This window comes from Sulfitobacter sediminilitoris, from assembly GCF_010667575.1.
Classification (GTDB): domain Bacteria; phylum Pseudomonadota; class Alphaproteobacteria; order Rhodobacterales; family Rhodobacteraceae; genus Sulfitobacter; species Sulfitobacter sediminilitoris.
In genome coordinates, this window is the sequence record NZ_JAABNT010000005.1 from 1 (window position 1) to 54935 (window position 54935).

At 59.3% G+C, this 54935-nt stretch carries 64 protein-coding genes (1 of these 64 running past the window's edge); 26 read left to right on the forward strand and 38 right to left on the reverse strand.

What is annotated here, in order from left to right; all coding sequences use genetic code 11:
- Positions 1-187: 187 nt before the first annotated feature.
- The 3 genes from GV827_RS09415 to GV827_RS09425 all read right to left on the reverse strand — a co-directional run bounded on the left by GV827_RS09415 (position 188) and on the right by GV827_RS09425 (position 1474).
- On the reverse strand, positions 188-490 hold the full coding sequence (locus tag GV827_RS09415) for a hypothetical protein (protein WP_164353559.1): 303 nt from the start codon (positions 488-490) through the stop codon (positions 188-190).
- A 260-nt stretch (positions 491-750) separates the two neighbouring features.
- Positions 751-930 (reverse strand): zinc-finger domain-containing protein, encoded by a 180-nt coding sequence (locus GV827_RS09420; RefSeq protein ID WP_164353560.1) that lies wholly within the window; start codon positions 928-930, stop codon positions 751-753.
- 82 nt (positions 931-1012) lie between these two features.
- Positions 1013-1474 (reverse strand): DUF1203 domain-containing protein, encoded by a 462-nt coding sequence (locus GV827_RS09425; protein WP_164353561.1) that lies wholly within the window; start codon positions 1472-1474, stop codon positions 1013-1015.
- A 154-nt stretch (positions 1475-1628) separates the two neighbouring features.
- Between GV827_RS09425 and gpmI the strand changes: the two genes are divergently transcribed.
- The 3 genes from gpmI to GV827_RS09440 are packed head-to-tail and all read left to right on the forward strand — an operon-like array spanning position 1629 to position 5609.
- A complete protein-coding gene (gene gpmI / locus GV827_RS09430) occupies positions 1629-3146 on the forward strand; it encodes a 2,3-bisphosphoglycerate-independent phosphoglycerate mutase (protein WP_164353562.1) in 1518 nt (505 codons plus the stop codon).
- Positions 3143-4270: a murein hydrolase activator EnvC family protein gene (locus GV827_RS09435; protein WP_164353563.1), complete on the forward strand. Its 1128-nt coding sequence runs from the start codon at positions 3143-3145 to the stop codon at positions 4268-4270. Before gpmI ends, GV827_RS09435 begins: the two co-directional genes overlap by 4 nt.
- 4 nt (positions 4271-4274) lie before the next feature.
- Positions 4275-5609: a S41 family peptidase gene (locus tag GV827_RS09440; protein ID WP_164353564.1), complete on the forward strand. Its 1335-nt coding sequence runs from the start codon at positions 4275-4277 to the stop codon at positions 5607-5609.
- Positions 5610-5695: 86 nt separating this feature from the next.
- Here the strand turns inward: GV827_RS09440 and GV827_RS09445 are convergent, their stop codons facing one another.
- Positions 5696-6109: a hypothetical protein gene (locus GV827_RS09445; protein ID WP_164353565.1), complete on the reverse strand. Its 414-nt coding sequence runs from the start codon at positions 6107-6109 to the stop codon at positions 5696-5698.
- Positions 6106-6573, reverse strand: a complete 468-nt coding sequence (locus GV827_RS09450; protein ID WP_164353566.1) for a cupin domain-containing protein — start codon at positions 6571-6573, stop codon at positions 6106-6108. Before GV827_RS09450 ends, GV827_RS09445 begins: the two co-directional genes overlap by 4 nt.
- Positions 6574-6677: 104 nt before the next feature.
- Here GV827_RS09450 and GV827_RS09455 point away from each other — a divergent pair, with 104 nt between their 5' ends.
- On the forward strand, positions 6678-7619 hold the full coding sequence (locus GV827_RS09455) for a LysR family transcriptional regulator (RefSeq protein ID WP_164353567.1): 942 nt from the start codon (positions 6678-6680) through the stop codon (positions 7617-7619).
- A 45-nt stretch (positions 7620-7664) separates the two neighbouring features.
- Here GV827_RS09455 and GV827_RS09460 read toward each other — a convergent pair whose 3' ends face one another.
- The 4 genes from GV827_RS09460 to ilvD all read right to left on the reverse strand — a co-directional run bounded on the left by GV827_RS09460 (position 7665) and on the right by ilvD (position 11282).
- Positions 7665-8036 (reverse strand): hypothetical protein, encoded by a 372-nt coding sequence (locus tag GV827_RS09460; protein ID WP_164353568.1) that lies wholly within the window; start codon positions 8034-8036, stop codon positions 7665-7667.
- A gap of 13 nt (positions 8037-8049) precedes the next feature.
- Entirely contained in the window at positions 8050-8823 is a 774-nt protein-coding gene (locus GV827_RS09465; protein ID WP_164353569.1) for a DUF6478 family protein, read from the reverse strand.
- Between the two features lie 133 nt (positions 8824-8956).
- Positions 8957-9535: a hypothetical protein gene (locus tag GV827_RS09470; RefSeq protein WP_164353570.1), complete on the reverse strand. Its 579-nt coding sequence runs from the start codon at positions 9533-9535 to the stop codon at positions 8957-8959.
- The gene (gene ilvD / locus GV827_RS09475; protein WP_164353571.1) at positions 9516-11282 is read right to left on the reverse strand and encodes a dihydroxy-acid dehydratase; all 1767 of its coding nucleotides are present in this window, start codon (positions 11280-11282) and stop codon (positions 9516-9518) included. Before ilvD ends, GV827_RS09470 begins: the two co-directional genes overlap by 20 nt.
- A 160-nt stretch (positions 11283-11442) precedes the next feature.
- Between ilvD and GV827_RS09480 the strand changes: the two genes are divergently transcribed.
- The 5 genes from GV827_RS09480 (at position 11443) to GV827_RS09500 (ending at position 17977) form a co-directional block, all read left to right on the forward strand.
- Entirely contained in the window at positions 11443-14550 is a 3108-nt protein-coding gene (locus GV827_RS09480) for an ABC transporter transmembrane domain-containing protein (RefSeq protein WP_164353572.1), read from the forward strand.
- Positions 14547-15446, forward strand: a complete 900-nt coding sequence (locus GV827_RS09485) for a CPBP family intramembrane glutamic endopeptidase (RefSeq protein ID WP_328823137.1) — start codon at positions 14547-14549, stop codon at positions 15444-15446. Before GV827_RS09480 ends, GV827_RS09485 begins: the two co-directional genes overlap by 4 nt.
- Positions 15447-15503: 57 nt before the next feature.
- Entirely contained in the window at positions 15504-16454 is a 951-nt protein-coding gene (gene accD / locus GV827_RS09490; protein WP_164353573.1) for an acetyl-CoA carboxylase, carboxyltransferase subunit beta, read from the forward strand.
- A complete protein-coding gene (locus GV827_RS09495; protein ID WP_164353574.1) occupies positions 16451-17725 on the forward strand; it encodes a bifunctional folylpolyglutamate synthase/dihydrofolate synthase in 1275 nt (424 codons plus the stop codon). Before accD ends, GV827_RS09495 begins: the two co-directional genes overlap by 4 nt.
- Before the next feature lie 99 nt (positions 17726-17824).
- Positions 17825-17977: a hypothetical protein gene (locus GV827_RS09500; protein ID WP_164353575.1), complete on the forward strand. Its 153-nt coding sequence runs from the start codon at positions 17825-17827 to the stop codon at positions 17975-17977.
- On the opposite strand, the gene zapE is transcribed toward GV827_RS09500, so the two are convergent.
- Positions 17974-19029: a cell division protein ZapE gene (gene zapE / locus GV827_RS09505; RefSeq protein ID WP_164353576.1), complete on the reverse strand. Its 1056-nt coding sequence runs from the start codon at positions 19027-19029 to the stop codon at positions 17974-17976. The two genes, GV827_RS09500 and zapE, sit on opposite strands and share 4 nt — an antisense overlap.
- 154 nt (positions 19030-19183) lie before the next feature.
- Between zapE and GV827_RS09510 the strand changes: the two genes are divergently transcribed.
- Positions 19184-20422: an MFS transporter gene (locus tag GV827_RS09510; protein ID WP_204325822.1), complete on the forward strand. Its 1239-nt coding sequence runs from the start codon at positions 19184-19186 to the stop codon at positions 20420-20422.
- Here the strand turns inward: GV827_RS09510 and GV827_RS09515 are convergent.
- The 7 genes from GV827_RS09515 to mbfA all read right to left on the reverse strand — a co-directional run bounded on the left by GV827_RS09515 (position 20419) and on the right by mbfA (position 26216).
- Positions 20419-21369, reverse strand: coding sequence for an alpha/beta fold hydrolase (locus GV827_RS09515; RefSeq protein WP_235930309.1), 951 nt, complete (start codon positions 21367-21369; stop codon positions 20419-20421). The two genes, GV827_RS09510 and GV827_RS09515, sit on opposite strands and share 4 nt — an antisense overlap.
- Positions 21351-22271, reverse strand: coding sequence for an ornithine cyclodeaminase family protein (locus tag GV827_RS09520; RefSeq protein ID WP_164353578.1), 921 nt, complete (start codon positions 22269-22271; stop codon positions 21351-21353). The genes GV827_RS09515 and GV827_RS09520 overlap by 19 nt, the downstream gene beginning before the upstream one ends.
- Positions 22268-22888 carry an HAD family hydrolase gene (locus GV827_RS09525; protein ID WP_164353579.1) on the reverse strand — a complete coding sequence of 207 codons (621 nt, stop codon included), beginning with the start codon at positions 22886-22888 and terminating at the stop codon, positions 22268-22270. The genes GV827_RS09520 and GV827_RS09525 overlap by 4 nt, the downstream gene beginning before the upstream one ends.
- Before the next feature lie 66 nt (positions 22889-22954).
- Positions 22955-23407, reverse strand: a complete 453-nt coding sequence (locus GV827_RS09530) for a YaiI/YqxD family protein (RefSeq protein WP_164353580.1) — start codon at positions 23405-23407, stop codon at positions 22955-22957.
- 3 nt (positions 23408-23410) lie between these two features.
- Entirely contained in the window at positions 23411-24244 is an 834-nt protein-coding gene (gene fghA, locus GV827_RS09535) for an S-formylglutathione hydrolase (RefSeq protein WP_164353581.1), read from the reverse strand.
- Positions 24245-24266: 22 nt separating this feature from the next.
- Complete coding sequence (locus GV827_RS09540) at positions 24267-25202, reverse strand: AEC family transporter (RefSeq protein ID WP_164353582.1); 936 nt, start codon at positions 25200-25202, stop codon at positions 24267-24269.
- Positions 25203-25241: 39 nt separating this feature from the next.
- Complete coding sequence (gene mbfA, locus GV827_RS09545; protein WP_164353583.1) at positions 25242-26216, reverse strand: iron exporter MbfA; 975 nt, start codon at positions 26214-26216, stop codon at positions 25242-25244.
- A gap of 137 nt (positions 26217-26353) precedes the next feature.
- Here mbfA and GV827_RS09550 point away from each other — a divergent pair, with 137 nt between their 5' ends.
- Positions 26354-26974, forward strand: coding sequence for a TetR/AcrR family transcriptional regulator (locus tag GV827_RS09550; RefSeq protein WP_164353584.1), 621 nt, complete (start codon positions 26354-26356; stop codon positions 26972-26974).
- 9 nt (positions 26975-26983) lie between these two features.
- Positions 26984-27253: an I78 family peptidase inhibitor gene (locus tag GV827_RS09555; RefSeq protein WP_235930319.1), complete on the forward strand. Its 270-nt coding sequence runs from the start codon at positions 26984-26986 to the stop codon at positions 27251-27253.
- Between the two features lie 26 nt (positions 27254-27279).
- On the opposite strand, the gene paaK is transcribed toward GV827_RS09555, so the two are convergent.
- Positions 27280-28590: a phenylacetate--CoA ligase PaaK gene (gene paaK, locus GV827_RS09560; protein WP_164353586.1), complete on the reverse strand. Its 1311-nt coding sequence runs from the start codon at positions 28588-28590 to the stop codon at positions 27280-27282.
- The gene (paaI, locus tag GV827_RS09565; protein ID WP_164353587.1) at positions 28587-29027 is read right to left on the reverse strand and encodes a hydroxyphenylacetyl-CoA thioesterase PaaI; all 441 of its coding nucleotides are present in this window, start codon (positions 29025-29027) and stop codon (positions 28587-28589) included. The genes paaK and paaI overlap by 4 nt, the downstream gene beginning before the upstream one ends.
- Before the next feature lie 117 nt (positions 29028-29144).
- Here paaI and GV827_RS09570 point away from each other — a divergent pair, with 117 nt between their 5' ends.
- Complete coding sequence (locus GV827_RS09570; protein WP_164353588.1) at positions 29145-29492, forward strand: DUF2794 domain-containing protein; 348 nt, start codon at positions 29145-29147, stop codon at positions 29490-29492.
- Positions 29493-29540: 48 nt separating this feature from the next.
- Here the strand turns inward: GV827_RS09570 and GV827_RS09575 are convergent, their stop codons facing one another.
- The 3 genes from GV827_RS09575 to GV827_RS09585 all read right to left on the reverse strand — a co-directional run bounded on the left by GV827_RS09575 (position 29541) and on the right by GV827_RS09585 (position 32137).
- The gene (locus GV827_RS09575) at positions 29541-30314 is read right to left on the reverse strand and encodes a C40 family peptidase (protein ID WP_164353589.1); all 774 of its coding nucleotides are present in this window, start codon (positions 30312-30314) and stop codon (positions 29541-29543) included.
- Positions 30311-31693 carry a leucyl aminopeptidase family protein gene (locus GV827_RS09580; protein WP_164353590.1) on the reverse strand — a complete coding sequence of 461 codons (1383 nt, stop codon included), beginning with the start codon at positions 31691-31693 and terminating at the stop codon, positions 30311-30313. Before GV827_RS09580 ends, GV827_RS09575 begins: the two co-directional genes overlap by 4 nt.
- A gap of 66 nt (positions 31694-31759) precedes the next feature.
- Positions 31760-32137, reverse strand: a complete 378-nt coding sequence (locus GV827_RS09585) for a hypothetical protein (RefSeq protein WP_164353591.1) — start codon at positions 32135-32137, stop codon at positions 31760-31762.
- A 152-nt stretch (positions 32138-32289) separates the two neighbouring features.
- On the opposite strand from GV827_RS09585, the gene GV827_RS09590 reads away from it, so the two are divergent.
- The 5 genes from GV827_RS09590 (at position 32290) to GV827_RS09610 (ending at position 35036) form a co-directional block, all read left to right on the forward strand.
- Positions 32290-32940 carry a carbonic anhydrase gene (locus GV827_RS09590; RefSeq protein ID WP_164353592.1) on the forward strand — a complete coding sequence of 217 codons (651 nt, stop codon included), beginning with the start codon at positions 32290-32292 and terminating at the stop codon, positions 32938-32940.
- Between the two features lie 11 nt (positions 32941-32951).
- Positions 32952-33935: a sodium-dependent bicarbonate transport family permease gene (locus GV827_RS09595; RefSeq protein WP_164353593.1), complete on the forward strand. Its 984-nt coding sequence runs from the start codon at positions 32952-32954 to the stop codon at positions 33933-33935.
- Positions 33936-33939: 4 nt separating this feature from the next.
- Positions 33940-34251 (forward strand): P-II family nitrogen regulator, encoded by a 312-nt coding sequence (locus tag GV827_RS09600; protein ID WP_164353594.1) that lies wholly within the window; start codon positions 33940-33942, stop codon positions 34249-34251.
- Positions 34252-34286: 35 nt separating this feature from the next.
- Entirely contained in the window at positions 34287-34529 is a 243-nt protein-coding gene (locus GV827_RS09605; protein ID WP_164353595.1) for a hypothetical protein, read from the forward strand.
- 111 nt (positions 34530-34640) lie between these two features.
- Complete coding sequence (locus tag GV827_RS09610) at positions 34641-35036, forward strand: hypothetical protein (RefSeq protein ID WP_164353596.1); 396 nt, start codon at positions 34641-34643, stop codon at positions 35034-35036.
- A 59-nt stretch (positions 35037-35095) separates the two neighbouring features.
- Here GV827_RS09610 and GV827_RS09615 read toward each other — a convergent pair whose 3' ends face one another.
- Entirely contained in the window at positions 35096-36118 is a 1023-nt protein-coding gene (locus tag GV827_RS09615; RefSeq protein WP_164353597.1) for an aspartate-semialdehyde dehydrogenase, read from the reverse strand.
- A gap of 135 nt (positions 36119-36253) precedes the next feature.
- On the opposite strand from GV827_RS09615, the gene GV827_RS09620 reads away from it, so the two are divergent.
- A complete protein-coding gene (locus GV827_RS09620; RefSeq protein WP_328823138.1) occupies positions 36254-37414 on the forward strand; it encodes a DUF3095 domain-containing protein in 1161 nt (386 codons plus the stop codon).
- On the opposite strand, the gene GV827_RS09625 is transcribed toward GV827_RS09620, so the two are convergent.
- The 5 genes from GV827_RS09625 to GV827_RS09645 all read right to left on the reverse strand — a co-directional run bounded on the left by GV827_RS09625 (position 37392) and on the right by GV827_RS09645 (position 40808).
- Positions 37392-38567, reverse strand: coding sequence for an MFS transporter (locus GV827_RS09625; RefSeq protein WP_164353840.1), 1176 nt, complete (start codon positions 38565-38567; stop codon positions 37392-37394). The two genes, GV827_RS09620 and GV827_RS09625, sit on opposite strands and share 23 nt — an antisense overlap.
- 6 nt (positions 38568-38573) lie before the next feature.
- A complete protein-coding gene (locus tag GV827_RS09630; protein ID WP_164353599.1) occupies positions 38574-39341 on the reverse strand; it encodes an HpcH/HpaI aldolase family protein in 768 nt (255 codons plus the stop codon).
- Entirely contained in the window at positions 39295-39786 is a 492-nt protein-coding gene (locus GV827_RS09635) for a hypothetical protein (RefSeq protein WP_164353600.1), read from the reverse strand. The genes GV827_RS09630 and GV827_RS09635 overlap by 47 nt, the downstream gene beginning before the upstream one ends.
- A gap of 67 nt (positions 39787-39853) precedes the next feature.
- Positions 39854-40546 carry a winged helix-turn-helix domain-containing protein gene (locus tag GV827_RS09640; RefSeq protein WP_328823139.1) on the reverse strand — a complete coding sequence of 231 codons (693 nt, stop codon included), beginning with the start codon at positions 40544-40546 and terminating at the stop codon, positions 39854-39856.
- Positions 40518-40808, reverse strand: coding sequence for a hypothetical protein (locus GV827_RS09645; RefSeq protein WP_164353601.1), 291 nt, complete (start codon positions 40806-40808; stop codon positions 40518-40520). The genes GV827_RS09640 and GV827_RS09645 overlap by 29 nt, the downstream gene beginning before the upstream one ends.
- Before the next feature lie 150 nt (positions 40809-40958).
- On the opposite strand from GV827_RS09645, the gene GV827_RS09650 reads away from it, so the two are divergent.
- The 3 genes from GV827_RS09650 (at position 40959) to GV827_RS09660 (ending at position 43416) form a co-directional block, all read left to right on the forward strand.
- Entirely contained in the window at positions 40959-41468 is a 510-nt protein-coding gene (locus GV827_RS09650; protein WP_164353602.1) for a hypothetical protein, read from the forward strand.
- A gap of 125 nt (positions 41469-41593) precedes the next feature.
- Positions 41594-42199, forward strand: a complete 606-nt coding sequence (locus tag GV827_RS09655; protein ID WP_164353603.1) for a ribonuclease HII — start codon at positions 41594-41596, stop codon at positions 42197-42199.
- A gap of 116 nt (positions 42200-42315) precedes the next feature.
- A complete protein-coding gene (locus GV827_RS09660; RefSeq protein WP_164353604.1) occupies positions 42316-43416 on the forward strand; it encodes a site-specific DNA-methyltransferase in 1101 nt (366 codons plus the stop codon).
- A 194-nt stretch (positions 43417-43610) separates the two neighbouring features.
- On the opposite strand, the gene GV827_RS09665 is transcribed toward GV827_RS09660, so the two are convergent.
- Positions 43611-44165: a Crp/Fnr family transcriptional regulator gene (locus tag GV827_RS09665; RefSeq protein ID WP_164353605.1), complete on the reverse strand. Its 555-nt coding sequence runs from the start codon at positions 44163-44165 to the stop codon at positions 43611-43613.
- An 85-nt stretch (positions 44166-44250) separates the two neighbouring features.
- Here GV827_RS09665 and GV827_RS09670 point away from each other — a divergent pair, with 85 nt between their 5' ends.
- Complete coding sequence (locus GV827_RS09670; protein ID WP_164353606.1) at positions 44251-44778, forward strand: hypothetical protein; 528 nt, start codon at positions 44251-44253, stop codon at positions 44776-44778.
- Positions 44779-44818: 40 nt separating this feature from the next.
- Here GV827_RS09670 and GV827_RS09675 read toward each other — a convergent pair whose 3' ends face one another.
- The 4 genes from GV827_RS09675 to mutY all read right to left on the reverse strand — a co-directional run bounded on the left by GV827_RS09675 (position 44819) and on the right by mutY (position 48500).
- Complete coding sequence (locus GV827_RS09675) at positions 44819-45556, reverse strand: DUF1194 domain-containing protein (RefSeq protein WP_235930310.1); 738 nt, start codon at positions 45554-45556, stop codon at positions 44819-44821.
- 172 nt (positions 45557-45728) lie between these two features.
- Positions 45729-46142 (reverse strand): response regulator, encoded by a 414-nt coding sequence (locus tag GV827_RS09680; protein WP_235930311.1) that lies wholly within the window; start codon positions 46140-46142, stop codon positions 45729-45731.
- Between the two features lie 63 nt (positions 46143-46205).
- Positions 46206-47357: an alkane 1-monooxygenase gene (locus GV827_RS09685; protein ID WP_164353608.1), complete on the reverse strand. Its 1152-nt coding sequence runs from the start codon at positions 47355-47357 to the stop codon at positions 46206-46208.
- Positions 47358-47432: 75 nt separating this feature from the next.
- Positions 47433-48500: an A/G-specific adenine glycosylase gene (gene mutY / locus GV827_RS09690; RefSeq protein ID WP_164353609.1), complete on the reverse strand. Its 1068-nt coding sequence runs from the start codon at positions 48498-48500 to the stop codon at positions 47433-47435.
- A gap of 85 nt (positions 48501-48585) precedes the next feature.
- Here mutY and GV827_RS09695 point away from each other — a divergent pair, with 85 nt between their 5' ends.
- From GV827_RS09695 to GV827_RS09705, 3 genes are read left to right on the forward strand one after another with little or no spacing between them, the layout of a single operon-like run.
- The gene (locus GV827_RS09695; protein WP_164353610.1) at positions 48586-49095 is read left to right on the forward strand and encodes a DUF721 domain-containing protein; all 510 of its coding nucleotides are present in this window, start codon (positions 48586-48588) and stop codon (positions 49093-49095) included.
- A gap of 22 nt (positions 49096-49117) precedes the next feature.
- Entirely contained in the window at positions 49118-49795 is a 678-nt protein-coding gene (locus GV827_RS09700; RefSeq protein ID WP_164353611.1) for a DsbA family protein, read from the forward strand.
- Positions 49795-50907, forward strand: coding sequence for a CaiB/BaiF CoA transferase family protein (locus GV827_RS09705; protein ID WP_164353612.1), 1113 nt, complete (start codon positions 49795-49797; stop codon positions 50905-50907). The genes GV827_RS09700 and GV827_RS09705 overlap by 1 nt, the downstream gene beginning before the upstream one ends.
- A 24-nt stretch (positions 50908-50931) precedes the next feature.
- Here the strand turns inward: GV827_RS09705 and lpxK are convergent, their stop codons facing one another.
- The 5 genes in view from lpxK to GV827_RS09730 are tightly spaced (at most 57 nt apart) and all read right to left on the reverse strand, a layout consistent with a single transcriptional unit that may run on beyond the window.
- A complete protein-coding gene (gene lpxK / locus GV827_RS09710) occupies positions 50932-51924 on the reverse strand; it encodes a tetraacyldisaccharide 4'-kinase (RefSeq protein ID WP_164353613.1) in 993 nt (330 codons plus the stop codon).
- Complete coding sequence (locus GV827_RS09715; protein WP_164353614.1) at positions 51921-53156, reverse strand: 3-deoxy-D-manno-octulosonic acid transferase; 1236 nt, start codon at positions 53154-53156, stop codon at positions 51921-51923. Before GV827_RS09715 ends, lpxK begins: the two co-directional genes overlap by 4 nt.
- A 7-nt stretch (positions 53157-53163) precedes the next feature.
- Positions 53164-53406, reverse strand: coding sequence for a DUF4170 domain-containing protein (locus GV827_RS09720; protein WP_164353615.1), 243 nt, complete (start codon positions 53404-53406; stop codon positions 53164-53166).
- 57 nt (positions 53407-53463) lie between these two features.
- Positions 53464-54240, reverse strand: a complete 777-nt coding sequence (locus GV827_RS09725; protein ID WP_164353616.1) for a 3'(2'),5'-bisphosphate nucleotidase CysQ — start codon at positions 54238-54240, stop codon at positions 53464-53466.
- Positions 54227-54935, reverse strand: partial view of a TldD/PmbA family protein gene (locus tag GV827_RS09730; RefSeq protein WP_164353617.1) — the 3' portion only. It continues 638 nt past the right edge of the window; only the last 709 of its 1347 coding nucleotides appear in the window; its start codon lies beyond the right edge, outside the window; its stop codon occupies positions 54227-54229. The genes GV827_RS09725 and GV827_RS09730 overlap by 14 nt, the downstream gene beginning before the upstream one ends.

The window sequence follows — 54935 nt, forward strand, 5'->3', positions numbered from 1 at the left end:
CCAGTTTTGGGCTCCGAGCCTCAAGCTCGTCTGAGAGATTTGGACCCAATCCGCTGATCACCATACCGGCCCGCGGCTTCTGAAAATGCCGCACAATGAGGCCTGACAGAAGACCGCACTCGATCACTCCACCAATCAGTCAAAAAACTTCTTGCTTCCAGGGCGGCAACCACAGAAGCCCAAAGAGTCAGACAATACACAACGTCACGAAGATCACGATTGGCAAGAGCCCGACCATCAGGAACTTGTGCTCTTGAAAGCTTTCCTTGTCGAAACATGTGCGCGTGAATGTCGATATCACATGGTGATATCCCAGAAACCACAGATCAATCACGAGGATGGGATAGAAAAGACTAGGCTCCCAAAGGATCACGAGGCCCGTAATGACCGACAAAGCCAAGAGCCCCACAATGAACATCATATCGAATTGTGCGTTTCTGATCCAAGGCAAACTACTGCTCATTTGCCCCGCTTGAGCGGTATCCGTCATACTTTTGCGTCCTCTGTCACGATTTCTTGTCGTGACGAGGTTGGCGGAGAAAGATGGCCGAATTTTGACAATGCTAAGGTGTTGAGTGCCATTGTTGCTCTTTTGACAACAATGAAGCCCTACTGTCAGCGCCTTTTGAATAACAGCAGCCAGCGGGCACATATCCGCACAGTCTGCAGAGCGGCCATTGGACAGTTACACCCAACGATGCGGTCGCCACGGCACTCTAATCGTCTCTGCTCCCATCCGGGAGGACCCGCTCAGACCTTGCCTTCAAAATCGCTGTGGATGAACTTACAGTCGCAATAGCCGCATTCGACCCAGCCGGTATCGCGCGGGATTTGCAGCCAGACGCGGGGATGTCCCAGCGCCCCTTCGCCGCCGTCGCAGGCAACGCGGTAGGTGTTCACGATCCGGGTTTCAGGCGCGTCTTGGCTCATGGGGTGGTCCTTGGCTGAGGCTCTTTCTGCGGATGTTATGCGGCAAGAGCGGCAGCGGGACAAGGCCTGCTTGGGAACCAACCTACTCTTGATCGATCCGCAACAAATAGCAGTTGTTGCTTGCAGAACGCACATGCAGATAGGCGGCGTCGTGCTCTTTGAAGAGGTCCTTTGCGTAGGGCTCAATCTGATCTTGGGGCACAACGGCACCGGACCCATAGATAATCCGTTCGTCCTTATTGTACCCTTTGATCAGATAACCCGGCGATGTGGTCATGATCTCGGGAATGTCTGCACCGCCGCCCTGCTCACAAGGCTCCGCACAAAGAAAGATCGGTCCCGATTCTGCGTAGGGGTGCAATGTCTCAAACGGACGGTGTGCAAGTATCAACATCTCGGCCCCTTCCGGGACGGTGCGCAAACAGTGGCGGCAGGGTTTTCCCGCGCCGTCAGAGGTGGCGCGTTCCGGGGTCATGCCATTGGCATCAGGGGCACCCGATTGAAGGGCGCGAACAAGGTCGGTAGGCAGGGGGATGTAATTCATGAGGTCTTCTCCTGTTTCTGTAATCTGTGTCAGCCGTTGCACCCGATAAACCAACCCGGATCCTGCGCATCCGGGAGCAACCTGAGGAAAGAGGTTCACGCGGGCCAAGAGGCAGGGTAAAAGCCCCCAAAACATGAGGCGGAGCAAGGCAAAGATGACAACTCTGAAACCGGTTGTTCTGTGCATTCTGGACGGATGGGGCATCAGCGATGTCTCGGAGGGCAACGCACCATTGCTGGCAAATACGCCTCATTTCGACCGGATCATGCAGACCTGCCCTCATGCGACACTGATAACCCATGGGCCTGATGTGGGCCTGCCGCGGGGTCAGATGGGCAATTCCGAAGTGGGACACACCAACATTGGCGCAGGCCGCGTCGTGGCGATGGATCTGGGCCAGATTGATCTGGCGATCGAGGAAGGGGAGTTCGCGCAGAACCCGCCACTGCTGGAATTCATCGACAAGCTGAAAGCGACCGGCGGCACGGCGCATCTGATGGGGCTTGTGTCTGACGGCGGGGTGCACGGGCATTTGCGCCATATGGTTGCGGCGGCAAAAGCCTTGGATGATGCGGGCGTGCCTGTGGTCATACACGGCATCACGGATGGCCGTGACGTGGCACCGCGTTCCGCGCTCGGGTTCTTTGATGAACTTGAAGCCGCGCTGCCCGAAACTGTGAAGATTGTCACGGTGACGGGCCGCTATTTCGCCATGGATCGGGACAACCGCTGGAACCGGGTGGAAAAGGCCGCGCGTGCCATGCTGCAAGGCGAAGGTCTGTCCGAGGATGCCGCAAAAGACGCGGTGGATGCAGCTTATGCACGGGGTGAGGACGATGAGTTCATTCAGCCAACCGTGATAGGCGGTTACGCAGGACCGAAGGATGGCGACGGTTTCTTCTGCCTGAATTTCCGGGCCGACCGCGCGCGTGAAATCATGGCAGCGCTGGGCGCCCCTGATTTTGATGCGTTTGATGCGGGCAGCCGGCCCGACTGGGCAGCGCTGATGGGGATGGCGGAATATTCATCAGAACACCGCGATTACATGACCACGATGTACCACAAGCCGGATCTGCCGAACACGCTTGGCGCATGGGTGGCGAAACACGGAAAACGACAGTTCCGGCTGGCCGAGACAGAGAAGTATCCACACGTGACGTTCTTTCTGAACGGGGGCGAGGAAAACGCGGCGGACGGTGAAGACCGCTACATGCCGAAATCACCGGATGTGGCGACTTATGACATGCAGCCGGAAATGTCGGCGGGTGAAGTAACGGACCGTTTGGTAAAGGCCATCGAAGACGGCTATGACTTGATCGTCGTGAACTACGCCAACCCCGATATGGTGGGACACACCGGCGATCTGGACGCGGCAATGGCTGCTTGCGAAGCGGTAGATGCAGGTCTTGGCCGAGTGCTGGCGGCACTTGAGAAAGCGGGCGGCGCCATGGTGCTGACCGCCGATCACGGCAACTGCGAAACGATGATCGACCCCGAAACAGGTGGCGCGCATACCGCGCATACACTGAACCCTGTACCGGTGGCGGTCATTGGCGCGCCAGAGGGGGCGAAGGTCAAGAGCGGACGTCTGGCTGATCTTGCGCCAACGCTGCTTGAACTGATGGGAATGGATCCGCCCAAAGAGATGACGGGGAAATCACTGATCTCATGATGCGCTTCATCTTATCTCTGGTGCTTCTGCCCACTTTGGCCGCGGCACAGACCCCGGCAGCGGATCAGGCCCGCGCGGCGGCGGATGCGCTGGAGGCGGCGTCGAACATGCTGGACGATGCGGACGGTGCGCGCGACAGGGTGCGTGCGTTGACCGAAACCATTCAGGCGTTTGAGAGCGGGTTAGGCGCCATGCGCACAGGTCTGCGGCAGGCGGCGATCAATGAAGCGCAGCTGACCAAGAAGCTGCAATCGCGCGAGGAAGAAGTCGCAGCCCTCTTGGGAGCGCTGCAAAGCATGGGTGGCGGTGCATCACCCGTCGCGCTGCTCCACCCCGATGGACCCATGGGCACCGCACGCGCTGGCATGTTGCTGGCTGAATTGACGCCCGCGCTGAATGCACGGGCGGATGCCTTGCGGACCGATCTTGAGAACGTCCAGACCCTGCGCGCCTTGCAGACGGATGCGGCCAAGCGGTTGCAGGAGGGTCTGACCGAGGTACAGGCAGCGCGCATAGCGCTTAATCAGGCGATGGCGAACCGCACGGATTTGCCAAAACGCTTTACCGCTGATCCGGTGCGTACCGGCATTCTGATCGCCTCAACCGAGACGCTGGATGGCTTTGCCAGTGGCCTGTCCGAGATAGTCACAGATGAGATCGAGCCGGCCCCGGTCAATCTTGATGGACAGATTGGTGAACTGCGCCTGCCGGTACAGGGCCTGATCCTGCGCCGCGCGGGCGAGGCGGACGCAGCGGGCGTCAAACGCCCAGGTGTGATTATGGCCACACGACCGGGTGCCATCGTCATATCGCCAACAGCGGCGACAATCCGCTACGCTGGCCCGCTGCTGGACTTTGGCAATGTGGTGATTCTTGAACCCCAGGCGGATACGTTGTTTGTACTCGCCGGGCTTGATGTGGTTTATGGCGAGGCCGGGCAGGTGATTGCAGGGGGCACACCCGTTGGGCTGATGGGTGGCTCTTTGGCAGAAAAAGGCGATGAATTGTCACCCCTTCGTGAAGGCACTGGCACTGAGCGTTCAGAAACGCTCTATATAGAAGTAAGACAAGCGAACAGGCCCCAGGATCCCGTAGCGTGGTTCCGAACGGATGAGGATGGATAGAAGAATGAAGAAGTTTTTGATGGCAGCCCTTGGGGGCACCGTGGCAGGTGTGATCGCGACAACGCAGATCGCCGCCCCGCTGCTGGCTGAGGAAAGTGCCAAGACAGAAAACGTTTATGAACAGCTTGACCTGTTCGGTGATATCTTTGAGCGCATCCGCGCGCAGTACGTCGAAGAGACAGATTCAAGCGAGCTGATCGAAGCTGCGATCAACGGGATGCTGACCTCACTTGATCCACACTCCAGCTATCTTAGCCCCAAGGATGCCGCCAAGATGCGCGAGCAGACACGCGGTGAATTCGGCGGTTTGGGTATTGAGGTCACGCAGGAAGACGGTTTTGTCAAAGTTGTATCGCCCATCGACGGCACGCCAGCAGATGAGGCGGGGATCGAAGCGGGTGATTTCATCACGCATGTGAATGGCGAAAGCCTATTGGGTCTGGTGCTGGATGACGCGGTTGAGCTGATGCGCGGCCCCGTTGGATCCGAGATCGTGATCACCGTTGTGCGCGAAGGCGAACAGGAGCCGTTTGACGTGTCGATCATCCGTGACACGATCCAATTGACTGCCGTGCGCGCGCGCACCGTGGGCGAGACGATTGTCCTGCGCCTGACCACGTTTAACGAACAGACCTACCCCAAGATGAAAGAGCTGCTGGAAGAGCAGGTCGAGGCGGCGGGCGGCATGGAGAACGTGAACGGTTTTATCGTCGACATGCGCAACAATCCCGGTGGTCTTCTCAATCAGGCGATCGCGGTATCAGACGCGTTTCTTGAGGAAGGCGAGATTGTCAGTACCCGTGGTCGCAATGTAGCCGATGGTGACCGTGTGAACGCGACGCCCGGCGATCTGACGCAGGGCAAACCTATTGTCGTACTGATCAACGGTGGATCGGCATCCGCGTCCGAGATCGTGGCAGGTGCATTGCAGGACCATCGCCGTGCGATCGTGATCGGCACCAAGAGCTTTGGTAAGGGGTCTGTTCAGACTGTTATGCCACTGCGCGGCAACGGTGCCATGCGCCTGACGACGGCGCGTTATTACACGCCATCGGGCCGCTCCATTCAGGCGCTTGGCGTATCGCCGGACATCGTCGTGGCCCAGCCACCTGCCAAGCCCGAAAGCGAAGATTCCGAAGCCGTAGCACGTCCTCTCCGGTCAGAGGCCGATCTGCGCGGCAGCCTGAACAACGACAGCCTGACCGAAGATCAGATCAAGCAAATCGAAGAAGACCGTGCCAAGGCGGAAAAGGCAGCACAGCTGCGCGAAGAGGATTATCAATTGGCTTATGCGATTGATATTCTCAAAGGCTTGTCTGCGCTGGGGTCTTCTGAATAGAGCTGTCAGAGCGTTCTGATATGTAGAAAAAATGAAATGGGCAGCACGCGGAAAATCCGCGGCTGCCCCCTTTACCAAAGCGGTTGTTATTCTGCGGGTTGTGACGATGGTGACGGTTCTGCTATTGCGCTGACCCCAGCACCGTGACGCAGCACCATGAAACCGAAAACCAGCATCGACAGGACAACAAGGATCGAACCGAGCTGCGCCAACACTTCACCCTGACCGGTAATGGCCATCACGATCCCCGGCGTCAGGATCAGCACGGTTGCCGTCACCACCAAATAATGAGCCATCGCCAAACGGCTATCTGCTGCGCGGGGCGTCAACGCGTAGTAGGTTCCGAAAACTGACATCGCGACAAAGCCAATCAGGTTAAGATGCCCATGTGCAGGGGACAGGGTATGGTCATGGCTTGCCGACATCTGGATGCCCCAGATCATGCCGCAAAGCGCAAAGAAAGCAGCGGTTGCAAAGAACAGGGTTGGTATCGATTTCATGTCAGTTTCTCCGTCAGTTCAGGCGCCAGCGGCGGGCCAGTGAAGGTGAGGTGATGGTGTTGCGCAATCTCCTTGATCACCGTCATGTCCTGCGGGATCTGCAAGGCATCGGCGGCCATCTTGTGAAAGAATGCCTCGAAGCCGCCAGGACCTAGAATTGTCAGGTGACGCGCAGGCGTGGTGCTGAGTACGCGGAAGTTGTGTTCCTTTCCCTTTGGGATAAAGATGGCCTCGCCGGGTCCGCGCATATGGGTTTCTCCTTCAAGCCAGAACTCTGTATCTCCAGACAGAACCACAAAGGTTTCGTCTGCGTCGTGGTGGATGTGGCGCGGCGGTCCTGACCCGGCAGGCGAAACACAATCGATGATTGAGATCGCCCCGTTGGTATCAGCCGATGACAGGATCGTCCGGTAAAGAACGCCCATCCATTCGCAGGCACTGGGGCCTAGTGTCGTGTCTTTCATCGTTTCCTCCGGATCTTTTTCGGAAACGAAAGCGCTTTCGTGTCGTCAGGCTAAAGCTCTCTTGGTCATATGAAAAATGAATTGTTTATATTATTGATATTCACATGGCAAATTTATCCAGCTTCGATTTGAACCTGCTTCGGGTGCTTGACGCCTTGCTTGAAGAACATTCCACCGTCCGGGCGGCGGCGCGGCTGGGCCTGTCCCAACCTGCTGTCTCGGCTGCGCTGGGCCGTCTGCGCGGGGCCCTTGGGGATGAGCTGTTTTTCCGTATGGGGCAAGGGATGGCACCTACGCATTACGCGCTGTCGCTGCAAAGACCGCTCCGCGAGATCATTGAGCAGATCGAAGGGTTGATCGAAGCGCCGAATGATTTTGACCCCGCCACCTCAACCGCAGGCTTTCGGCTGTCCGGCAGTGATTTCTTTGCCGAACTCTTGATGCCACGCCTTGCAGAGCGCCTGCAAAAGCTTGCGCCCTCTATGCTGGTGCATCTCGTTGATTTGGTGCCGGACAACTACGTTGACACGCTGGAACGGTACGAGGTCGATCTGGCACTGATCCCGAAAACAGACCTGCCGGACTGGGTGCAAAGTCAAACCTTGTTTCATTCGGGCTTTCTGGTTGTCGCCCGCAAGGGGCATCCCCGGCTTGATCGCGCAGGCCTCAACGCTGGTGATATCGTGCCAATCGATCTGTTCTGCGATCTTGGGCATGTCCTTTTCTCGCCCGAGGGCAACAGGAAAGCGATGGGAGATGCGGCCCTTGCCCACGTTGGCAGAGAGCGAAAGGTCGTGATGACGATGCCTGTGTTCTCAGGCGTATATCGAGCGGTTGCGGGGTCTGACCTCGTTGCGCTGCTGCCCACCGCGCTGGCGCATCAGGTGGCACCAACAGCGGGACTAGAGGTGTACCGCGCACCCATTCCGGTTCCCACAGCTGAAATCGTGATGGTTTGGCACCGGTGCAACGCGGCAAGCCGGGCTCATATCTGGTTGCGCGAACAAATATCCACGTTGCTGGCGCCATTTGACGAAGCCAACTAACCGGTGCTTTTGCCGCAATGGGGTTTCGTTTGCGTGGGTCTGAGGTCAGGTGGTCTCGAGGCAGTGCCGCCGAAACGCACGCTTCAACATGTCCAACTCGGCGCGCAGAAGATCCATCTCAGCCCTGATGTCATCGCTAAGCACTTCACCAGCGATCAGAGTGATATGACCGATCTTAGCGTCTGTATCGGCATCCCGAATAATCAGGGTCTGAACGCCGTCGGCAATGGCCTCCGGGGGGATACGCACCGACAGCGTCCAGTGATCTGCGCTTTGATTGTGGGTCAGGATGATATCGGACACGACCGCGTCTTCATGGGTCACCTCGACCCGCGGCTCTTCTTCGCCCATGCCGGTGATAATGCCCTGCCAGACGCCCTGCTTCATCTTGGTTTTGGTAAGTTGCAGACTGCTCATGCGCGGCGTTCCTTCACAGATGGGCGCGCGGACGGCGCGAGAATGTCAGATCCCGCAGGACCACCTGGTTCATCTGAGGCCCTTCGAAAATCAGGTCTATCCATGCCCGTTCCACCCGCTTTTCATTCAGGTTGGAATAGGCCAGATCAAACTCCACCCGGTGGTTTTCCTCATGATGTGGCAGTTCGCGGACAAGCTGTTCGGTGTTGGGGCCGTGTTTGATGTTGAGCCGTGCAAATATTTCCAGCGGTTTTTCCAGCTCAACAATCGCGTCCATGCGCAGCAGATGCGTCCGCTTGAGACCCTCCACACCTTTGGCAGGCAGATCGATCACAAGCGACAGGAATGAACCATCGAACTTGAAAACATCGAGGCGCAGACCAAAAGGCGCCAGGTCTTCTTCTCTGAGATTGCGCAGCTGGCGCAGGGTCAGTTCAGAGAATTCGCAGTCGTGAAACAGGGTCACCTCTTCGCCCAGCATGGACTTGGTCTGGACCGACGACAGGCCCGGCGTGGCGAGTGGCCCGCGCCATAGTCCAGGTCGCCAGGCCCAGTCCGCGTTGTGCGGCTTGGGAAAACTGGTCGAGCCGATCATCGGCAGAGCCAGCCGTTCGTCAGCGGTATGGATCAGCTTGTCCAGATGTGTCTTGAGGATACGCGCACGGCTGCGTTGCCGGCGCAGAAGGGCAAGGTCAGTTTCCTCTGCCTTGCGCGCCGCCTGCGCCCAGCGTCGGATATTGCGCGAGAACACCTTTCCTTCCAGAAAGTTGAGAGAGATTTTGGACATGACCGCAGGTGCCTGTTGGTTTTCCGACACTCTATCCACGCGAAACGTTTCGTTCAAATAAATTGGCAACAATCACTGCCGGAAATTAATTTGTGTTACCGAATTGGAAACAATGCGCCGCAACCGGTCACCATCAGGAAGCTGGTTCTGAACCAGCAATCAATTTTAAAAGGATGTCGCGCCCCTCATGGCTGACGGCGCGACCATCTTCGGGGCCGTACAAGGCCAAACCCATCAGTTGATCGCCCACGCGTGTGTTGGCGCGCCAGTGTTGGGATGCCATCCCCTCAATTGGGGATGGGCCGTTTGCACGAAAAACGACGCTGTTTTCTGTTTCCTGAAGGGACGACACATCCTGAAGGCTGAGCGCCTGTGCCGTATGCGCCGGAGTTGGCAACTCAGCCCCATCGGCTATGGCTGAAAAGCTGACGGTGATGATCCCCAGTGGCGCATCAGCAGCAGCTGACGGCGCGCCAAGCTTGTCACATCGGGCCATCAGGGCAAAGCGCTGTTTCAGGCTGCGGCGGTCGATGCAAAAGCCACTCGGCGGCACCAGCGTCACTGCGCCAAAAGCCATGGTCGCCTGCGAGAGAGCAACATTCGGTCCGCTGCCCAAGCCACCCAGAAATGCACCGCCCTGACCGTCGTCGCAGGCGGTCAGGGCGGTCAGGGCCAGTGCTGTGACAGTGGCCCTAAAGCTCCATGTAGTCATGCGTTTCTGCCTTGGCACCCGGATGCGTCACGGCACCAAGGTAGGTCGGGCCAACCAGCTGGGCGTATTTCCACAATGCGCCGGAGGCATAGTTGGTTGGGCGTGGACCCTTCCACTCTGTTTTGCGCTTGGTCAGCTCTTCTTCTGACAAGTCGACGTCAATGGACCCGGTGATCGCGTTGATGGTGATCATGTCGCCGTTTTGCAGCAGACCGATGGGTCCGCCCATCGCGGCCTCTGGCCCCACATGCCCAACACAGAACCCGCGCGTCGCACCGGAGAAGCGCCCGTCAGTGATCAGCGCAACTTTCTTGCCCATGCCCTGACCGGAAAGTGCTGCCGTGGTCGCCAGCATCTCGCGCATGCCGGGGCCGCCACGCGGCCCTTCGTTGCGAATGACAAAGACATCGCCTTCGGAATAGGTACGGTTCTGGACCGCCTCAAAGGCGTCCTGCTCGCATTCGAATACCAGTGCGGGACCGGTGAAGACGATGCTGTCCTCGTCCATGCCCGCGATCTTCACGATGGCACCTTCAGGCGCAATGTTGCCTTTCAGGCCAACAACGCCGCCGGTTTTGGAAATAGGTGTCGCGACGGAGTGAATGACCTTGCCATCCGCCTCACGCTCAACCTGATCCAGTACTTCACCCATGGAATATCCGGTGGCGGTGATACAATCCGTGTGGATCAGCCCCGCCTTGCGCAGTTCTTTCATCACGACAGGCACGCCGCCGGCCTCGTAAAGGTCCTTGGCCACATACGCGCCACCGGGCTTCATATCGACGAAATAGGGTGTATCGCGGAAAATCTCGCAAACATCTTCAAGGAAGAAGTCGATGCCACACTCATGCGCCATGGCAGGCAGGTGCAGGCCCGCGTTGGTTGAGCCGCCGGTGCAGGCCACGATGCGGGCTGCGTTTTCAAACGCCTCACGGGTACAGATGTCGCGGGCGCGGATGTTCTTTTCGATAAGGTTCATCACCCCAGCACCGGACGCGCGACCGTATTCGTCACGGTCCTTGTAGGGCGCTGGCATCCCGGAAGAGTTTGGCAGCGCCAGACCGATGGCCTCGGACACGCAGGCCATGGTGTTGGCGGTGAACTGGCCGCCGCAGGCCCCGGCAGAGGGGCAGGCGACGCGTTCGAGGATCTCAAGCTCGGCCTCGGTCATGGTGCCGTTCTGATAATTGCCCACAGCCTCGAACATGTCCTGAACGGTCAGGTCACGCTCGGCAAAGCTTTGGGGTATATCGGCCCCTTTGGGCGCGCGGCCCGGCAGGATCGATCCACCATAAAGAAACACGGACGGCACATTCAGACGCAGCATCGCCATCATCATGCCCGGCAGGGATTTGTCACATCCCGCCAGACCGACCAGTGCGTCATAGCAATGTCCGCGCATGGTCAGCTCAACCGTATCCGCAATCGCCTCGCGCGAGGCCAGAGAGGACCGCATGCCCTCATGACCCATGGCGATACCATCGGTCACGGTGATGGTGGTGAACTCGCGCGGTGTACCTTGCTCGGACTTCACGCCCTCTTTAACCGCTTGCGCCTGACGGCTCAGCGCGATGTTACAGGGCGCGGCTTCGTTCCAGCAGGTGGCGACGCCGACCAGCGGCTGGTGGATTTCCTCATCCGTCATCCCCATGGCATAATAATAGGACCGGTGCGGCGCCCGCGCGGGCCCTTCGGTGACATGACGGCTGGGCAGTTTAGATTTGTCAAAGCGTTGGTTGGTGGACATCGGCCGGGCTCCCTGAAAGTCGTTTGCACCGGAATAGTCGGGCACGGCGGGTGCTGCAAGACAAAGCGGCGATGTTGTAATGCGCCAAATAGGGCCCTACCTTGTGTAAAATGACGTTCAGGGACTGACACGGCCCCTAGCACCCAGCGAAGGTCCCCGCATGGAACGCAGCCTTTTTTCATTTATCTGGAAGTATTCCCGGCGCGATCAGCTGTTTCTGCTGGCGTTCACGCTGTTCACCTTCCCGTTCCTATACGCAACGCTGGAACTGCCCAAGCGGATCATCAACGACGCGATCGGTGCCGACAGTAATGTGATTGACGTCTTTGGTGTTCAGCTTTCTCAGGTGCAGTTCCTGATGACGCTGTGTTTTGGCTATCTCGCGGCGGTTTTGGTCCATGGCTTGCTGAAAATGCGGCTGAACACGATGAAAGGTGTTTTGTCCGAAAGACTGCTGCGCCGGTTCCGCTACCAGCTTGTCAGTCGTATGATGCGCTTTCCACGCAGCTACTATCAAAACACCAGCCAGGGTGAACTGGTCAGCATGGTGACGTCCGAGGCCGAGCCAATGGGCGGGCTGATGGGCGATGCGGTGGCACAACCGGTGTTTCAGGCAGGTCAGATGCTGATCATCCTGATCTTCCTGTTTCTTCAATCTCTTTGGTTCGGTCTGGCCGGGGTCGCGCTGATTCCCCTTCAGGCCTGGCTGATCCCGCTGCTGCAACGCCAGATCAACTTGCTGAACAAGGAGCGCATCAAAGAGGTGCGCCATTTCGCGGCAGAGATCGGTGAGACAGCAGCAGGGATCACCGATCTGCGCACCAATGGCGGCTGGCGCTACCGGTTGGCGGGCTTTACCGACCGCCTCGGTCGGCTGTTCGAGGTGCGTTTCCGCATCTACCAGAAAAAATTCTTCATGAAGTTTCTCAACAACTTCATCACGCAGCTTACCCCATTCTTTTTCTATGCCGTGGGCGGCTATCTGGCGATCAAGGGTCAGATCACAGTCGGTGCCCTGGTCGCGGCGCTTGCCGCATACAAGGACCTTTCCAGCCCGTGGAAAGAACTTCTGGCTTATTACAACCAGACACAGGACATGTCCCTGCGCTGGGATATCGTGGTTGAACGTTTTGCGCCTGACAACATGATTGCAGAGGAATTGTTCGAAGGCACACCCGATGAAATACCGCATTTGAAAGGGGATATTGAACTTAACGGTGTGTCGGTCAGGAGCGGTAGCGGCGATCTGATCCTTGACGATATCACGCTCAATATTCCTGCTGGCAGCCAAGTGGCCCTGCATGTTCAGACCCAATCAGAGCGGACAGCCCTTGCCGATCTGCTGACCCGCGAGATTACCCCGACACGTGGCAAGATTACGATTGCGGGCCATGACATGTCGGAGCTTCATCAGGCAGTTGTCGCCGCGCGTATCGGATATGCGACGGCCCAGCCGTACCTGTTTCAGGGCAACGTGGGCGACAACCTGCTGATGCCCCTCAAGACCAGCCCCAAAACCGTGCTGTGGGATCCCAAGAAGATCGACCGCGCCACCATCGAGGCACAACGGTCCGGCAACAGCCCCGACAGCACCCGTGCAGACTGGCTGGACCCGGAACTTGCCGGTCTGACAACAACCGAAGACGTGGGCAAGTTCTGGTATGAGATCACCACCGCACTTGGGACGGCCAACATCATCTTTGAACGGATGCTGAATTCGCGGATGGACCCTGAAAGGCACCCTGAACTGGCCCGGCGTATCGTTGGGCTGCGTGACAAGGTCCACGAACGCCTGAAGGCTGAAGGACTGGACAGGGTCGTCTACCGGTTTGATCCTGACACGTTCAATCCGGCAGTGCCTTTGGGCGGCAACCTGATGTTCGCGGCCCCGACCCGTGATATCAGCCAACAGGGGCTGGTTGCCGAACGGGCGTTTCTGGCCATGGTGATGGATCAGGGACTGGCCGCACAGGGTATCGCAATTTCACAAACCTTGGTTGAGACGCTGCACGAGACCTTTGGTATGGACGGCACGGAGCACCCTCTTTTTACCGCACTTGGCATTGATGAATCTCTGTATGAGAGGTTGGTGGACATTGCGGCACGGCGACGCGAGCAGGGGGATGAGGCGCTTTCAGAAGAAGAGTTTGCTTTGCTGTTGACGGTTCCGTTTGCGTTTACGGCAGAACAGATCGGCCCGTCTTTCCCCGAGACCTTCAAGCAGGAAATCATGCGCATCCGCAAAACCAAGGGCGCCCAGTTGCGCGACCAGGTGCGCGATCTGTTCATTCCGATTGAGCCTGAAAATTACCTGCCTCGTCTCACGATCCTTGAAAACCTGCTTTATGGGCGGATTTCCTCGATGGCCGGTCTGCAAGCAGATCTGGTGCGGGATGTTGTGGCCCAGGTGCTTGAGGAAAATGACCTCAGGCAGATGATCTCGATCAACCTTTTTGATGAAGAGACCGCAATCGGCGGTGCAAACCTGCCAGCAGCTTTCCAGCAACGCGCCGCCTTTGGCCGGGCCGCGATCAAAAGGCCAGATGTGCTTGTCCTCAATCAGGCGCTCGCGGGCCAGGATGCCGAAACAGAGGCGCAGGTTCGTAAAAGGCTCAGCGCCTTGCTGCCTGAAACCACCCAGATCTACATCAACGACAGTTTTGCCAATGGGCAGGACTTTGATTTGCATGTTGAAATCAAGAATGGCCGCATTGACGGGGTCGCAAGGATAGAGGCCGCCGAGGAGGCTGACAGCGCCTCAGATGATTTGCGTCGCAAGCTGCGCATTATCAGCCAGAACGAACTTTTCGCCACGCTCGACCCGCGCAGCAGGCGGCTCTTGGCATTTTCAGCGCAGTGGTACAGCGCCGAAAAAGGCCAACGTGTTTTCTCTGTGGGTGAACGTGCTGACGCCGCGTACCTGTGCCTGTCCGGAAGGGCAGAATTGGGCGTCATCGACAATCATGGCATCATGCGCCATGTCTCGGATGTTTATCCGGGCCGGTTGATCGGCGATCTGGCAATCCTGATCAACGAACCCCGGCAGTTGGACCTGCTGACCACCGAAGACGCGCAATTCCTGCGGATCGGGGCCGAGCAGTACCGCGCCGTTGTCGAAAGCGACAAGACAGTAGTGCTGAGCCTGCTGCGCAAGGTAGCGGGGTACCTGACGGGCGCTGCCGATGTGATGATCGCAGCCGGGCTTGAGGTCCCGCGCGAGATAGGACCACCCCGACCGACCAAAGAAACCGAAGAGGCCGAGGAGTGAGCCATTCACAAGCCTATGCGCTGCACGAGGGCTTTATCGCGTCAGCGCGCGCCAGCTCAGAACTTTGGCGTTTCGCGGTCGGCATGGTGCTGGCCGTTCTCGCCTATTTCCTGCTGAACCAGATTTTCTTTCAGATCGTTTACGGGGTGACAGCCGTGAACAACCAGACCTTGTTGGAAGAACTGCGCACCGGGTCCAGCCCTACGGCGATGTATCTGCTGCTGTTCAGCTTCGTGTTCATGAGCGCCGGTGTCGGACTAAGCGCGCGAATCCTACATCATCGCGGTTTTTTGAGTCTTTTGGGCCCGGTCAGACTGCTGTGGCGCGACTTCCGTTCTGTTTCGATTGCCCTGCTGGCGGTTATGGCGGTGGTGTTTGTCTTGCCACCTTGGGACATGGGCGGGGAGTACGTCCCGAACATGCCGTTGAGCACATGGCTCATGCTGCTTGTCCCGTCACTTTTTTTCGTTTTGGTGCAGGTCAGCGCCGAAGAAATTGTTTTCCGTGGATACGTTCAGCAACAGCTTGCCGCGCGATTCAAATCACCAATGATCTGGATGGTTCTGCCATCGGTCCTGTTTGCCTTGGGGCATTATTTACCTGACACCGCAGGTGAGAACGCGCTGATCATCGCGATCTGGGCGGGTGTTTTTGGCATCCTGATGGCCGACCTGACCGCGCGGTCAGGCTCCCTTGGCCCGGCGATTGCCGTACATTTCTGGAACAACGTCTCTGCCATGCTGATCGTGTCCCTGCCAGATGAGCTGTCTGGGCTGGCGCTTTACCTCAGCCCCTTCTCGATGGAAGATACAGAGGCCTTGCAAGCTTGGCTTCCGGTTGATTTCGCGATGATGTTCGTTCTGTGGCTGGCCGCACGGGTCGCCATCAGGCGCTGATTGCAATTTCCGCAAGCGAGGCTTATCTGAAGTCAACCGCAAGCCCAGAGGCCCTGAATGAACTGGATCACGAACTACGTCCGCCCCCGGATCAATTCGATCTTTTCGCGCCGCGAGACGCCGGACAACCTGTGGACCAAGTGCGACGACTGCGGCACCATGCTGTTTCACCGCGAAGTGTCGGAAAACCTCAATGTCTGCACAAACTGCGGCCATCACATGCCGATTACCCCGCGCGAGCGGTTTACGGCCCTGTTCGACGGTGGAATTTTTACCGAGGTCAAGGTGCCCAAGCCCCCGGCGGACCCGCTGCATTTCCGTGATCAAAAGAAATACCCCGACCGTCTGAAGGCCGCGCAAAAGCAAACTGGCGAAGCGGAGGCAATGCTGGTCGCAACCGGTGAGATGGGCCGCACGCCGATTGTCGCCGCCTGCCAGGACTTTTCGTTCATGGCCGGTTCCATGGGCATGTATGTCGGCAACGCGATCATCGCCGCCGCCGAAGAGGCGATCAAGCTCAAGCGGCCGCTGATCCTGTTCTCTGCTGCTGGCGGTGCCCGCATGCAGGAAGGTATCCTGAGCTTGATGCAGATGCCGCGCACGACCGTTGCCGTGCAGATGCTGAAAGAAGCCGGACTGCCGTACATCGTCGTTTTGACCCACCCCACCACCGGGGGCGTTACTGCCAGCTACGCGATGCTGGGGGATGTTCATATCGCTGAACCCAACGCGCTGATCTGCTTTGCCGGTCCACGGGTGATCGAACAGACGATCCGCGAAAAGCTGCCCGATGGTTTCCAGCGCGCCGAATACCTGCTGGACCATGGTATGCTGGACCGCGTCACACCCCGCACCGAGTTACGCGATGAGCTGATCAACATCACGCGCATGTTGCTGGGCCTGCCTCCTGCGGTGCGTGGCGATCTGCCGCCGCCAGAAGAAGGCGGCGAACTGGATCATGCGCTGACCGAAGCCGAAGAGGCCGCTGTGGATAATCCCGAGAAATGAAGGCGTCGACGTCTGACGTCATCCTTGAACGGATGATGGCGCTGCACCCCAAGCTGATGGACCTGACTTTGGGCCGGATGTACCGGATTCTTGACGCGCTGGATAATCCACAAAACAAGCTGCCGCCCGTCATCCATATCGCCGGCACCAACGGCAAGGGATCCACACAGGCGATGATCCGCGCCGGGCTGGAAGCGGCAGGCAAAAATGTCCACGCCTATACCTCGCCACATCTGGCACGGTTTCACGAGCGTATTCGTCTGGCTGGAGAGTTGATCGACGAAGACGCGCTGACCGCAGTGCTGGATGAATGCTATGCCGCGAACGGCGGCGAACAGATCACCTATTTCGAGATCACGACCGCTGCGGCACTTCTGGCTTTCTCGCGGGTGCCTGCGGATTACACGTTGCTGGAGGTGGGGCTTGGTGGACGGCTGGATGCCACAAACGTCTCTGACAAGACCGCGCTTTGCGTCATCACGCCTGTGTCCATCGACCACCAGCAGTTCCTCGGAGATACCTTGCCGGAGATCGCCGGGGAAAAGGCGGGGATCATCAAACGTGGTGTGACGTGTGTGGTCGGCCCGCAAGAAGACGCAGGGCTTGAGGTGATCGAACGTGTGGCGGCCAGGAACGGTGCGCCGCTTCTGGCGTATGGACAGCAGTGGCATGTCGCCCAAGAAGCCGGTCGGCTGGTCTATCAGGATGAAACCGGGTTGCTGGATTTGCCTCTACCCAATCTGCCGGGCGCGCATCAGGTGATGAACGCGGGTGCTGCATTGGCAGCTTTGCGTCATTTCGGCATGGACGAGGCCGCCTGTGAGGCGGCCGTCACGCAAGCCTATTGGCCCGCACGCATGCAACGCCTGCGTCATGGGCCGCTGATCGACGCTGCAGGCGAGGCCGAGCTTTGGCTGGATGGCGGTCACAACGCAGCGGCGGGCGTGGCATTGGCGGATGTGCTTGCACAAAGACCCGAAAGGCCCACCCATCTGATTTGCGGGATGCTGAATACCAAGGACGTGCGGGGCTACATGCGCCCCTTGGCTCCACATGTGAAATCTCTGCACGCAGTTTCCATTCCCGGAGAAAAAGCAACATTGTCCGCACATGAGACCGCCACGGCGGCACAGGCCGTTGGGATTGACGCGGTGGAGGCCGAGAACGTTGCAGCAGCTCTAGACGATATCGTCGCCAAAGACCCCAGATCGCGGATTCTGATCTGTGGGTCACTCTACCTAGCTGGTGCAATTTTGCGCGAAAACGGATAATTTCGCCGCTCAGCCTGCATTTTTGAACAAATTTAATGTACTCTGTTCACAGTTCAGACGCGGCCAGACCGCAAATAACTGAAGTCAACGGAGGTGAGCATGTTGGATCAACGTGGAATTTCTCAGGCCGTCTTTGTCCTGATCGGAATGCTGATTATCGTAGCCGGTCTTTGGACCCTCTACATGGGCGATGCGCCCTACCATCCTGAGGTGACCGGATCAGAGAGCGGAGATTCCCTGACCTCTGACTAATCGCCCCAGCCTTCGGCCTGCATTTCCCGCAGGCGCGACGCGGTGCGTTCAAATTCAAACGTGCCTTCCCCCTCAAGATACAACATCTCTGGTGCAGCAGCGGCTGAACAGATCAGGCGCACCCGCGCCTCGTAAAGCGCGTCGATCAAGGTCACGAAACGCTTTGCTTCGTTAAAGTTGCTTCGTCCCAATTGTGGAATATCGTCCAGCAGCAGCACCCGTACGGCATCGGCCAGCGACAGGTAGTCTGCTGGGCCAAGAGGTCTGCCGCACAGTTCGTGAAACCGGGCGCGAGCCATGCCGTTGTGGTATTGCGGGATCTCCACATCCCGGCCTTTGACACGCAACACCAGTGGCGCGCCTGGTCCGCCTGCAAGGTCCTCCCAGACGGCATCCATCGCCGCGCGGCTTTCTGCATTGACCGGCGTGAAATAGACCTGCGTGCCAGCCAGCCGGTCCTGACGGTAATCCTTTGGGCTGAGAAGATGGTGCACCACCATCCGCTCCTTGATCAGCTCGATGAAGGGCAGAAACAGATTTCGATTCAATCCATCCTTATAGAGGTCATCCGGCACCCGGTTGGACGTTGTGACAACGACCACGCCGTCCGCAAACAGCTTCTCGAACAGGCGTCCGACGATCATCGCATCGGTGATATCTGTGATCTGCATTTCATCAAACGCCAACAGGCGCACTGATTTCGCAACATCGGCGGCGACCGGCGCGATGGCGTCATCGACGCCTGTCTTGCGGGCTTCGTGCATCGCGGCATGGATTTCCTGCATGAAGGCGTGAAAATGCACCCGGCGCGATGGGATGCCATCAAGGCTGGCCGCGAACATGTCCATCAGCATGGATTTGCCGCGCCCAACACCCCCCCACAGGTAAAGACCCTTGGGCGGCTCTGGTGCCTTGCGGAACAGACCTTTTTTGACCGGCACCAGCAATGCCGCGCGGATGCGGTCGAATTCGGTCAGCACCGCCTCTTGCGCCGGATCAGGGTGTAGCGTGCCGTCGGCGATCTGTGCCTCGTATTTCGCGCGTAGGGTCATAGGCCCAGCCTTAGCGCATAAGCTGCTGATTTGAAAAGCGCGCTCCGACTGAACCACAAAAAAGACTTTCCATCACGATCCCTGCGAACCGCATCACAACACGTGAATTGACGCCGAACCAAAAGCCCGTAATTTGCCCCCACACTTCAAGGACATGCCCGTGGAACAACGCAGCTCAATCTTTACGCCCGTCCTGATCGTGGGCTGCTTTATCATCTTGGTCAGCTTTGCGGTGCGGGCGTCCTTTGGTGTGTTTCAGATCCCCATCGCTGAGGAGTTTGGCTGGCTGCGTGCTGAATTCTCGCTCGCCATTGCGATCCAGAACCTGGCCTGGGGCATCGGTCAGCCCATCTTTGGCGCACTTGCGGAAAAGATCGGGGACCGGCGGGCGATCATCATCGGTTCCGTTGTCTATGCTTTGGGCCTTTTGCTGTCTGCCAACTCGGTGACACCGCTCGAACATCAGGCCTATGCTTGGCTGGTTGGCTTCGGTATCGCCGGAACGGGTTTTGGCGTGATCCTCGCGGTCGTGGGCCGCGCGTCTTCGGATGAGAATCGGTCGATGTCGCTCGCCATTGCCACAGCGGCAGGCAGCGCGGGGCAGGTCTTTGGTGCGCCCGTTGCGGAATGGATGCTCGGTTTCATGACCTGGCAAATGACCTTCGTCACGTTCGCCGCCGTTATCCTGGGCATGTTGCTGACGCTGCCAATGATGCGCGCGCCTGCGTCGGCCACCAAGGCAGAGCTTGAGGAAAGCCTCGGTCAGATCTTGGTCAAGGCTTTCAAGGATCCGTCCTATACGCTGATCTTTCTGGGGTTCTTTTCCTGCGGCTATCAACTGGCGTTCATCACGGCACATTTTCCCGCCTTCGTGACCGAGATGTGCGGCCCGATCCTTGCCGGAGGTGTGTTGCATAACATCGGGATCACCACGACAAGCGCCTTGGGCGCGGTCGCGATTTCGCTCATTGGTCTGGCAAATATCGCCGGCACCCTTGCGGCGGGCTGGGCGGGCAAACGGTATTCCAAGAAATATCTGCTGGCGGGTATCTATACCGGACGCACCATTGTGGCGGCGCTTTTCATCATGTTCCCGATCACGCCCGTCACGGTCATCGTATTCTCCGTCGCCATGGGCGCGCTTTGGCTTGCAACCGTGCCGCTCACCTCCGGCCTCGTCGCGCATATCTACGGGTTGCGGTACATGGGCACGCTTTATGGGATCGTATTTTTCAGCCACCAGTTGGGCAGCTTCCTTGGCGTCTGGCTGGGCGGGCGGATGTATGACATCTACGGCAGCTATACCGCCGTGTGGTGGATCGGCGTCGCGGTCGGCGCCATTGTCCATCTGCCGATCAAGGAGCGCCGCCTCGAAGGGCTGGTGACGGCCTAATCGCCGCTTTGCTTTGGCGCAGTCATCCAGCCGCCCATGATGCGTAGGATGTCATCTGTGTGGGTGTACGTCAGGCCATGCCCCGCCCCCGCAATCACTTCCTGCCGCGCATCGCTGTTCCAACCGGCCAAGGTCTCACGCGCTGACGCAGGGATGACCGCATCCTGCTGACCCCAGATGGCAAGGACGGGAATTGTGCGGGCGGCAATGGCCTCGTGCTCGGCTTCCAGTGGACGGGACAGTATCCCCCGCAAACTGGCAAGAACGGCAGGCGTAAAGCCACGGAAGCCCAGCTCTTTCTCCTGCAGAGCGGTGATATGCGGCACGCTTGTCGGCAGGTTCCGTTCCGCACGCACGCCCTTGCGGTGCATCGACGGGTAAATCGCCAGCATCAGCCAGTCGCCGGCAAGCGGCGTATTCTTGATGAACCTGACCAGACCGGTCCGCACGCTGCCCATCCCGGCGGGGGCCAACAGGATCATTTGCCGCACACGGTCAGGATATTGGGCCGCAAAGCAGGCGCTGATCGCACCGCCCATGGAATAGCCCACGACAGTCAGGTCATCTTTCACACCTTGATGCGCCAACAGATCTGTCAGTTGCTGCAAAAAGAAATCCGCGTCCTGCAGGCCTGTCGTCCGCTCGGAATATCCCCGCCCGTAAAGATCATAGGTCAGTACGCGGTAGCCCGAAGCAGCAAGCGCTCCGGTCATGCCACCCCAGACAAAGCTGGGCGCGGTCAGACCGTGAACGCAGACAATGATCGGCCCGTCTTCGGGCCCGTGCCATTCATAATGTGTCACGCCCTGGGACAATTCTGCAAAGCTGCCCGTCGCAGATTCCCGTGCCGCGTCGTCCATGACCTGTCGCCAGGCCTCAAGAACCAGAGGGATGGCAATGACGACCGCAAGGATGAGCAATACCCAGATCATCCGCGCGCGTTCCATCGATCCAGAATGTAACGCGATGTCATCAGGTCCAGATGCGCGCCACCCCCGTTCTTGAACAGGGTGATCTCCTTGTCGCTGGTCCGATGGAACCGGTCCAGATCGTAGTAGTCCGCGATCAGGTGGTCGCGGGTGATGGTGCCAGCCTCAAGCGGGATATTGATTTCGCCAATATGACCGATGGTCGTGTCAAAGCTGTCCACGAAAACCCGTGCGCGCAGCAGCGCGGCATCGTCCACTTCGCGCATGTCGGGGCGGTAGGCGCCAATCAGGTCAATGTGCTGACCCGGACGCAGCCAATCGCCCTTGATCAGCGGGTCGGTGGACATGGTGGCGCTGGTGATGATGTCAGCGTCGCTCACCGCCGTCGCAAGATCATCCGCGATCTTGAGGCCGGGTAACTCTGCGGCAATCTTCTGGGCGTTCTGACGGGTCCGGTTCCAGAGGGTAAAGGACGCCTTGGGGAATGCCGCGGAATAGGCCGCATGCAACGCTCGACCCTGATTTCCTGCGCCGACAATCAGGATCTTGCGGCTGTCGGGCCGCGCCAGACGGCGTGCCGCCAGCAAGCTGTCCCCGGCTGTCTTCCACTTGGTCACAAGATGGAAATCAACGATGGCCTCCAGCGTGCCAAGATCATCGGCATAAAGGTTCAGCCCACCATTGATCATCGGCGCACCCTTGGCCGGGTTGCCCGGAAACACTGTCGCGGATTTCACCGCAATTCCCAGCCCGTCGATCCATGCCGCCCGGTTCAGCAGTGTGTCGTCGCCGCGATATAGAAACGTGTCTCCGATCTCGGCCTTGGGCAGCCTATGACCTTCGGCCAGCGCATCTGTCAGGCCGATCCAGTCCAGCACAGCCTCGCCAGCCTCAAACGGTATCATCGGTATCTCAGTCACATTGCCTCCTTCGCGCTCAGCAGTCCTTCGGCCACCAGCCTGTCTGCCCATCCCTGCGGTCCGTCGAAATGATGGGTTTGCCATCCCCGCGCCGCTGCTGCCGCGATATTATCGTGTCGGTCGTCCGTAAACAAAAGACGATCCGGTGCGACACCGCTGGATTGTTCAAGCGCCTCGTAGATGCCCTGACCCGGTTTGATGACCCCCAGATGGCCGGAAATGAAATCGCGATCAAAGGCATTGAGAAACGCATAGCGCTCTGCCGCGATCACGTAGGTCTGGATACCGAAGTTCGTGAGCGAAAAGACCGGCACACCTTTGCCTTGCAGCGCCGCCATCAGCCGAACGGAATGATCAATCGCGGGTGAGGCCATGTCGATCCAGCGGTCGTGCCAGATCAAGATTTGCTCGCGCCACTCAGGAAAGCCCGCTGCGGTCTCTTGGATCACGTCGCCAAAGGTCTCTCCCCGGTCGACGCGGCCGTTCATACCGTGCAGATCAATGGCGGCAAACATGGCGCGCCGGCGCTCGGGGCCAATCACGCTGTCAAAAAACCGCTCCGGCTGCCATTCGATCAGGACATTGCCGATGTCGAACACCACCGCTTCTGGTTTCATGTGTTGCTCTCCATCAGTACCGGGATTCTTTGGAAATTCCGGTTGTTTCCTTCAGACAGAAAACGGTCATCCACGCGCCGCTGCGCGCAATTCCCGCTCAAGAACATCCAGAAAACGCGACCGGTCGGCCTTTGTAAATCCCTTGCCGCCACCCTGCCGGAACGGGTCCGCTGCCCGCAAATCGGTCATCAGGTCCCGGGTCGCCAGCACGTTGCCGATATTGGCCGCTGTCAGTGCCTCTCCGTTGTGCTTGATCACGCGCGCGCCTGCCTCGACGCACTTGGCGGCCAGCGGGATGTCCCCTGTCACCACCACATCGCCCGGCCCGCAGCGCTCTGCGATCCACATGTCGGCCACATCGGGGCCATCGGGCACGATCACTGTCTCGACCAGTGGGTTCTGCGACGGGCGCAACCCCCCGTTTGACACGACAAACATCCGCACCTTGTGCCGGGTCGCCACGCGCTCGGCCTCGGCCTTGACCGGGCAGGCGTCCGCATCGATGTAAAGCGCGGTCACCCCTCAGCCCGCGTAAAGCGCGTCGGCATGAAAGGCGATGTGATCTTCCATGAAGGTGGAGACAAAGAAATAGCTGTGGTCATAGCCGGGTTGCATCCGAAAGGTCCCTTGCTGTCGCTTGGCGGCCATGGCCGCAGCCAGTGCTTCGGGTTTCAGCAGATCGAGAAACTGATCCGATGCGCCCTGGTCAATCAGGATCGGCCCGTCAAACCCCTTGTCGGCCATCAGCAGAGACGCATCGTGCTTGGCCCATTTTGCAGTGTCTTCGCCCAGATACGCCGTCAGTTGCTTGCGACCCCAATCGCTGGCGCTGGGGTTCGCGATGGGGGCAAAGGCCGACACGGACAAAAACCGCTCCGGCAGGTTCATCGCCAGCGTCAAGGCGCCATGCCCGCCCATGGAATGCCCCGTGATCCCTTGGCGTTCTTCGTCGATCTCGAAGTTGCGGGTGATCAGCTTGGGCAGTTCCTCAGCGATGTAATCCCACATCTGGAAATGCGGTGCCCAAGGGTCTTGCGTCGCGTTGACATAAAACCCCGCGCCCTTACCCAGATCGTAATCATCGTCATCGGCCACATCATCGCCGCGTGGCGAGGTATCGGGAAACACCACCGCAATCCCATGCTCTGCCGCCCAGGCCTGCGCGCCTCCTTTGGTCATGGCGTTCTCATGGGTGCAGGTCAGGCCTGACAAATACCACAACACCGGCACCGGGCCGTCCTTGGCCTCGGCGGGCAGGAACAGGCCAAATGTCATCTCGCAATTGCAGACGTCCGAGGCGTGGGAATAGACACCCTGCGTACCCCCGAAACAGGCGTTCTCTGATATGGTCTTCATCATCTGGTCCTTTTGATTGCGGTCAAACCGGGAACGTGGAAACCCATCCCACGACAAGGCTGACGGTGACAATACTGATCGCAGTCGACATCAGGATGGCTGTGGACACCCGTGTCGGCGCGATCCCGTAATGCTGGGCCAGCATGTAGACATTGCCAGCCACGGGCAAGGCCGCAACGGCGATGACCACGCCAGCTTTGAATGGATCCACGCCAAACAGGAACAGCGCGGCAAAGCCCACGAACAGCGGATGCAGCACAAGTTTGCAAAAGGTCAGCCAGCCCGCAATATGGAGCTTGTCAGGCGAGGTCAGGGCGAGCGAGGCACCAATAGCAAAAAGCGCGCCGGGGGTGGCCGCACCCCCAAGAATGGCAAGAAACTCGTTCATCGGCTCCGGAATAGGAATGGCAAGGCCAGACCACAGAAAACCCAGCGTTATGGCGACGATCATGGGGTTCTTGACCAACCCGATAGCAATGGAGCGGAAGACGCGCAGGCTTGCCTGTCCGTCCCGCGATACGGTGATCAGAATGACAATCAGGCTGGAAAAGACAATCAGGTCGACCGCAAGCGCCATCAGCACCGGCGGAATGGCTTCGGGCCCCAGCAGCAGCGCCAGCATCGGTACGCCCAGAAAGCCCGCGTTCCCGATCACGGCACATTGCGCTTCGATGGCCGTGGTCGGAACATCCAACCCGCGCAGAAAGCCGACCAGCGTTGCGATGCCATATACAAATGACGTGCCCCACAAGTAGGCCACAATCAGCCGCGTATCCCACACCTCTGCCAGCGACAGGTTTGCGGAAAACCGGAATAGCATCGCGGAAAGTGCGAAATAGAACACGAACTTGGTCAGATACGCCGTCGCCTCGGCGCTGAAGAACCGCGAGCGCCCGGCCCAGTATCCAAGGCCGATCAGTGCAAAGAAAGGCAGCGTTTTCAGAAAGATCGGCAGCATGGGATAGCAGTATCCAGCAAACCGCCTGCAGGCAAGGCTCTACCCTGATCCGATCAGCACACCCGCAGCAAAGACCAGCGCACCGCCCAGTACCACCTGAAAGGCCGCCCGGAAAAAGGGCGTCTCCATGTATCTGTTCTGAATCCAGGCTATCGCCCACAGCTCGATAAACACGACGATGATCGCGGTAATCGTCGCTGTCCAGAAATCCGGGATCAGGTAAGGCAGCGCATGCCCCAAACCGCCAAGGGTTGTCATGATGCCAGAGGCAAAGCCGCGTTTCCAAGGCGATCCGCGACCAGACAATTCACCATCGTCAGATGCCGCTTCGGTAAAGCCCATGGAAATGCCTGCACCGACCGAGGCCGCCAATCCCACCAGAAACGTCGTCCATGTGTCTTGTGTCGCGAAAGCGGTCGCAAAGATCGGGGCGAGGGTGGAGACAGAACCGTCCATAAGCCCTGCCAAACCCGGCTGAACCCATGTCAGGATAAACTGCCGATGCGCGCGGCTGTCCTCTTCGGCAACGCTGTCGTCATCAAGGTGGCGTGCGGTCAGATCATCCGCAGTGGCCTGATGCCCTGCTTCGGCCGCAGCCAAATCGCCCAGCAACTTGCGTGTTTCTGCGTCACTGGTCCGTGCCGCTGCCGCCAGATAGAAACGCTCTGCATCTTGCTCCATCGCTGCGGCTTCGGTCCGAATGCGTTCAAGACCAAGGTTTTCGACCAGCCACACGGGGCGGCGGGCGTAATAGCCGGACACATGCTCGCGGCGGATCAACGGGATCGTCGGTCCAAAGCGTTTCAGGTGCAGGTCAATCAGGCGCTGGCGGTGCTGGTCTTCTTCAGCGGCCATACCATCGAAAACTGCAGCGCTCTTGGGATATTCAGCCCGCAAACGCTCTGCATAGCCTCGATAGATCTGTGCGTCGTCCTCTTCGGACGAAATCGCCAGTGCCAGAACTTCCTGTTCGTTCAGATCCTTGAAACGTTTTCTATTCAGCGAAAAACGCATCTCTTACCTCAGATAGTTTAGAATCATTCTAAGATTTTCATTGATCCATCGCAACCGGCTTTGCGCGCAGTCAGATTAATAATGCTTGGAACTGAACGAAACGGTTTATATTCTAATACCTATCAGCTGGAGCTTTCATGACCGCAACCGCCCAAAGGGTTCGCAAGGGCCGCAAATTCGATCAGGTGCTTGAAGGTGCGCGGTCTGTCTTCATGGCCGACGGGTTCGAAGGGGCCAGCGTGGATGAAATTGCACGGGTCGCCGCCGTATCCAAGGCGACGCTCTACAGCTATTTCCCAGACAAACGCCTCTTGTTCATGGAGGTTGCGAACGCTGAATGTGCGCGGCAATCCCAAGAGGCGCTTGACAGCATCGACATGGCAGCACCGCCACGCGAGGTGCTTTCGCAGGCCGGGCACCACTTCCTGCGTTTCATCACGTCCACCTTCGGCTTGCAAATCTTTCGTATCTGCGTGGCAGAGTCGGATCGGTTCCCCGAGATCGGTCAGCGGTTCTACAACTCCGGCCCGGCGGTGATGCGCGAAGAGATGGCGCTTTACTTCAAGGAAGCAGAAGAGCGGGGTGAACTGCGGGTCGACGACTATGTCTTGGCCGCCGACCAGTTCGGTGAGTTGTGCAAGGCAGATATCTGGCCCCGGCTGATCTTTGGCGTCAGCAAATCAGTCAGCGATGCCGAAATCGCCCGCGTGGTCGAAGGTGCAGTCGAGATGTTTATGGCGCGCTACGGCAAGGAATAGGGGGTGGCAATGCGGATTGCTGCGCTAGGCGCGCTGTTGCTGACGAGATGTGGCACAGCCTGTGACACGTCAGATGAACAAGCCGCTGGTGTTAAGGATACCTGCAATGCAGCGGCCTATCAGGCGTTGATAGGAGAGAATGGGGAAGCAGGCGCATCGCTGCCAGACCCCAAGCGGATTTACCAAATCGGGGACCCGGTAACGTTGGATTACAACCCCGAGCGTCTCAACATCAAGCTTGATGAAACAGGCAAGATCGTCGAGATCGACTGCGGGTAGGCCGGACGCTTTCGCCCGGCCTGCACTTAGCTCTTTGGCCGGTTGTCGACGATCCGCACCGCTTTGCCTTCGGAACGCGCGACACCGCCCACATCGGTCACTTCGACCTTCACGCTGATGCCCACGGTCTGCTTGATCCGGGCAGACAGCGCTTTGGCAGCACCTTCCCGCACATCCCCAATCACGCTTGCATCCGCACATTCGCAGAGCACCCGCATCTGGTCCATTCTGTCAGGACGGCTGAGTTCGATCTGGAAATGTGGCGCCAGACCTTCGGTCGCCATCAATGCCTCTTCGATCTGCGTGGGGAAAACATTGACGCCGCGCAGAATGATCATGTCATCGCTGCGTCCGGTCACCTTTTCCATCCGCCGCATCGTCCGCGCTGTACCGGGCAGCAACCTTGTCAGGTCGCGGGTGCGGTACCGGATGATCGGAAAGGCTTCCTTGGTGAGCGAGGTAAAAACCAGCTCGCCCCGTTCGCCTTCGGCCACCGGTTCTCCGGTCTCTGGATTGATGATCTCGGGATAGAAGTGATCTTCCCAGATGTGCAGACCGTCTTTGCTTTCCACACATTCCATAGACACGCCCGGTCCCATCACCTCGGAAAGGCCGTAGATATCGACAGCGTGCATGTCGAACGCCTGCTCGATCTCTCGCCGCATGGCGTTGGTCCAGGGTTCTGCGCCAAAAATACCAACCTCAAGCGAGCTGTCGCGCGGATCAAGCCCCTGAACCGCGAATTCATCCAGAATCGAAAGGGCGTAGGACGGCGTGACAGTGATGCCCTTGGGCTTGAAGTCCTCGATCAGGCGCACTTGGCGTGGGGTCATGCCGCCCGAGATCGGATAGGTGCTGAGGCCAAGTTCATCGGCCCCAAGATGAATGCCCAGCCCGCCAGTGAACAGTCCGTATCCATAAGCGTTGTGCAGCATATCCCCCGGCTGCAGACCGGCCGCGCGAAGCGAGCGCGCCACGACGGTCCCCCAATTCGCCAGATCAGCCTTGGTATAGCCCACAACAGTGGGCTGGCCGGTGGTGCCAGAGGACGCATGGATGCGCGCCACCTGTTCGCGCGGGACGGCAAACATCTTGAAAGGATAGTTGTCCCGCAGGTCCGTTTTCACGGTGAACGGAAACTTGGCCAGATCGCTCAGATCCTGCAGATCATCCGGATGCACACCGGCGGCATCAAAGCTGTTCTTGTAGAACGGCACATTATCATAGGCATGGCGCAGCGACCATTTCATCCGCTCAAGCTGAAGCGCTGCAATCTCGTCCCGGCTGGCAATCTCTATGGGGTCCAGCGTATTCTTCGGGGGTGTCAGGTCTTTCATGTGGCGGGGTCCTCTTCTGGAAAGTGCTGTCCTTTGACGCTGCGCGACAGACCGCGGAACAATGCGACGGTGCGTCCGTCCTCGCCCGATACGGTCACGTCATAAACACCTGACCGGCCCGTGCGCGATACCTCCTGCGCGGTGGCGGTCAGCGTCTCACCTTCCTTGCCGGGGGCCAGATAGGTGATCTGGTTCTGTTGCGCGACGGTGTTCTGATTGTACGTGTTGCAGGCAAAGGCAAACGCGCTGTCAGCCAGCGTAAAGATAAAACCACCGTGGCAGATGTGATGTCCGTTCAGCATATCGGGCCGCACTGTCATGGTCATCACGGCCCTGCCGGGCCCGACGCTCTCGATCTTCATGCCCAGCCCCGGAGAGGCGACATCATTTGCAAACATCACGTCGGCGCAGCGTTGCGCGCGGTCTTCTGGGGTCATGGTCGGTGGCTTTCATGTTTCATAAATCGGGACACTGCCATTATCTTGTAACGCTTTCAATAAGGATGATGCGCATGAACCCTTGATTTGCTCCGCCAAGGACGCAACTGTGAGGATATGACGATGCACACCCCCCCACAAATCACTCCTTTTGAACGTCCTCCCGAACAGGTGGCCTTCCACCGGACCGAGCTATCGGTGATCCTGTCGCTTTACGGGCGAATGGTGGCTGCGGGTGAATGGCGCGACTACGGTATCTCTTGCCTGCGCGAGGTTGCGGTATTTTCCGTCTTTCGCAGGACGGCAGAGATACCCCTTTACCGGATCGAAAAACGCCCCAAGCTGCGCAACAAGCAAGGGATGTATGCGGTGATCGGCACCAACGGCCAGGTCTTGCGCCGGGGCCATGATCTGAAATCCGTATTGCGCGTTTTGGAGCGCAAGTTGATCCGTGCAGTAGAATAACCGTCAGCTGTCTTAGCTGAGTTGAAAAGATCGCTGAGAAGCAGGACGTTACAGACGCCGATGCGCGGTCACCGGTCCGTCGCCTTGGAATTCGATGCGCTCAATTGCGGCCTTAATGGGCTCATAGACAGTGGCCATTGCCCCGGCGTTTGCATGGATCAGCGTTTCTGCGTCCGTCACCAGCGCCACATGTCCTTTCCAGAACAACAGGTCGTTGCGCTGGTAAGGGCCAGAGGCTGCCGTCCCAAGGCCCTGTTGCATATCGCTGTCGCCAGGACAGGGAATGTCGCAGGCAAGCAAAGACGCCTGGACAAGACCCGAACAATCAATCCCCCATCTGCTGTTGCCGCCCCAAAGGTAGGGGGTGCCAAGAAAAAGCGCAGCGACCGACGCGGGATCCTGCGCAACGTCGGTAACAGGGGCCAGATGGACCGCTGGAATGAACCCAAGCTCGGTTCGGGCATATGATCCGTCCAGCGATTGAACGACCACACGGCTGCCGTAGCTCAGGCTGATCTGATCGGGCGACTTGAAATCGGCTTGCTTATACGCGTGGGTGGCTGGTGCGCTGACCCGATGTGTCGGGGCGGCAAAGGGTCCAAGGTCTTCTGTCCGGACATATCCGCAATAGGCGTCCTTGACTGCCTGAACATAAGACCACCCGTCTGCATCCTGAAAGACCGTGACAGCATCGCCAAAAAGCAACTGCCTGTCCCGTGGTCCATCCGGCCTGCGCAATGAGTCGACCAGCGGGCGTACCACCTGCCTCGGATCGCGTCGCGAAACCTTTGCAGGATCCGGTGTGACCCTCGGATCGCTCATAGCCTGAGCAATGGGCCGAGTGCCGCATAAATGGCGCGTGTGCCTTGCCCGACGCCACCTTTCGGGCGGGCGGGGGCGTCCGTAGGCTGCCAGCCGTAAATATCGAAATGCGCATAGGGGCTTTCGGTCACAAACCGACGCAGGAAAAGTGCGGCAGTGATACAGCCAGCAAAACCGCCCTTTGGCGCATTATCCAGATCGGCGATGCCCGGTTCGATCAGCTGCTCGTACGCGTCATGGAAGGGCATCCGCCAAACCGGGTCAGCCTGTTCTGCAGCGGAGGTTTCCAAGGCCGAGACGAAATCGGGATCGTCCGAAAAATAAGGCGCAAGGTCAGGCCCCACGGCAACCCGCGCCGCACCCGTCAGTGTCGCCATCGAAATGATCTGATCCGGCTCCTCTTCATCTGCCAGCGCCAGGGCATCGGCCAGAACCAACCGCCCTTCGGCGTCCGTATTGTTGATCTCGACCGTCAGCCCCTTGCGTGAGGTCAGGATGTCCTGCGGACGAAACGCATTTCCCGACACCGCGTTTTCCACCGCCGGGATCAGCACCCGCAATTGCAGTTTCAGACCGGTCGCCATGATCATATGCGCCAACCCCAGAACGGCGGCAGCGCCGCCCATGTCCTTTTTCATCAGACCCATCGATGTGGCAGGCTTGAGGTTCAAGCCGCCTGTATCAAAGCAAACGCCCTTGCCCACGAGGGTCAGCTTTGGCCCGGTCTTGCCCCAGTGCATGTCGATCAGCCGGGGTGCGCGGTCCGCCGCACGGCCGACGGTGTGGATCATCGGCAGGTTCTGCTCAAGCAAGGCATCGCCGGCGATCACCGCGATCTTGGCACCGTGTTCCTGTGCCAGATCGCGCGCGGCCTGCTCCAGATCGGGCGGGCCCATGTCAGATGCAGGAGTATTGATCAGATCCCGCGTCAGCGCCTCGCCAGCGGCAAGAGCCTCGATCCGGGTGGCATCCACACCTGCAGGGGCAACGAGATTGGCCATAAGGGGCGTTTGCTTGCGATACCGGTCAAACCGGTATCCCGCCAGCAGCCAGCCAAGAGCCTCGCTTGGTGCGTCCTGATCGGACAGCCCGCCCACAACGGCGTAATCGCCCTTGGGCAGCTTCGCCGCCCCGCCAGCCAAATGAAAGCGGCCCCGCTTGCGGCTTTTCTCGGTGCCATATCCGATAGCGGCCATCGCCGGGGCACCATCCTCGCCGGCTACCGCGACAGCCTGCCCCGACGCACCCGTGAACCCCTGCGCAGATATCCATGCCTGCGCAGAAGCGGACTGATCTTTCGACCATGTGGCAAAGTCGTCTTCACTCACAACATGAAGCGGAATCGCCTTGTCAGAGGGGGCGGCAAAAGAAAGTGACATCAGGGACCTATGGATTTGAAACGGATTGCCGCGCAGCCTACCTCATTCCCCACCGCCCGCAACCGCTCAGACAGTGAAGTCCTGAATGTCCCATATCGCCGCCAAAGACCGTTCGGCCACCCGTACCAGCCGGGACAGCGTGGCAGCGACTGCCGTGGTATCCCCCTGATCAATGCAACGGGTCACGTCGCCTGCCACATGGCTGACAGCATACATGCCAATTTGATCAGCGATCGCGACCAGGGAACGTGCGTTCTTGCGCAAATCCTCCCAACAGCCCTCTTGAAACAGCGTTTCGCAGTGTGCCAGCCGCAAGGCCAGTTCTTCGAGCGCGCGGCAAACCACGTCTTCGGCGCCTGTTTCCCCCAATTGAGAATATAGCGCGCCCAGCCGATCCTCATCGACACTCACATGTTCCATTGGTCTGATTTGCAGAACCTGCATCCACACTCACCCCTTGATCAGCCCCCACGGCTGAACATGCAAAATGGGCGATAGTGGTGATGAAATGGTTGAGGCAGAAATGTCTTTTCGCTCGAAACTGAGAAAAATTTGCGATAACCCTGCGCGACAACGAACAAAGGACGAGTGCAAAGATGCATAGGGTGCGGCCACTGCCAAACTATCTGGTGCAACGCTATCACGGGTGGAAAGCAACCGGTTATGCCGACAACAAGGCATGGTACCGACGTCTTGCCAGCGATGGCCAACACCCTCGGGCGATGGTGATTTCCTGCTGTGACAGCCGGGTTCATGTCACCTCGATCTTCGGGGCAGATTCGGGGGAATTCTTCATCCACCGCAACATCGCGAACCTTGTGCCACCTTACGAGCCTGACGGGGATCATCACGGCACCTCGGCTGCAGTGGAATACGCGGTGCGGGTGCTTAAGGTCAGCAACGTCATTGTTCTGGGCCACTCGAACTGCGGTGGCATCAAGGGCTGCATCGACATGTGCAAGGGCCATGCACCCGAGCTTGAGGCGAAAGAAAGTTTCGTGGGCCGGTGGATGGACATCCTGCGGCCTCGCTACGATTTGGTCGCTGACATGGAAGACCCGGAGGAGCAGATGCGCGCGCTTGAGAAAGAAGCGGTGATTACCTCGCTGGAGAACTTGATGACCTTCCCCTGGATTGATCAGGTCGTGGGAGAAGGCACACTGACCCTGCACGGTCTTTGGACCGATATCGGAGAGGGCAGTCTGGAACACTACAACCCGGAAACCAAATCCTTCCATCCCGTGTAAAAGGCTAGCAAATGGATCAACTGCTTTCGCTGGCGGCCGAGAACCTGATCTCGCCCATCATCCTGTCCTTTGTGCTGGGCGTGGCGGCGTCCATTGCGCGGTCTGATCTGAGCATTCCGGAGGCGGTCGCCAAGGGCCTGTCGATCTACCTTCTGTTCGCCATCGGCTTCAAAGGCGGTGTCAGCGTGGCCGCCCATGGTATCGACGGCAAGTTGGGGCTGGCGCTGCTATCGGGCATCATACTGTCATTTGTCCTGCCGCTGATTGCTTTTGCGCTGTTGCGGGTCATGACGTGGATGGACCGGCTGGATGCGGCGGCGGTCGCCGCGCACTACGGTTCGATCTCGATTGTAACCTTTGTCGCCGCCACCTCGGTGCTGGAAAGCCAGGGCATCGCATCAGAAGGGTACATGGTTGCCGTCGCTGCCGCGATGGAGGCCCCTGCGATCCTGTCGGCGCTGTGGCTGGTCGCCAAGGGGGGCGGCAGCGGCTCGAAGGGCATGGACAGCACGCTGATGCGTGAGATCATGCTGAACGGCTCCATCGTGCTGCTGGTCGGATCGTTCTTTATTGGTTGGGCCACGGGCGAAAAGGGATTGGCGGAAATCGCGCCCTTCATCGTGTCGCCCTTCAAGGGTGTTTTGTGCCTGTTCCTGCTGGACATGGGCCTTGTCGCGGGCCGGGGCTTGCGCGAAGGCGGTCGCATCCTGCGTCCCGGCGTGCTGGCCTTTGGTGTGCTGATGCCGCTGATCGGATCGGTTTGTGGTCTTGGTTTTGGCCTGGCTTTGGGCCTCTCCTCGGGCGGCACCGCCCTGATGATGGTGCTGTCGGCTTCTGCGTCATACATCGCCGTTCCGGCCGCCATGCGCGTGGCCCTGCCAGAGGCCAATCCGTCGCTTTATCTCACGCTGTCGCTGGGCGTGACATTCCCGTTCAACCTGACGCTTGGCATCCCGCTTTATGTGGCGGTGGCCCAAATGATGAGTGGAGGCTGAGGCCATGCAAACACACAAGGCAAAACGCGTTGAGATCACGATCGAAGCGGTCATGGAATCCCGCCTGACGGATGCGCTGAAAAAGGCAGGAGTGACCGGGTTTACCGTGCTTCCAGTGCTGGGCGGATCGGGTCGGTCGGGCGCGTGGAACCGATCAGGACAGATCAGCCGGGCGTCTGGCATGGTGCAGGTGGTTTGCATCATCAAGCCAGATCGGTTGGACGATTTGCTGGACAGTGCCTTTGCCGTGGTGGAGCGACACATCGGTGTTGTGTCGGTCGTGGATTGCGAGGTTCTGCGGGCCGAACGATTTTAAGGCGCCGTTAACCGATTCGGGATCAGCGTGATGGTATGGAAACCGTAACGCTCAAATTGCCGGACAAGCTATTACGCGATGCTGCGCGCGTCGCTTCTGGCCAGGACGTAACAATTGGTCACCTCGTGCGCGTACTTTTGGCCAAGGAAGTCGAACGCCGCCTGAATCCGAGGACGCCCAACCGGGCGGATGAGGGGCTCATCGCTGCTTTGCAAGCGGTCCTCGCTCGGGACATGGCAGAAGCGGACAATTGGGACGATCTTGCCGCCCGCCTTTAACGCCATGGATACGACCTGCGCCCTGCCGGTGGTGGGCTTGCGCTGCACAAATCCTCCTGCGGAACCCGCGTCTGCAAGGGAAGCGAGCTTGGCTTTGCCTACCGCACATTCGTGCGCAGGTTTCGCGCGGCCATGCCGGGCCATCCCCACGGCACGCTGGGCGGAGATTTCCCTGAATACCACCCCGACAGCAAACCGTTGACCACTACTGAAAAGGGGCGCCTGCAGCGGGCGCTTGAACCGGTTTTCAAGACCGCCAAGGATTGGGACAGCCTCGTCCGCCGCCTCGCCCGGCGCAAATACGCGCTGCGGCCGCAGGGCCGCGGTCTGGCGATCTACACGATACCACAGGGACGGCATGTCTGTAACACGGCCACCATCGGCTACTGTAACCGTGCTCTGGTCAAAAGGTTTGGCGCACCAATGCCGGGCCATCCAGATGGTGGCGATCACATCAGATCTACAGTTGAGGATGATCAGGTTTTCGAAGTGATCGAGCGCGGTTGACCAAAAAGAAACCCCGGCCCGATGGCCGGGGTCTCACTATCTTAGATATTGCCGGACACTCAGCCCTTCTTGAGAACCTCACGCCCCAGCAATTCAGCAATCTGCACCGCGTTCAGCGCCGCACCCTTGCGCAGGTTGTCGCTGACGCACCACAGGTTCAGACCGTTATCAAGCGTGCTGTCCTGACGGATGCGGCTGATGAACGTGGCGAAATCGCCCACGCATTCGATCGGCGTGACGTAGCCGCCGTCCTCGCGCTTGTCGATGACCATCACACCGGGTGCCTCGCGCAGGATGTCGCGCGCTTCGTCCTCGTCCAGATGATCTTCGAACTCGATGTTGATGGCTTCGGAATGACCGACGAAGACGGGCACGCGCACGCATGTGGCCGTGACCTTGATCTTCGGATCGACGATCTTTTTCGTCTCCGCGACCATCTTCCATTCTTCCTTGGTGGAGCCGTCTTCCATGAACACATCGATATGCGGGATCACGTTGAAGGCGATCTGCTTGGTGAACTTCTTGGGCGGCACATCGGAGGTGGGGTTGTAGATCGACTTGGTCTGATCCCACAGTTCATCTGCACCCTCTTTGCCCGCACCGGATACGGACTGGTAAGTGCTGACCACAACCCGCTTGATCGTCGCGCGGTCGTGCAGCGGCTTCAGCGCTACAACCATCTGCGCGGTCGAGCAGTTGGGATTCGCGATGATGTTCTTGTTCTTGTACTGGTGAATCGCTTCTGGGTTCACCTCGGGCACGATCAGCGGGATCGCGGAATCGTAGCGGTATAGCGACGAGTTATCGATCACGACGCAGCCCGCTTTCGCGGCCGCAGGCGCGTATTTCTTCGTGGCGTCAGATCCCACCGCGAACAGCGCCATGTCCCAACCGGAAAAATCGAATGTGTCGAGGTCTTTGCATTTGAGCGTCTTGTCCCCAAAGCTGACTTCCGTACCCATCGATTTGCGGCTGGCCAAGGCCACGATTTCGTCTACGGGGAACTGGCGCTCGGCCAGGATGTTCAGCATTTCGCGGCCCACATTTCCAGTGGCGCCCACGACGGCGACGCGATAACCCATCTGATTTCTCCAATTTGTATGGGGTGGTGGCCGCCCTTTAGCGCAACGCAGCGGCAAGGGAAAGGGCAACCGCTTGCCGCTGGCGCGAAGCGCGGCCCGCCTGTATGGTCGGTATCACAATCGCGGAGGGTGAGGGTGAGCGAACAGGACCCATTTTATGACCGCCTGCCGCGTGTGGACAGCTTTGCCGCGCTGACCGAAAGCGCGATGTTCAGACCGCTGCCAGAAGACTGGTGGATTGGCGTCGCGGACATCATGGATTCGACCGGCCTGATCGAAGCAGGTCAGTACAAGACCGTGAACATGGTCGGCGCCGCCGTGATCTCGGCCATGATCAACGCGCTTGAAGGGCTTGCGTTTCCATTTGTCTTTGGCGGGGACGGTGCCGGTTTTGCCGTCCCGCCGCAGCAAGAGACCACCACCCGCGACACCCTGCCAAAGGTTGCGCGCTGGGCCCAGACCGAATTCGGGATCACCCTGCGCTCGGCGTTGTTTCGCGTCTCGGACATCCGGGCGGCAGGGCTAGACGTGCGCGTGGCGCGGTACAGGGTCTCAGAAGGTGTCGACTATGCCATGTTCGAGGGCGGCGGGCTGAACTGGGCAGAAGCGCAGATGAAAGCGGGGGCAGGCACGCTCGCCCTTGCCCCGCAAGGCAGCCTGCCTGACCTGACCGGCCTTTCGTGCCGCTGGTCGCATATGCCAGCGCGAAACGGCACAATCCTGACCCTGCTTGCTGCCCCCCTGCCGGGTGCGTCACCGGAAAAGGTCGCGCAGGTATATGATCGCATCGTCACTCGGACACAGCAGCTTGAGCGCGCAGGCCATCCTGCACCGGCGTCGGGTCCGGGCGCGGGCTGGCCACCGAAGGGTGCCGCGCTTGAGGCCCATGCAACGCATGGACAGGGCTCTTTGAGGCGGGCGCGGGTCAAGGCGTTTTTTGAATCCCTTGTGGCATGGTTCCTGATCCGCACGGGCATTAGGCTGGGGGGCTTTGATGCTCGCAGCTATGCGCGTGTCGTGGGAGAGAACGCCGATTTCCGCAAGCTGGATGACGGTCTCAAGATGACGCTCGATTGCGATGCACAAACCCGGCAGGACATCGAAGCCATCCTGTCACAGGCGGCAAAGGACGGGGTGCTGCGCTACGGGCTTTTTGCGCAGGAAGAGGCGATGATGACCTGCATCGTGCCGTCGATCCTGACAGATGACCATGTGCATTTCATCGACGGCGCCGCTGGCGGCTACACGCAGGCGGCGCGCCTGATGAAGGGGTTTACTCCGCCTGATCGCGGCTGAACAGATAGATGACGAACCCCATTGCCAGCGCGACGGTGAACAGAACAAAGACAGCGACATAGGGGCCCGACACGGTCTCTGCCGGGAGGCTGGCGCGGTAGATGCGGCCTGACAGGAACTGTGCGACCCCGACGCCGCCGATGCTGAACAGGTTCAGCATGGTCACGCCGCGTCCAATTAGATGCGGCGGCAGAAAACTGCGGCCATGCGCCATGATCACCGGGTAGGTGGCCCCAAAGAAGCCCACGGCACAGAGCGCCGCGACGCTGAGGCCGTAGCTGGCCGCAGGCAGTGCAATCAGTGTGACAGCCGCGACAAGCGTCATGGCCGTGCAGCCTGCGATCAGCCACTTGCGCGAGGGGCTTGCGCGGTCCGCAGGCCCGTAGACCAGCGCGCCCAGTACCATGGCGAGGCCCATCAGCAGGCTGGCCTGCCCGATGGTGGCGGTGTCTGTGGCAAAGACATCGGCGAGGTAGGGCCCGATCCACAGGCCACGGGCGGCACCCGGAAAGGCGTAGCTGGCCCCCATGAGCGGGAAGATGAACCACAGTGCTTTGATGCGGAAAAGCTCTGCCAGCGAACCGCGGGTTTCTCCGTCGACCTTCAGCGGATCACGCACCAACGCTAATGTCCCCAGGGCCACTGCAGCAGTCAGTGCACCGAGGGCCCAAAGCGAATTACGCCAGCCCAGCAGTTCCGCCGACAGCGCCATAGGATAGGACGCGACCAGATTGCCAAGGCTGCCCAGCCCAACCATGACCGACGCAAGCACGGCAAATTGCGCAGGCGGATAGTCGCGTGCGAAAATGTAATATGAGGCCATAAGCACCGGTGCGCATCCCACGCCGATCAGCGTCATGGCGATGTTGATATGCAATGCCGATGTGGCAAGGGCGAAGACTGCTGCGCCGCCTGCCCCTCCGATCATCAACAGCCATCCCGCCGTGCGGCGCGGGCCAATGCTGTCGAGTGCCGCGCCGATCGGGATCTGGCAGGCGGCAAAGGTGAGGAACCAAAGGCCCGAAGCAAAGGCGAGGTCATCGGGCGTTGCTCCGATGTCCTGCTCAAGAATCTTGGAGAGTACCGCAAGGAAAGCACGGTAGAATTGACTCAGCACATAGGCGAGCCCGAGCAATAGAATACCAGCGTTCATCATGGGTCAGGTCTTCCATTTCGCACTGAGGGCCTGAGCCGCATGGCTCAGCAGCAGCACATCCGCGCTCAGGGCAACGAACTGCGCCCCCGCGTCCAGCGCGGCTTGGGTCATCGGGTCATGGGTCGACAGAATACCGGGGGCCTTGCCCGCGGCACGAATGCGCCGCAGCGCGTCCATGATCGCCGCCTGTACATCTTCGTGCAGCGCATTGCCCATGTGCCCCATGTCGGCGGCAAGATCGGCAGGGCCAATGAAAACACCGTTGATCCCTTCAATCGTCAGGATCTCGTCCAATGCGGCCAGCCCCTTGACGCTTTCCACCTGCACCAGCAGGCAAACCTCGGCGTCAGCAGTGCTGCCGTAATCCTTGATCTGGGAAAACCGCGCGGCCCGCGTCAGCGCATAGCCGACGCCCCGGTCCCCATGGGGCGGATAAGTCACGTCGCGCACCAGTTGGCGGGCCTGTGCGGCGCTGTCCACCATGGGCACCAGCACCGTCTGGGCTCCGGCATCGAGCATCTGTTTGAGGATATATGTTTCTCCCACCGGCACACGCACAACGGCGTGGCTGTCGGAGGCCTCAAGTACCTGAAGTTGCGCGAGGATCGAGCGATAGTCATTCGGCCCATGTTCGCCATCAATGACGAGCCAGTCAAAACCGGCGGTTCCCATCAGTTCCGTGCTGAAGGTGTGACCAAGGCCAAGCCAGCAGCCAAAAACGGTTTCACCCTGCTGGAGGGCTTTCTTGAATGGATTGGGTTTGGCAGGCATCGGCGTGGTCCTCGGCTGACAGGTTGCCGCACCCTAGACAGGGTTCAGCGTCTTTGACCAGAGGGGTAGGCTGATCGGCCGGTTCTCCGTCCGGGATCAGCTTGCGCAATTTGGAAACGCTCGCGCGCAGCGATGGCGCGGGCCTGCCGGTTGCGTTCATCGGCTGAACGGCCTTGGCGATGCCTGCGGGCCCCGCCATGCGCAGCACGCCATCGCGAATCAACGCGTGGAAAAGCTGCCCTGCGGTGGCAGGGTCCAGCCGCAAATGGCGGGCCAGCATCGCGGGGCTGCAACGGTTTTGCGCACGGGCAATCAATTGCGCCCATGCATATGTCCCTGCGGGGACAGAGACCGATTGTGGGACGGTGGCCGCAGTTAGCGGGAGCGGTAACAAATTGGTAACCGGCAGAGCGGCAAGGGTGGCGGTGAATTGACGTCTGTTCATGAACAAAACATGGGGCCGGTGGGCGCCTGATTAACGGGGAACATTCGCTCGTCGGGCGCAGGAGCGCTCAGATCACCTTGATGACGTCCTTGTCGATGGCCAGCATATATCCCCGACGCGCGATGTTCTTGACCAGCAGTTCCGAGACGATCTGGTTGCCCAGGGTGTCGCGCAGCCGCTTGATCCGGGTGGCCCCCGCGGCTTCATCGCAGTCTGCGGCGTTGCGGCCTGAAATGACCCCCTCGATCTCGGAGCCGGAGAGCACGTCGTCGTCCATCCGTGCCTCGGCCAGTACGCTCATCGTTTCCATCGCCGCGTCGGTCAGTTTGAAGCCAAGGTTGTTGAGATAGACAGTGTTCTCTTCGCGGCTGATCAACAGCGAGTTCACCTGAATGCCCGCGCGTTCGATCTGGGCCATGCGGCGGTTGAAGGTGATGAGCATGATCAGGAACACCAATGCGGCAATCAGCATGGCGGCGGCAAAGACCAGCAGCACGAAGATCACCATGCGGTAACTGGCCAGCGTGTCGGAAAACGCGGTGCCGGACTGGGCGAGGATTTCCAGAAGCTTGATCTCGGCCCCGGACGTTAGATCATCGTTTTCGACAAAGATGCGTTCGACCTGCGCATTGAAGAGGTTCGCATCAGGCAACGTCCAGAACAGGACAGCCGCCCCGGTCACAAGCAGGGCGGCGATGGCGGCAATACCGAAGCCGACGAAGCGGCGGATATCAGAAGCGGAGGTAATTTGGTCCGGCACTGTCTTTCCTTGATGCAAGTCCGTCGTCTGAAAAGACGGAGACGACATTGAGAAGGGTCCAGCCCCCTGCGGCGAGGCGCGGGGCCAGCTCGGCCGCGGCGCTGTTCGGATCACAGGGGCCGTTGATCTGCGCGACACCGTAATGCAGGCGCAGTGGATTGTCCTGTTTTGCCTTGTAGTCGGCGTAACAGCCAGCCGCCTGCGCGGGCAGGGCGAGCATCAGTGCAAGGGACACTGCGGGAATAAGGGCAAAGTGTTTCATGGAGAGATTGATGCGCCTTTGCCTCGCGTTATTCAATATCCGGCGGCATGGGAGGGGGATGATATCCGATAACAAGGCGGCGTTATTGCCTGTCCGGATGGGTGGAAGGGATGGTGATCCTGTCAACGCCTCTACCGAAAGGATAACCCCATGTACCGCAAGTTCATCGCCACCATCACCGCCGCTTCCATTGCCCTGACCGCAATAGGCGCCGCCCCCGCTTTTGCCGGAAACCGTGAAACAACCCGGGCCATCGCAACGATCCTTGGTCTGGCCGTGGTGGGTAAACTGATCCACGACCGCAATGATCGAAAGAAAGACCGCCACCAGAATTCTACGCCAGCCTACCACCCGCCCAAGCCGCATGTGCAGCAGCACCACACCCCCAATTATACACCGCCAGCCTATCATGAGCCCAAGCCGCGACCGCTGCCGCAGCGGGCGAACCGCAAATTGTTGCCCAAACAGTGCTTTCGCAGCTTTGAGACCTATCGCGGCAAGGTGCGCATGTTCCCCAGTCGCTGCCTGAACCGGAACTATGACTATGCGTACCGCCTGCCACGCCAGTGCGAATACACCTTCAACACCCCACGCGGTGAACGCCGCGGCTATGAGGCGCGTTGCCTGCGCGACCGGGGCTACCGTTTGGCACGGGGATAACACCGTGTCGTGATCCGGGCGGCCACCCCCGTTGCCCGGAAGACTTGGGGAAGATGTTCGGGCATCTTCCCCTTTTTCATGCCTGATGGGTTGAGGTTTGCGCAGCTTTTCGGTTTTGAAGAGGCATGAAGCCTGATTTCAGTTTCGAAGAAGCCGCCCGCGCGCGCGGCTACAAACGCATCGCTGGCGTGGACGAGGTCGGGCGCGGCCCGCTTGCCGGACCTGTGACGGCGGCTGCGGTGGTGCTTGACCCGACGCGCATTCCTGAAGGGCTGAACGATTCCAAGCAACTCAGCAAGAAGAAGCGTCAGGCGCTTTATGATCAACTGATTGAGGTGGCGGATGTCAGCATTGCGCATGCGTCGGTCGAGGAGATTGACGAACTTAATATCCTGCGCGCCAGCCATCTGGCGATGATGCGGGCGCTTCGGGGGCTGAAGACACCGCCTGATTACGCGCTGATCGACGGGCGTATGCTGCCCCGTGACATGAACCTGCCAGCCGAAGGGATCATCAAGGGTGATACGCTGAGCCAGAGCATTTCGGCGGCCTCAATTATGGCCAAAATTTGTCGAGATTGTGTCATGTTGTCCCTTGCGCAACAGCACCCCGGCTATGGCTGGGAAACGAACATGGGATATGGATCAAAAAGCCACATGGAGGCGCTCCGAAATCTTGGCCCAACCCCACACCATAGACGTTCGTTCAAGCCGGTACACAATATGTTGTGACAAGGATTTTTCTTAACTAATTGAATCAAAAAAGAAATTGACCGCGAATCGCCTTTGACTCATCCTCAGTCTCAACCAACGAGCACAAAATGTGCCGGGGACAGAGGCAGAAATTGATGACCACAACAACGAAGAGCGCAGCCGCGCTTCCTTTGAACACGATTCTTGATGGCGATTGCATTGAAGCGATGAACGCGCTGCCTGAGGCGAGCGTCGACCTGATCTTTGCGGACCCGCCCTATAACCTGCAATTGCGGGGCGATCTGGTACGGCCCGATAACTCCAAGGTCGACGCCGTCGATGATGAGTGGGACCAGTTTTCGAGCTTCAAAGCCTATGATGATTTCACCCGTGCCTGGCTTAAGGCGGCGCGTCGGTTGCTGAAACCCAATGGCGCGATTTGGGTTATCGGAAGCTATCACAACATCTTTCGCGTAGGGGCCGCGTTGCAGGACGCAGGGTTCTGGATCCTGAATGATGTTGTCTGGCGCAAGTCCAATCCAATGCCGAATTTCCGCGGCAAGCGGTTCACCAATGCCCATGAGACAATGATCTGGGCGGGCAAGGACGAGAACGCCAAGTACACCTTTAACTACGAAGCGCTGAAGGCGCTGAACGAGGGCATCCAGATGCGCAGCGATTGGGTGCTGCCGATCTGTACGGGCCATGAACGTCTGAAAGACGAGAATGGCGATAAGGCGCATCCGACACAGAAACCAGAAAGCCTGCTGCACCGCATATTGGTAGGCTCGACCAATCCGGGAGATGTCATTCTTGACCCGTTCTTCGGGACAGGGACGACCGGGGCCGTTGCCAAGATGCTGGGTCGTGATTTCATCGGTATCGAGCGTGAGGAAGCCTATCGTAAGGTGGCCCTGAAACGCATCAGCAAGGTGCGCAAGTTCGACAAGGAAGCGTTGCAGACGACAACGTCCAAGCGCGCCGAGCCGCGCGTGCCCTTCGGCCAGCTGGTTGAACGCGGCATGCTGCGTCCGGGGGAAGAGCTCTATTCCATGAACGGTCGTCACAAAGCCAAGGTTCGTGCCGACGGCACGCTGATCGGCAATGACATCAAAGGATCCATTCATCAGGTCGGCGCAGCTTATGAGAAAGCGCCAAGCTGTAATGGCTGGACGTACTGGTGCTTCAAGAAAGAGGGCAAGCGCGTGCCTATCGACCTCTTGCGCCAGCAGATCCGGGCCGAGATGGCCAACTGATTATGATCGTTTCCGGTAATGAAGCCTCAAGATGCCCTGCCTCTCACGATGGTCGAACAGGCATTTTGCGTCGGCTTTCCTTGGGAAACCGGTAACGATCTAGAACACCGCCGGTGCCTGTGGCCTTCCTCATGAGGGCTGTCAAAAAGGCACTTACCTCAAGCCCCGCCCTTGTGGCGGGGCCTTTTTCATTTTCACGCTGGGTCAGGAAGCGCATATTTGCCACGCCCGGTTTGGATAAGCATGCCCGCGTCACAAAGCTGGCGAAGTGCGCGGTAACATGCCTCGTGGGTCAGGCCGATCCGAGTTGCGAACTCGGTCACTGGACCAGACAGGTAACCGCAGGACACCGCGACGAGCGTCCGGTCCCGCGCGGATTTGATCGACAGGATTTCGAGGGTTTGGCGATACGTTTGAACTTGCGTCGCCAGTAGCTTGCCATACGCGAGGGATAAGTCAGGTTCTTGCGCCAGCCGTCTGGTGAATTCCTGTTTTTCGATGCAGATTACTGAAGCAGGTTCGATACAGACAGCGTCACAATGGTAGCGGTCCGAATAAAGTGATGCCTCGGCGAACAAGGTTCCCGCAGTGGCGCGGTGCATGGTGACGACATGCCCCGACTGCATGGCACGCTGCAGGTTGATCTGGCCGCTTTCCACACAGAAAATCCCTCGGGTAGGGTCGTCCTGCCAAAAGACCGCCTCGCCCTTCCGGTAGTCGGACTGGTGCAGTGCCGTTGGCGGGATCATGTTTATCAGAGCGTCAAACATATGACCGAAATCATATGCGTTTCTCTGACCGCACGCTATCGTCCTTTGAAACAGGAGAAATGCGATGCTCAGAACGATTACCTTTGTCAGTGCCCTTATGGTGGCCACCAGCGCGGGGGCACAGCATGCGCATCAGCACGGCAATATGCCCAAGGAAACGGGTCAGGCGACGTTCGCCGCCATCGCTGAGATCGCGGCGCTGCTATATTCTGATCCTGCAACGGACTGGGAGACGGTCAATCTTGATGCGCTACGGGAACACCTTTTGGACATGGACCGGGTCACGATGGGTGCGTTGGTCGACGTCAATGAAGGGCCGGATGCGACGACATTTGCTGTAACGGGAACAGGCGAAGTCATCGGTGCCATTCAACGGATGACCGCAGCACATTCCGGAATGCTGGCAACTGAGACGGGATGGGTGGTTTCAACGCAAAGGACCGAAACTGGTGCGGTGATGCGTATTGCCACAAATGATCCGGCAGATCATGCCCGTGTCAAAGGGCTGGGATTTTTTGGCGTGATGACGATTGGGGCACATCACCAGATGCATCATCTTGCAATTGCACGCGGCGTGGACCCGCATCATTGATCGGTGACGGTCTTTGCAATGTCAGCTGGGTGGCCGCGGCTCAGGGGTCCCAAAACCTGTTCTGCTGAAAGTCACGCCAAATCTTTTCGCCCACCTGACAGTCCCGTGGGTCACGCGCCGGGGACTGTGCACGGATGATACGGGCCGGGGGGGCATATCCAGCTATCTCAAGCACAAGCTTGCGACGCACCGCATCCGCGAAGTCAGGCCAGACATAGACCGGAATCACGAAAGCGCCGGGGCCACCGATGACGCAGGTCTGGTAGTAGATATCCAACCGCTCAAGATAGAAATTCGAGAAAGCACCGTCATCTGTCATCAGCGGCAAACCGTTGATCGTGATGCCTTTGGCAACGGTTGCATCGCGCGCACGTGTCACCAGCGGACCCAGATTGTTCGGCCCGTCCCCGGAGATATCGATCACCCGGCGCAAGCCGCGATAGGTATTGTACTCGATGTGATCGGCGGCAAACGCCAGCGCGCCGGAGATCGACGTGCGGCGCAGGGCGGGATCAAATTTCACCGTGAGCTGCTCTGCAAAAGCGTCCAGATCCTCGCGGGTCTGGATCAACTGCCAATCGACAACGATCTGCTGTGAACCGGCCCATTCCACATAGGTGAGGGCAAGGGTTTGCAAGAGGCCAGATTGCACCGCCTTGAAGACATCCTCGGACACCAGCGCCTCGGCGTAGCCGCGCCGTTGCAGTTCCAGTTCATCCTCGCTCATGGAGCGGGAAACATCGACCAGCAGGACCAGTTCAAGGTCGACTTCGGTCATCTGAGCTTTGGTCGACGACGGCCACGTAAGGGCAGCGATCAAGAAAAAAAGAATGACGACGGTTTTCGCAATACCGACGGGAACCCGTACGTGGGAAATGGTGGTGTCTTGGGGCAGCACCTTGCAGATCATTCCAATACGTTAGGATGCAAGTCCGGTTGTGTAAATTGCGTCAATTCAGCCTGCGCGCTTGTTTGCCCTCAAGCGCTGCATGGACGTAGCGCCCATCGAATTCTGTCTTGCTCAGAACATATGCGACCCCGGCTGCCGCTGCCTTTTCCCACATAAACGGGGAGGGCCAGTCGCTGACCATGATGACGGGAATGCCTGACAGTTTGGGATCACTGGCCAGTTCCTGCACGAAATCAGCGCCAAGGCCATCGGGCAGGTTGTTATCGAGCAGGATTAGCGACAGGCTGCCTTTTTCCAGCACCCGCCGCGCGGCGCGCAGGCTTGAGGCGACCTCAATCCGCATGTCCTCGCGGGTCCGTTGCATCACGCGGGTCATCTTTTCGCAGTCAAAGCTGCTGTCTTCGACGATCAGGCAAGTCTCGCCCTTGTCAATGTACTGCTCCGCCATTTCCATGGATGCCCTCTCAGGTTTGCAGGACCATTCGTGGCAGCGAAGGCTTAAGATAACGTGTGCGGATCAGCGCGGCATCGGCGTGCAGCGTTTGTTGTAGTCTGACCAGTCGGTGATCTCGGGGTAGTACATCTGGCGCCACCGGCGCACACGCGGGTTCATCATCCGACGCCAGATCGGGGGGACCATCGCGGCAATCGTCATGACAGGATAACCGAAGGGCAGTTGAGGTGCGTCTTCGGGTGCGTAGTTTTGCAGTACGGGAAATCGGCGGTCGGGTTTGTAGTGGTGGTCTGAATGACGTTGCAGATTGATCAGCAGCCAGTTCGACGCCTTGTGCGCCGCATTCCACGAGTGGCGCGGCTGGACGTGTTCGTATTTTCCATCGCCCAGATGTTTGCGGGTCAGCCCGTAGTGTTCAATGTAATTGACCAGTTCCAACTGCCAGATCGCAACACCGACCTGAACAAGGAACAACACAAGGCCAGACCAGCCGCCAAGGATCAGCGCGAGGATCAGGAAGCCGCCTTGCAGTGCCCAGTATTTGAAAAAGGGGTTCGACAGGTCCGTCCACGGCAGGTTCTTGCGTTTCAGCATGTCAGCCTCGGCCTTGAACGCCGAATGGAGGGATTGACGCAGCACGCGCGGGTAAAAACGGTGGAACCCTTCGTTGTAATGCGCCGTCACCGGGTCGCGGGGGGTGGCGACATAGCGGTGATGCACCAGCAGGTGTTCGGACCGGAAATGCGAGTAAAGGACCATGGCCAGCAGGATATCGGCGAGCCCGCGCTCCAGCTTGTTCTTCTGGTGCATCAGTTCGTGTGAGTAGTTGATCCCGATGGTGCCGCTGATGACGCCGATGCCAAAGAACAGCGCGATACGCTCAAAGGTGCTGAGGTGCTCTGCCTGTGGCACATACCAGATCAGGCCAAAGACCGTGATCGCCTGCGCCGGCACCCAGACCAGCGTGACAAGGCGATACCAGAACATATCGCTTTCTGTCGCATTAAGATCCGCGTTCTCAAGGTTCAGGCCAAGCACCGCATCAAGCAGTGAAAACAGGAACCACGTCACGAGCGGCAGCAGCGCAATTGTCCATCCGCCCTGGATCGCGGCAAGCAATGCCAGTGGAATCAGCCCCAGCGACAGCCAGAACGGCAGCGCGCACGACAGCCGCGCCAGTTCTGTTGGCGCAATGGTGGTGTTCTGCATCGTCATCGCGTTTGACCTCAGCGGCTTGAGCTACCGGTTCTATAGCGCGAAACGCTAACGTCACAAAGCGGCGACAGTTGGTCAGCCCTGCGACAAATCAAACGCCTTGCGCATGACCGTGGGCAAATCGGATGGCCGGAACTGTTCACGCGGTAGGAAGGTGCCACGCCGGGGTTCTGCGTGTTCGGGGACCTGGGCCGTTTTGACGGTCAGCATCAGGTGGAAATGCGTGAAGGTATGGCGCACCTCGCCGTTCAGGTCCGACCAGTCTGCCGCGACGGGCGGAGTGCCCTGTGGGCGCGCGTGTTCCGTATCCACCCAGTCTGATCCCGGCCAGCCCAGCATACCGCCAAGCAGCCCCTTCTCAGGGCGGGTTTCCAGAAGCCATGCGCCGTCTTCGCGTTGGGCAAGGTAGACGGTGCCGTGGCGGACGGGCTTGGCTTTCTTCGGGGTTTTCTTGGGCAGTCCGTTCTGTGTGCCCGCAACGCGGGCCGCACAGGGGTCACGCCAGGGGCAGATGCCGCAAGCGGGGGATTTCGGCGAACAGATTGTCGCGCCAAGGTCCATGACTGCCTGAGCGTAATCGCCTGGACGTGCGGGCGGTGTCAAAGCTTCGGCCTTGTCCATCAGCGCCGGTTTGGCGGCTGGCAGCGGCGTGTGGATGTCATAAAGCCGCGCCATCACACGTTCGACGTTTCCGTCCAAGACAGTATAGGGCAGATCAAAAGCGATAGAGGACACGGCGGCAGCCGTGTAAGGACCAATCCCCGGCAGCTTGAGCAATTCGGCATGATCCGCAGGGAAGGCCCCGCCATGCTCGGTTACAACAACCCGCGCACATTTCAGCAGGTTGCGGGCGCGGGCGTAATACCCAAGGCCAGCCCATTCGCCCATCACATCGGCATCTTCAGCCGCTGCCAGATCACCTACGGTTGGCCAGAGGGTAACAAAGCGTAGGAAATAGTCTCGGACTGTCGCCACGGTCGTCTGCTGCAGCATGATCTCGCTCATCCAGACGCGGTACGGGTCGGGCCGCACGCCCATTTTGCGCGCTTCTGGCCCTACCCGCCACGGCATCTCGCGGGCGTGGACGTCGTACCAATCCAGCAGGAGGTCCGGCAAAGCGTCGTGGTTGGCTGTTTCACGCATTGTTTATATCCTTTGCGCGCGGCATGGGCTGGTGATGACGGGGCAAACCGCTATGTTGATGAGAGCGATTTCGGGAAACATAGTCATGCCGCCACGGCGTACCAGTACAAAAGGGTTCAAGCGGACCGACACTCTGCTGACCGGCCAGATCAGACGGGCCTCCGAGACCCGCGGCTTTGCGCAATCCCGCCTGCTGACCCAATGGACCGAGATTGCGGGACAGGACATCGCCGCAATCGCACAGCCAGTCGAGATCGGCTATGGGCGCGGCGGGATGGGCGCGACACTGACGCTGCTGACGACAGGGGCGAATGCGCCGATGCTTGAGATGCAGAAGGAACAACTGCGCAAGAAAGTGAATGCCGTTTATGGCTACAACGCCATTGCGCGGGTTCGGATCACCCAGACGGCGGCGACGGGCTTTGCCGATGGCAAGGTGGCCTTTGGGCACAAGGATGGCGTGGCGCAGGAGCGCCCATTGGACCCGGCCCTGCGGCAAAAGGCGGCGGAAGCGGCGCGGCCGGTTGCGGATGAAGGGTTGCGGGATGCCCTTGCACGTCTGGGCGAGAACATATTGAACAAGACCAACCGCTGAAAAGCAGACAGAGGATTTACACATGCAACGCAGAAACTTGATTCTTGGCGGCTTTGCCGTGGCGGGTCTGGGCGGCTGGGCCCTGACCAGCAACCTTGGGAGCAATTCGACGGATATCGCTTCTATGCCCGGTACCGCGAATGCTCAAACGTCCTCGGGCGACGTGGATACCTCCAGCATTCAGGACATGGTGCAGGGCAATCCCGACGCCGCCGTCACTGTCACCGAATATGCGTCATTCACCTGTCCGCATTGCGCGACCTTCCACGCCGGTCCCTACAAGCAGCTCAAAGCGGATTACATCGACACCGGCAAGATCAAGTTCATCTACCGCGAGGTCTATTTCGATCGTCCGGGGCTCTGGGCGTCGATGGTGGCACGCTGTGGCGGTCAGGAAAAATTCTTTGGCATTGCTGACCTGATCTACAAGGGCCAGTCCGAATGGGCCCGCGCGGGAGAGCCCGCGGCCATTGTCGCGGAGTTGCGCAAGATTGGCCTGCTGGCCGGGATCGGGAACGACACGCTTGAGGCGTGTTTGCAGGATGCCGAAATGGCCCAGACACTGGTGGCCTGGTACCAGGAAAACGGAGAGCGGGATGACATCAGCTCGACCCCCAGCTTCGTGATCAACGGAACCAAGCATTCAAATATGCCTTACACCGAGATGAAAGAGCTGATCGACGCAGCACTGGATAGCTGATGCCGGGACCGCTTGAAGGTCTGAAGGTCATCGAGATGGCGCGCATTCTGGCCGGCCCATGGGCCGGTCAGACGCTGTCTGATCTTGGGTGCGAGGTGATCAAGGTTGAAAGCCCCGAAGGAGATGACACCCGCCAGTGGGGACCCCCTTTCGTGGAGCGGGGTGAAGATGTTTCGGCCTCCTATTTTCATTCGACAAACCGGGGCAAGGCGAGCGTCACAATCGACTTTCGCACCAAGGAAGGCGTGGCGCGGCTGAAAGAGCTGCTGAAAGATGCCGACATCCTGATCGAGAATTTCAAGACCGGCGGTCTGGCCAAGTACGGGCTTGATTACGAGAGCCTTAAGGATGAGTTTCCGCAGCTGATCTATTGCTCCATCACGGGGTTCGGCCACACCGGGCCATACGCGCATCGCGCGGGATATGATTTCATCATTCAGGGCATGTCAGGGCTGATGTCCATCACCGGAGAGCCGGACCGCCAGCCGCAGAAATCGGGCATGGCGATCACGGATATCTTTACGGGCATCTATGCGACCACGGCGATACTGTCGGCGGTCCATCAGCGCAGCCAGACGGGCAGGGGCCAGCATATCGATATGGCCTTGCTGGATTGCGCGGTGGCAATCATGGGCAATCAGGCGATGAATTATCTGACCACGGGTGTCGCGCCGACGCGCATGGGCAACGCGCATCCCAATCTCACGCCATATGAGGTGTTCGAGACAAGCGATGGGCACATCATCATCGCGACCGGCAATGACGGACAGTTTCAAAGGTTGTGCCGATTGCTGGGGCTGGACGATATGGCCGAAGACCCGGCCTATCACAAGAACGCGGACCGCGTTGCAAACAGGCCCGAGATGATCAGGCGTCTGAACGGGGCGACCAGCCAGCGCAGCCGCGATGACCTCTTGGCCGCTTGCGAAGCAAACAACGTGCCAGCCGGACCGATCAACAATCTGGATGACGTGATGGCCGATCCGCAGGTGGTTGCACGGGGCATGCAGATTGAACTGGACGGTGTGCCGGGTCTGCGCTCTCCCTTCCGGTTTTCGGATGCGGAACTTGCGTTGCACCGGCCCGCGCCAAAGTTGGGCGAGGACGACTAGGCGGAAAATCTGTCGGCTGTGGGCTTAGGTGGGCCGAGGGAGCGCGTCCAACGCCCTGAAGAGAGCATTGTCCTGATCAAGTCGCAGCCGTACCGGCAGGGTGATGACTTTCATACGGAAACTGGCGGGCAGGCGCACCGCGTCTTTTTCGGTGGTGACCAGTTGCGCGGCACGTGCCTTTGCGTCGGCTTCAAGCCGGCTCATCAGCGCGGTGGTCAGGGGCTGATGATCATCCAGCGCTTCGGCATGCACCACCGTGGCCCCAAGGCTGCGCAGTGTTTGAAAGAACTTTTCCGGGTGCCCGATCCCCGCGAAGGCCAGGGCGCGGGTGTCGGACCAGTCCATTCCGGTTTGCAACGGCTCAAGTGCTGCCTGAACATGGGGGAGATCGCCGGGCAAATCTGTGTTTTTGAACACCTCCTGCGCGTCGGCGTCACCGATCGACAGCAGAAGGTCAGCCCGCGCCAATCCCACGTCGACGGGTTCACGCAACGGCCCTGCTGGCAGGCACAACCCGTTTCCAAACCCTTTGGCAGCGTCCACCACAACAATTGAAAGGTCATAGGCAAGGCCGGGGTTCTGAAACCCGTCATCCAGTACAATCACGCTTGCGCCCGCGTCCTGCGCAGCCTGCGCACCGGCCGCGCGGTCCTTGGCCACCCAAACCTCGGCAAAGGCCGACAGCAAAAGCGGCTCGTCTCCGACCTCGGTCGCCTTGTGTCGCGCCGGGTCCACACGCACGGGGCCCTCCAGCGTGCCGCCATAGCCGCGTGACACCACATGTGGTTCGTGAAACAGGCCGCGCAGGTGTTCGACTACTGCCATGACCGTCGGTGTCTTGCCGGTGCCACCGGCGTTGATATTGCCCACACAGACCACCGGCACATCAAGTCGGACAGGGTTCCCCTGTGCCAGTCGCCGTGCGGTGGCCTTTGCATAAAGCGCGCCCAGCGGGCGCAAGAGCTGCGCGCGCCAGTCAGGTCGCGGCTTGTGCCAGAAAGAGGGGGCGCGGGTCATGGTCGGCTCAATTCAAGGTCAAGCGTGTCCTGGACAAGATCGACGACCTTGTCCGTAAGGGCAGCCCCCTGACTGATCACATCCCAACCCGCATGCGCCATTGTGGCCGCGTGATCCGGAGCAATCAGTGTCGAGACGGCGGCGCCAAGCGCGTCTGCGTCGTTCACGATCCGGGCGGCCCCTGCGGCGGCAAGGCGTGAATATGAAGCCATGAAATGACGGACACGGGGGCCATAAAGGATCGCAGACCCAAGGGCCGCAGCATCCAACGGGTCACATCCCCCTTCACCCTGGATAAGCGTGCTGCCCAGAAAAGAGACAGGTGCCACACGAAAGAATAAGCCTTGGTTCGCGACGTCGTCTGTGACCATCACCTGCGTGGTTTCATCGGGAAATTGCCCCTCTTCCCATCGGATCACATTAAGGTTTTGCTCGGTTGCCTGATCAACTGCTGTCTGCGCCTGACCGGGTGCCGATGGTTGCAGGATCAGCAGCAATCGGTGTGACAGACGAGAGGCTCGTTTGTGCGCCGACAGGATAATGGGGATTTCCTTGGGCAGGAGTTGTGCGGCAAACCACGCAGGGCGCCCGCCCATGGCGGCAGAAAGCTCTGTCAGGTCAGTATCCGAACATCCCAACGCCTGTCCGCCCGCAAGCAGCGGAGAGGTTTGTTCAACCTCATCCGAAAGCAAACCCAATTGGACCAGTCGGCGTTGTCCTGCTGCTGAACGCGCAAAGACCGCTTTGAACCGCGTCAGCAATTGGCGTGTCAGATCTGGCAACCAACGATCTCGGCGTTTGTCGAAACCACCAACATCAGCGTCAATCAAAAACATGGGGCATGCACGGTCCGTTGCCTCAAGGATCAGGTTCGGCCGCAGGCCGCCCCAGACCCAGATTGCGGCATCAGGCGACCAGTGATCAAGAAATGCGCTGACAGCGGCGGGATGTTCTGACGGTGCATTGATCTGGAGGATCGCACTATCGGTGCGCGGAGGGGCTGACCGTGTCGGGGATGCTTCGTCATCGGGCAGCGTGATCAGAACGCTGAGGTCGGTCCGTGTCGATATCAACCTTGCGGCAAGGTCCTGAACTGCCAAGAGATTTCCCACCTCGCCCGCATGCAGCCAGACCAGCTCACCCTTCGGGCGCGGCTGGACCGGCGCGTCTTTTGGCACCTCTCCCCGTCGGGTCAGCGCCCGATACGCGGCAAGCCCCAGCGACCGCGCCATATGTGGCTTAGCCCAGCTCTTCGGTTGAAGAGGCGGCGGTTTCTTCGTCCCGCAGGCGGTGCAGGTGCGCGATGTAGTAGCGCATATGCGCGTTGTCGACGGTGCGATGGGCTTCGCTTTTCCAAGCGTCATAGGCGCTTGCGTAGTCGGGGTAGATACCAACGATGTGAATGTCGTCGACGTTCTTGAAGGTGTTTTCACTGGGAGTAACCAGTTCACCCCCAAAGACAAGATGCAGGCGTTGGGTCATGTGCTATCCTTTGAAATGCTCTGGGCTTTCAGAATGTGGGTATCCAGATGAGGACATTCACGCAAGGGCGTCGATCAGCGCGGCACAGACTGAACCGCCGCCTGCGACCACGCCATTAAGACGGGGATCGGCGTTGTTGAACCGCAGGGGGGCACCGGTCCGGTCATGTGCGCAACCGCCTGCTTCGGCAGCGATCAGGGCACCGGCGGCGATGTCCCATTCCCAGCTGTGGCGCAGGGTCATCATCGCCTCGAACCGGCCTTCGGCCACAAGCGCAAGACGATACGCCAGCGAAGGACGATAGCTGCGTTTGAAGGTTGGTGATGTCTTGGCCTTCCAATGGTTGGCCATCAGGGCTGGCTTGGCGGCCAGCACTGTGGATTTCTCTAAGGACGATTTCTGAGAAGTGCGGATGGGAGCGTTGTTCAGCGTCGCCCCCTGACCAAGGGCCGCGGCATAAAGCTTGTCCCGCATCGGTAGATACACGACTGCGGCGGTGATCACACCATGCTCCGCCACGGCGATGGAATGGGCCCATGTGTTTGAGCCTTCGACAAAGCTGCGGGTGCCGTCGATCGGGTCGATGATGAACACTCGGTCCCTGCCAAGGCGTTCGTCATTGTCCTCGGTTTCCTCGGACAGCCAGCCATAATCGGGCCGTGACCGCCGCAAGGAAGACATCAGAATCTCGTTCACCGCCAGATCGGCTTCGGTCACCGGACCGGCACCGCCCGGCTTGTCCCAGCGCTGCGCGGTCTTGCCGGTAAAGCTGGTCGCCACCCGGCCCGCCATGCGCGCGGCGTCAATCAGAAGGGGCAGGTCATGCGCCGGCAAGGGTCATCCCCGGTACAAGAAGCGATGGCACGACGCGGCTGAGGTGCGGGCGCGCGTCGTTGGCCGGCACGATGGTGCGCAGCATGCCGCGCAGGTTGCCCGCGATGGTGCATTCGTTGATGGCGTGGGTAATCTCGCCGTTCTCGATCCAAAGGCCAGAGGCACCGCGTGAATAGTCCCCAGTGTTTGGGTTGATCGTACTGCCGATCATCGAGGTTACGAGCAGACCGGTGCCCATCTGTCGGATCAGATCATCGCGGGTCTGGTCGCCCTGGGTCAGCGCGATGTTCCAGTTGGTCGGCGACGGCCCAGAGGACGTGCCGCGTGCGGCGTTGCCCGTGGGGTCCATCCCCAGCTTGCGCGCATTGGCAAGGTCGAGGGTCCAGCCCTTGAGAACGCCGTTTTCAACGATCGTGCGCTTTTGTGTTGGCAAACCTTCGGCATCGAACGGCCGCGTGCCGGTGGCGCGGGGGCGATGCGGGTCTTCGATCAGGGACAGGTGGTCAGGCAAGACCGCATCGCCCATCGCGTCGCGCAAGAAAGACGCGCCGCGCGCAATTGCACTGCCATTAATTGCGGACAGCAAATGGCCGATGAGCGAGGAAGAGATGCGTTCGTCAAACAGAACAGGGTAGGTGCCGGTGGGCGGCTTGCGCGCATCCAGACGTGCGATGGCGCGTTCGCCTGCGGATGTT

Bases quoted from the DNA above. Each gene is read 5' to 3' on its own strand.
- GV827_RS09415 (WP_164353559.1), bottom strand. From the start codon at position 490: ATGACGGATACCGCTCAAGCGGGGCAAATGAGCAGTAGTTTGCCTTGG.
- GV827_RS09420 (WP_164353560.1), bottom strand. From the start codon at position 930: ATGAGCCAAGACGCGCCTGAAACCCGGATCGTGAACACCTACCGCGTT.
- GV827_RS09425 (WP_164353561.1), bottom strand. From the start codon at position 1,474: ATGAATTACATCCCCCTGCCTACCGACCTTGTTCGCGCCCTTCAATCG.
- gpmI (WP_164353562.1), top strand. From the start codon at position 1,629: ATGACAACTCTGAAACCGGTTGTTCTGTGCATTCTGGACGGATGGGGC.
- GV827_RS09435 (WP_164353563.1), top strand. From the start codon at position 3,143: ATGATGCGCTTCATCTTATCTCTGGTGCTTCTGCCCACTTTGGCCGCG.
- GV827_RS09440 (WP_164353564.1), top strand. From the start codon at position 4,275: ATGAAGAAGTTTTTGATGGCAGCCCTTGGGGGCACCGTGGCAGGTGTG.
- GV827_RS09445 (WP_164353565.1), bottom strand. From the start codon at position 6,109: ATGAAATCGATACCAACCCTGTTCTTTGCAACCGCTGCTTTCTTTGCG.
- GV827_RS09450 (WP_164353566.1), bottom strand. From the start codon at position 6,573: ATGAAAGACACGACACTAGGCCCCAGTGCCTGCGAATGGATGGGCGTT.
- GV827_RS09455 (WP_164353567.1), top strand. From the start codon at position 6,678: ATGGCAAATTTATCCAGCTTCGATTTGAACCTGCTTCGGGTGCTTGAC.
- GV827_RS09460 (WP_164353568.1), bottom strand. From the start codon at position 8,036: ATGAGCAGTCTGCAACTTACCAAAACCAAGATGAAGCAGGGCGTCTGG.
- GV827_RS09465 (WP_164353569.1), bottom strand. From the start codon at position 8,823: ATGTCCAAAATCTCTCTCAACTTTCTGGAAGGAAAGGTGTTCTCGCGC.
- GV827_RS09470 (WP_164353570.1), bottom strand. From the start codon at position 9,535: ATGACTACATGGAGCTTTAGGGCCACTGTCACAGCACTGGCCCTGACC.
- ilvD (WP_164353571.1), bottom strand. From the start codon at position 11,282: ATGTCCACCAACCAACGCTTTGACAAATCTAAACTGCCCAGCCGTCAT.
- GV827_RS09480 (WP_164353572.1), top strand. From the start codon at position 11,443: ATGGAACGCAGCCTTTTTTCATTTATCTGGAAGTATTCCCGGCGCGAT.
- accD (WP_164353573.1), top strand. From the start codon at position 15,504: ATGAACTGGATCACGAACTACGTCCGCCCCCGGATCAATTCGATCTTT.
- GV827_RS09495 (WP_164353574.1), top strand. From the start codon at position 16,451: ATGAAGGCGTCGACGTCTGACGTCATCCTTGAACGGATGATGGCGCTG.
- GV827_RS09500 (WP_164353575.1), top strand. From the start codon at position 17,825: ATGTTGGATCAACGTGGAATTTCTCAGGCCGTCTTTGTCCTGATCGGA.
- zapE (WP_164353576.1), bottom strand. From the start codon at position 19,029: ATGACCCTACGCGCGAAATACGAGGCACAGATCGCCGACGGCACGCTA.
- GV827_RS09510 (WP_204325822.1), top strand. From the start codon at position 19,184: ATGCCCGTGGAACAACGCAGCTCAATCTTTACGCCCGTCCTGATCGTG.
- GV827_RS09515 (WP_235930309.1), bottom strand. From the start codon at position 21,369: ATGGAACGCGCGCGGATGATCTGGGTATTGCTCATCCTTGCGGTCGTC.
- GV827_RS09525 (WP_164353579.1), bottom strand. From the start codon at position 22,888: ATGAAACCAGAAGCGGTGGTGTTCGACATCGGCAATGTCCTGATCGAA.
- fghA (WP_164353581.1), bottom strand. From the start codon at position 24,244: ATGAAGACCATATCAGAGAACGCCTGTTTCGGGGGTACGCAGGGTGTC.
- GV827_RS09540 (WP_164353582.1), bottom strand. From the start codon at position 25,202: ATGCTGCCGATCTTTCTGAAAACGCTGCCTTTCTTTGCACTGATCGGC.
- mbfA (WP_164353583.1), bottom strand. From the start codon at position 26,216: ATGCGTTTTTCGCTGAATAGAAAACGTTTCAAGGATCTGAACGAACAG.
- GV827_RS09550 (WP_164353584.1), top strand. From the start codon at position 26,354: ATGACCGCAACCGCCCAAAGGGTTCGCAAGGGCCGCAAATTCGATCAG.
- GV827_RS09555 (WP_235930319.1), top strand. From the start codon at position 26,984: ATGCGGATTGCTGCGCTAGGCGCGCTGTTGCTGACGAGATGTGGCACA.
- paaK (WP_164353586.1), bottom strand. From the start codon at position 28,590: ATGAAAGACCTGACACCCCCGAAGAATACGCTGGACCCCATAGAGATT.
- paaI (WP_164353587.1), bottom strand. From the start codon at position 29,027: ATGACCCCAGAAGACCGCGCGCAACGCTGCGCCGACGTGATGTTTGCA.
- GV827_RS09570 (WP_164353588.1), top strand. From the start codon at position 29,145: ATGACGATGCACACCCCCCCACAAATCACTCCTTTTGAACGTCCTCCC.
- GV827_RS09575 (WP_164353589.1), bottom strand. From the start codon at position 30,314: ATGAGCGATCCGAGGGTCACACCGGATCCTGCAAAGGTTTCGCGACGC.
- GV827_RS09580 (WP_164353590.1), bottom strand. From the start codon at position 31,693: ATGTCACTTTCTTTTGCCGCCCCCTCTGACAAGGCGATTCCGCTTCAT.
- GV827_RS09585 (WP_164353591.1), bottom strand. From the start codon at position 32,137: ATGCAGGTTCTGCAAATCAGACCAATGGAACATGTGAGTGTCGATGAG.
- GV827_RS09590 (WP_164353592.1), top strand. From the start codon at position 32,290: ATGCATAGGGTGCGGCCACTGCCAAACTATCTGGTGCAACGCTATCAC.
- GV827_RS09595 (WP_164353593.1), top strand. From the start codon at position 32,952: ATGGATCAACTGCTTTCGCTGGCGGCCGAGAACCTGATCTCGCCCATC.
- GV827_RS09600 (WP_164353594.1), top strand. From the start codon at position 33,940: ATGCAAACACACAAGGCAAAACGCGTTGAGATCACGATCGAAGCGGTC.
- GV827_RS09605 (WP_164353595.1), top strand. From the start codon at position 34,287: ATGGAAACCGTAACGCTCAAATTGCCGGACAAGCTATTACGCGATGCT.
- GV827_RS09615 (WP_164353597.1), bottom strand. From the start codon at position 36,118: ATGGGTTATCGCGTCGCCGTCGTGGGCGCCACTGGAAATGTGGGCCGC.
- GV827_RS09625 (WP_164353840.1), bottom strand. From the start codon at position 38,567: ATGAACGCTGGTATTCTATTGCTCGGGCTCGCCTATGTGCTGAGTCAA.
- GV827_RS09630 (WP_164353599.1), bottom strand. From the start codon at position 39,341: ATGCCTGCCAAACCCAATCCATTCAAGAAAGCCCTCCAGCAGGGTGAA.
- GV827_RS09635 (WP_164353600.1), bottom strand. From the start codon at position 39,786: ATGAACAGACGTCAATTCACCGCCACCCTTGCCGCTCTGCCGGTTACC.
- GV827_RS09645 (WP_164353601.1), bottom strand. From the start codon at position 40,808: ATGAAACACTTTGCCCTTATTCCCGCAGTGTCCCTTGCACTGATGCTC.
- GV827_RS09650 (WP_164353602.1), top strand. From the start codon at position 40,959: ATGTACCGCAAGTTCATCGCCACCATCACCGCCGCTTCCATTGCCCTG.
- GV827_RS09655 (WP_164353603.1), top strand. From the start codon at position 41,594: ATGAAGCCTGATTTCAGTTTCGAAGAAGCCGCCCGCGCGCGCGGCTAC.
- GV827_RS09660 (WP_164353604.1), top strand. From the start codon at position 42,316: ATGACCACAACAACGAAGAGCGCAGCCGCGCTTCCTTTGAACACGATT.
- GV827_RS09665 (WP_164353605.1), bottom strand. From the start codon at position 44,165: ATGATCCCGCCAACGGCACTGCACCAGTCCGACTACCGGAAGGGCGAG.
- GV827_RS09670 (WP_164353606.1), top strand. From the start codon at position 44,251: ATGCTCAGAACGATTACCTTTGTCAGTGCCCTTATGGTGGCCACCAGC.
- GV827_RS09675 (WP_235930310.1), bottom strand. From the start codon at position 45,556: ATGACCGAAGTCGACCTTGAACTGGTCCTGCTGGTCGATGTTTCCCGC.
- GV827_RS09680 (WP_235930311.1), bottom strand. From the start codon at position 46,142: ATGGAAATGGCGGAGCAGTACATTGACAAGGGCGAGACTTGCCTGATC.
- GV827_RS09685 (WP_164353608.1), bottom strand. From the start codon at position 47,357: ATGACGATGCAGAACACCACCATTGCGCCAACAGAACTGGCGCGGCTG.
- mutY (WP_164353609.1), bottom strand. From the start codon at position 48,500: ATGCGTGAAACAGCCAACCACGACGCTTTGCCGGACCTCCTGCTGGAT.
- GV827_RS09695 (WP_164353610.1), top strand. From the start codon at position 48,586: ATGCCGCCACGGCGTACCAGTACAAAAGGGTTCAAGCGGACCGACACT.
- GV827_RS09700 (WP_164353611.1), top strand. From the start codon at position 49,118: ATGCAACGCAGAAACTTGATTCTTGGCGGCTTTGCCGTGGCGGGTCTG.
- GV827_RS09705 (WP_164353612.1), top strand. From the start codon at position 49,795: ATGCCGGGACCGCTTGAAGGTCTGAAGGTCATCGAGATGGCGCGCATT.
- lpxK (WP_164353613.1), bottom strand. From the start codon at position 51,924: ATGACCCGCGCCCCCTCTTTCTGGCACAAGCCGCGACCTGACTGGCGC.
- GV827_RS09715 (WP_164353614.1), bottom strand. From the start codon at position 53,156: ATGGCGCGGTCGCTGGGGCTTGCCGCGTATCGGGCGCTGACCCGACGG.
- GV827_RS09720 (WP_164353615.1), bottom strand. From the start codon at position 53,406: ATGACCCAACGCCTGCATCTTGTCTTTGGGGGTGAACTGGTTACTCCC.